At 64.2% G+C, this 56728-nt stretch carries 50 protein-coding genes and 2 tRNA genes (2 of these 52 only partly in view); 23 read left to right on the top strand and 29 right to left on the bottom strand.

Annotated elements, in window-relative coordinates; genetic code table 11:
* From CXQ89_RS16090 to CXQ89_RS16080, 3 genes are all read right to left on the bottom strand, one after another.
* Positions 1 to 232: the beginning of an HNH endonuclease signature motif containing protein gene (locus CXQ89_RS16090; protein ID WP_104161997.1), read on the bottom strand. The gene continues 1517 nt to the left of window position 1, outside the view; the window shows 232 of its 1749 coding nt (coding positions 1–232); the start codon lies at positions 230 to 232; its stop codon lies beyond the left edge, outside the window.
* Between the two features lie 107 nt (positions 233 to 339).
* Positions 340 to 1065 carry a DUF4232 domain-containing protein gene (locus CXQ89_RS16085; protein ID WP_104161996.1) on the bottom strand — a complete coding sequence of 242 codons (726 nt, stop codon included), beginning with the start codon at positions 1063 to 1065 and terminating at the stop codon, positions 340 to 342.
* A gap of 208 nt (positions 1066 to 1273) precedes the next feature.
* Complete coding sequence (locus tag CXQ89_RS16080; RefSeq protein WP_104055784.1) at positions 1274 to 1729, bottom strand: 23S rRNA (pseudouridine(1915)-N(3))-methyltransferase RlmH; 456 nt, start codon at positions 1727 to 1729, stop codon at positions 1274 to 1276.
* A gap of 78 nt (positions 1730 to 1807) precedes the next feature.
* Here CXQ89_RS16080 and CXQ89_RS16075 point away from each other — a divergent pair, with 78 nt between their 5' ends.
* The 3 genes from CXQ89_RS16075 (at position 1808) to CXQ89_RS16065 (ending at position 4079) form a co-directional block, all read left to right on the top strand.
* Positions 1808 to 2686 carry a patatin-like phospholipase family protein gene (locus CXQ89_RS16075; RefSeq protein WP_104161995.1) on the top strand — a complete coding sequence of 293 codons (879 nt, stop codon included), beginning with the start codon at positions 1808 to 1810 and terminating at the stop codon, positions 2684 to 2686.
* 100 nt (positions 2687 to 2786) lie between these two features.
* Entirely contained in the window at positions 2787 to 3575 is a 789-nt protein-coding gene (locus CXQ89_RS16070) for a GAF and ANTAR domain-containing protein (RefSeq protein WP_104161994.1), read from the top strand.
* Positions 3576 to 3653: 78 nt separating this feature from the next.
* On the top strand, positions 3654 to 4079 hold the full coding sequence (locus tag CXQ89_RS16065) for a hypothetical protein (RefSeq protein WP_104161993.1): 426 nt from the start codon (positions 3654 to 3656) through the stop codon (positions 4077 to 4079).
* Here the strand turns inward: CXQ89_RS16065 and CXQ89_RS16060 are convergent, their stop codons facing one another.
* Positions 4080 to 4412, bottom strand: a complete 333-nt coding sequence (locus CXQ89_RS16060; protein WP_104055792.1) for a DUF1905 domain-containing protein — start codon at positions 4410 to 4412, stop codon at positions 4080 to 4082.
* 154 nt (positions 4413 to 4566) lie between these two features.
* Here CXQ89_RS16060 and CXQ89_RS16055 point away from each other — a divergent pair, with 154 nt between their 5' ends.
* Positions 4567 to 5592, top strand: coding sequence for a DUF808 domain-containing protein (locus CXQ89_RS16055; protein WP_104161992.1), 1026 nt, complete (start codon positions 4567 to 4569; stop codon positions 5590 to 5592).
* Between the two features lie 281 nt (positions 5593 to 5873).
* Here the strand turns inward: CXQ89_RS16055 and CXQ89_RS16050 are convergent, their stop codons facing one another.
* The gene (locus CXQ89_RS16050; protein WP_104162069.1) at positions 5874 to 7103 is read right to left on the bottom strand and encodes a S1C family serine protease; all 1230 of its coding nucleotides are present in this window, start codon (positions 7101 to 7103) and stop codon (positions 5874 to 5876) included.
* A gap of 557 nt (positions 7104 to 7660) precedes the next feature.
* On the opposite strand from CXQ89_RS16050, the gene CXQ89_RS16045 reads away from it, so the two are divergent.
* From CXQ89_RS16045 to CXQ89_RS16030, 4 genes are read left to right on the top strand one after another with little or no spacing between them, the layout of a single operon-like run.
* Positions 7661 to 8854, top strand: coding sequence for a hypothetical protein (locus CXQ89_RS16045; protein WP_146067280.1), 1194 nt, complete (start codon positions 7661 to 7663; stop codon positions 8852 to 8854).
* A gap of 49 nt (positions 8855 to 8903) precedes the next feature.
* Positions 8904 to 9686: a DUF1326 domain-containing protein gene (locus CXQ89_RS16040; protein ID WP_181032405.1), complete on the top strand. Its 783-nt coding sequence runs from the start codon at positions 8904 to 8906 to the stop codon at positions 9684 to 9686.
* 53 nt (positions 9687 to 9739) lie between these two features.
* Complete coding sequence (locus CXQ89_RS16035; RefSeq protein ID WP_181032404.1) at positions 9740 to 10552, top strand: DUF2182 domain-containing protein; 813 nt, start codon at positions 9740 to 9742, stop codon at positions 10550 to 10552.
* Between the two features lie 45 nt (positions 10553 to 10597).
* Positions 10598 to 15802, top strand: coding sequence for a multicopper oxidase domain-containing protein (locus tag CXQ89_RS16030; protein ID WP_104161988.1), 5205 nt, complete (start codon positions 10598 to 10600; stop codon positions 15800 to 15802).
* A gap of 277 nt (positions 15803 to 16079) precedes the next feature.
* Here CXQ89_RS16030 and CXQ89_RS16025 read toward each other — a convergent pair.
* From CXQ89_RS16025 to tadA, 3 genes are all read right to left on the bottom strand, one after another.
* Positions 16080 to 16167: transfer RNA gene (locus CXQ89_RS16025), tRNA-Ser, on the bottom strand.
* A gap of 74 nt (positions 16168 to 16241) precedes the next feature.
* Complete coding sequence (locus tag CXQ89_RS16020; protein WP_104161987.1) at positions 16242 to 16727, bottom strand: pyridoxamine 5'-phosphate oxidase family protein; 486 nt, start codon at positions 16725 to 16727, stop codon at positions 16242 to 16244.
* Positions 16728 to 16788: 61 nt separating this feature from the next.
* The gene (gene tadA, locus CXQ89_RS16015; RefSeq protein WP_372434203.1) at positions 16789 to 17259 is read right to left on the bottom strand and encodes a tRNA adenosine(34) deaminase TadA; all 471 of its coding nucleotides are present in this window, start codon (positions 17257 to 17259) and stop codon (positions 16789 to 16791) included.
* 96 nt (positions 17260 to 17355) lie between these two features.
* On the opposite strand from tadA, the gene upp reads away from it, so the two are divergent.
* The 3 genes from upp (at position 17356) to CXQ89_RS16000 (ending at position 19955) form a co-directional block, all read left to right on the top strand.
* Positions 17356 to 17991, top strand: coding sequence for a uracil phosphoribosyltransferase (gene upp / locus CXQ89_RS16010; RefSeq protein WP_104055807.1), 636 nt, complete (start codon positions 17356 to 17358; stop codon positions 17989 to 17991).
* Positions 17992 to 18508: 517 nt separating this feature from the next.
* Positions 18509 to 19372, top strand: a complete 864-nt coding sequence (locus tag CXQ89_RS16005) for a winged helix-turn-helix domain-containing protein (protein ID WP_104161986.1) — start codon at positions 18509 to 18511, stop codon at positions 19370 to 19372.
* Between the two features lie 58 nt (positions 19373 to 19430).
* On the top strand, positions 19431 to 19955 hold the full coding sequence (locus CXQ89_RS16000; RefSeq protein WP_104055810.1) for a histidine phosphatase family protein: 525 nt from the start codon (positions 19431 to 19433) through the stop codon (positions 19953 to 19955).
* A 12-nt stretch (positions 19956 to 19967) separates the two neighbouring features.
* On the opposite strand, the gene CXQ89_RS15995 is transcribed toward CXQ89_RS16000, so the two are convergent.
* The 3 genes from CXQ89_RS15995 to CXQ89_RS15985 form a co-directional block, all read right to left on the bottom strand.
* A complete protein-coding gene (locus tag CXQ89_RS15995; RefSeq protein WP_104161985.1) occupies positions 19968 to 22043 on the bottom strand; it encodes a YhgE/Pip family protein in 2076 nt (691 codons plus the stop codon).
* Positions 22040 to 22810, bottom strand: coding sequence for an ABC transporter ATP-binding protein (locus CXQ89_RS15990; RefSeq protein ID WP_104161984.1), 771 nt, complete (start codon positions 22808 to 22810; stop codon positions 22040 to 22042). The genes CXQ89_RS15995 and CXQ89_RS15990 overlap by 4 nt, the downstream gene beginning before the upstream one ends.
* A gap of 109 nt (positions 22811 to 22919) precedes the next feature.
* Positions 22920 to 24392, bottom strand: coding sequence for an NAD(P)/FAD-dependent oxidoreductase (locus CXQ89_RS15985; protein ID WP_104161983.1), 1473 nt, complete (start codon positions 24390 to 24392; stop codon positions 22920 to 22922).
* Positions 24393 to 24585: 193 nt separating this feature from the next.
* On the opposite strand from CXQ89_RS15985, the gene CXQ89_RS15980 reads away from it, so the two are divergent.
* Complete coding sequence (locus CXQ89_RS15980; protein WP_104104839.1) at positions 24586 to 25452, top strand: alpha/beta fold hydrolase; 867 nt, start codon at positions 24586 to 24588, stop codon at positions 25450 to 25452.
* A 129-nt stretch (positions 25453 to 25581) separates the two neighbouring features.
* On the opposite strand, the gene CXQ89_RS15975 is transcribed toward CXQ89_RS15980, so the two are convergent.
* From CXQ89_RS15975 to CXQ89_RS15940, 8 genes are all read right to left on the bottom strand, one after another.
* Positions 25582 to 27297, bottom strand: a complete 1716-nt coding sequence (locus CXQ89_RS15975; RefSeq protein WP_258060160.1) for a bifunctional 3-(3-hydroxy-phenyl)propionate/3-hydroxycinnamic acid hydroxylase — start codon at positions 27295 to 27297, stop codon at positions 25582 to 25584.
* Positions 27298 to 27435: 138 nt separating this feature from the next.
* A complete protein-coding gene (locus tag CXQ89_RS15970) occupies positions 27436 to 28191 on the bottom strand; it encodes an IclR family transcriptional regulator (RefSeq protein ID WP_104161982.1) in 756 nt (251 codons plus the stop codon).
* A 92-nt stretch (positions 28192 to 28283) separates the two neighbouring features.
* Positions 28284 to 29309 carry a 4-hydroxy-2-oxovalerate aldolase gene (gene dmpG / locus CXQ89_RS15965; RefSeq protein WP_104104841.1) on the bottom strand — a complete coding sequence of 342 codons (1026 nt, stop codon included), beginning with the start codon at positions 29307 to 29309 and terminating at the stop codon, positions 28284 to 28286.
* A gap of 9 nt (positions 29310 to 29318) precedes the next feature.
* A complete protein-coding gene (locus CXQ89_RS15960; protein ID WP_237687264.1) occupies positions 29319 to 30215 on the bottom strand; it encodes an acetaldehyde dehydrogenase (acetylating) in 897 nt (298 codons plus the stop codon).
* A gap of 186 nt (positions 30216 to 30401) precedes the next feature.
* Positions 30402 to 31244, bottom strand: coding sequence for a 2-keto-4-pentenoate hydratase (locus CXQ89_RS15955; RefSeq protein ID WP_258060159.1), 843 nt, complete (start codon positions 31242 to 31244; stop codon positions 30402 to 30404).
* Positions 31241 to 32182: a 3-carboxyethylcatechol 2,3-dioxygenase gene (locus tag CXQ89_RS15950; protein ID WP_104104842.1), complete on the bottom strand. Its 942-nt coding sequence runs from the start codon at positions 32180 to 32182 to the stop codon at positions 31241 to 31243. The genes CXQ89_RS15955 and CXQ89_RS15950 overlap by 4 nt, the downstream gene beginning before the upstream one ends.
* A gap of 90 nt (positions 32183 to 32272) precedes the next feature.
* The gene (locus CXQ89_RS15945; RefSeq protein WP_104055826.1) at positions 32273 to 32722 is read right to left on the bottom strand and encodes a PaaI family thioesterase; all 450 of its coding nucleotides are present in this window, start codon (positions 32720 to 32722) and stop codon (positions 32273 to 32275) included.
* 112 nt (positions 32723 to 32834) lie between these two features.
* The gene (locus CXQ89_RS15940; RefSeq protein ID WP_104161980.1) at positions 32835 to 34214 is read right to left on the bottom strand and encodes an MFS transporter; all 1380 of its coding nucleotides are present in this window, start codon (positions 34212 to 34214) and stop codon (positions 32835 to 32837) included.
* A 284-nt stretch (positions 34215 to 34498) separates the two neighbouring features.
* Here CXQ89_RS15940 and CXQ89_RS15935 point away from each other — a divergent pair, with 284 nt between their 5' ends.
* The 7 genes from CXQ89_RS15935 (at position 34499) to CXQ89_RS15905 (ending at position 41122) form a co-directional block, all read left to right on the top strand.
* Positions 34499 to 35866, top strand: a complete 1368-nt coding sequence (locus tag CXQ89_RS15935) for an aromatic ring-hydroxylating dioxygenase subunit alpha (RefSeq protein WP_104055830.1) — start codon at positions 34499 to 34501, stop codon at positions 35864 to 35866.
* A gap of 28 nt (positions 35867 to 35894) precedes the next feature.
* On the top strand, positions 35895 to 36245 hold the full coding sequence (locus CXQ89_RS15930; protein ID WP_104055832.1) for a bifunctional 3-phenylpropionate/cinnamic acid dioxygenase ferredoxin subunit: 351 nt from the start codon (positions 35895 to 35897) through the stop codon (positions 36243 to 36245).
* Positions 36246 to 36314: 69 nt separating this feature from the next.
* Positions 36315 to 37526, top strand: coding sequence for an NAD(P)/FAD-dependent oxidoreductase (locus CXQ89_RS15925; RefSeq protein WP_104161979.1), 1212 nt, complete (start codon positions 36315 to 36317; stop codon positions 37524 to 37526).
* A 28-nt stretch (positions 37527 to 37554) separates the two neighbouring features.
* A complete protein-coding gene (locus CXQ89_RS15920; protein ID WP_237685784.1) occupies positions 37555 to 38121 on the top strand; it encodes a 3-phenylpropionate/cinnamic acid dioxygenase subunit beta in 567 nt (188 codons plus the stop codon).
* 108 nt (positions 38122 to 38229) lie between these two features.
* Positions 38230 to 39081, top strand: coding sequence for an SDR family NAD(P)-dependent oxidoreductase (locus tag CXQ89_RS15915; protein WP_104055835.1), 852 nt, complete (start codon positions 38230 to 38232; stop codon positions 39079 to 39081).
* Positions 39078 to 40658: a long-chain fatty acid--CoA ligase gene (locus tag CXQ89_RS15910; RefSeq protein ID WP_104161978.1), complete on the top strand. Its 1581-nt coding sequence runs from the start codon at positions 39078 to 39080 to the stop codon at positions 40656 to 40658. Before CXQ89_RS15915 ends, CXQ89_RS15910 begins: the two co-directional genes overlap by 4 nt.
* A 2-nt stretch (positions 40659 to 40660) precedes the next feature.
* Positions 40661 to 41122 carry a hypothetical protein gene (locus tag CXQ89_RS15905; protein WP_104161977.1) on the top strand — a complete coding sequence of 154 codons (462 nt, stop codon included), beginning with the start codon at positions 40661 to 40663 and terminating at the stop codon, positions 41120 to 41122.
* 71 nt (positions 41123 to 41193) lie between these two features.
* Here CXQ89_RS15905 and CXQ89_RS15900 read toward each other — a convergent pair whose 3' ends face one another.
* On the bottom strand, positions 41194 to 42006 hold the full coding sequence (locus CXQ89_RS15900; protein ID WP_104055840.1) for an IclR family transcriptional regulator: 813 nt from the start codon (positions 42004 to 42006) through the stop codon (positions 41194 to 41196).
* A 151-nt stretch (positions 42007 to 42157) separates the two neighbouring features.
* Between CXQ89_RS15900 and CXQ89_RS15895 the strand changes: the two genes are divergently transcribed.
* Positions 42158 to 42760 (top strand): helix-turn-helix domain-containing protein, encoded by a 603-nt coding sequence (locus tag CXQ89_RS15895; protein WP_104161976.1) that lies wholly within the window; start codon positions 42158 to 42160, stop codon positions 42758 to 42760.
* Between the two features lie 105 nt (positions 42761 to 42865).
* Here the strand turns inward: CXQ89_RS15895 and CXQ89_RS15890 are convergent.
* A tRNA-Arg gene (locus tag CXQ89_RS15890) sits at positions 42866 to 42941 on the bottom strand.
* A 305-nt stretch (positions 42942 to 43246) separates the two neighbouring features.
* Between CXQ89_RS15890 and CXQ89_RS15885 the strand changes: the two genes are divergently transcribed.
* Entirely contained in the window at positions 43247 to 45139 is a 1893-nt protein-coding gene (locus tag CXQ89_RS15885) for a phosphoenolpyruvate carboxykinase (GTP) (RefSeq protein ID WP_104055844.1), read from the top strand.
* Between the two features lie 83 nt (positions 45140 to 45222).
* On the opposite strand, the gene CXQ89_RS15880 is transcribed toward CXQ89_RS15885, so the two are convergent.
* Both CXQ89_RS15880 and CXQ89_RS15875 read right to left on the bottom strand, forming a co-directional pair.
* Positions 45223 to 45687 (bottom strand): hypothetical protein, encoded by a 465-nt coding sequence (locus CXQ89_RS15880; RefSeq protein ID WP_104161975.1) that lies wholly within the window; start codon positions 45685 to 45687, stop codon positions 45223 to 45225.
* A gap of 5 nt (positions 45688 to 45692) precedes the next feature.
* Positions 45693 to 47099 (bottom strand): phosphomannomutase/phosphoglucomutase, encoded by a 1407-nt coding sequence (locus CXQ89_RS15875; RefSeq protein ID WP_104161974.1) that lies wholly within the window; start codon positions 47097 to 47099, stop codon positions 45693 to 45695.
* A gap of 128 nt (positions 47100 to 47227) precedes the next feature.
* Between CXQ89_RS15875 and CXQ89_RS15870 the strand changes: the two genes are divergently transcribed.
* On the top strand, positions 47228 to 49465 hold the full coding sequence (locus CXQ89_RS15870) for a RecQ family ATP-dependent DNA helicase (protein WP_104161973.1): 2238 nt from the start codon (positions 47228 to 47230) through the stop codon (positions 49463 to 49465).
* Here CXQ89_RS15870 and CXQ89_RS19070 read toward each other — a convergent pair.
* Complete coding sequence (locus tag CXQ89_RS19070) at positions 49410 to 50444, bottom strand: FadR/GntR family transcriptional regulator (RefSeq protein WP_219815628.1); 1035 nt, start codon at positions 50442 to 50444, stop codon at positions 49410 to 49412. The genes CXQ89_RS15870 and CXQ89_RS19070 overlap by 56 nt on opposite strands.
* Positions 50445 to 50555: 111 nt before the next feature.
* Positions 50556 to 51380 (bottom strand): crotonase/enoyl-CoA hydratase family protein, encoded by an 825-nt coding sequence (locus CXQ89_RS15860; RefSeq protein ID WP_104055959.1) that lies wholly within the window; start codon positions 51378 to 51380, stop codon positions 50556 to 50558.
* 87 nt (positions 51381 to 51467) lie between these two features.
* Between CXQ89_RS15860 and CXQ89_RS15855 the strand changes: the two genes are divergently transcribed.
* Positions 51468 to 52178, top strand: a complete 711-nt coding sequence (locus tag CXQ89_RS15855; RefSeq protein WP_104055851.1) for a hypothetical protein — start codon at positions 51468 to 51470, stop codon at positions 52176 to 52178.
* Positions 52179 to 52211: 33 nt separating this feature from the next.
* On the opposite strand, the gene CXQ89_RS15850 is transcribed toward CXQ89_RS15855, so the two are convergent.
* The 4 genes from CXQ89_RS15850 to CXQ89_RS15835 form a co-directional block, all read right to left on the bottom strand.
* Positions 52212 to 53240 (bottom strand): aldo/keto reductase, encoded by a 1029-nt coding sequence (locus tag CXQ89_RS15850; RefSeq protein ID WP_104055853.1) that lies wholly within the window; start codon positions 53238 to 53240, stop codon positions 52212 to 52214.
* Positions 53241 to 53308: 68 nt separating this feature from the next.
* The gene (locus CXQ89_RS15845; protein ID WP_104055855.1) at positions 53309 to 54499 is read right to left on the bottom strand and encodes a CaiB/BaiF CoA-transferase family protein; all 1191 of its coding nucleotides are present in this window, start codon (positions 54497 to 54499) and stop codon (positions 53309 to 53311) included.
* On the bottom strand, positions 54496 to 55344 hold the full coding sequence (locus CXQ89_RS15840; protein WP_104161972.1) for an enoyl-CoA hydratase/isomerase family protein: 849 nt from the start codon (positions 55342 to 55344) through the stop codon (positions 54496 to 54498). The genes CXQ89_RS15845 and CXQ89_RS15840 overlap by 4 nt, the downstream gene beginning before the upstream one ends.
* 64 nt (positions 55345 to 55408) lie before the next feature.
* Positions 55409 to 56728, bottom strand: the 3' portion of a protein-coding gene (locus tag CXQ89_RS15835) for an SLC13 family permease (RefSeq protein ID WP_104161971.1). Its footprint extends 54 nt past the window's final position; the window shows 1320 of its 1374 coding nt (coding positions 55–1374); the start codon falls outside the window, past its right edge; the stop codon is at positions 55409 to 55411.

Raw genomic sequence — 56728 nt, 5'->3', positions numbered from 1 at the left:
CCACGGACCGCGCCAGGGCTTCCACTTCGGCCGCGAATTGTGCCGTCTGGCCGATACTCATGAGGCCGCCCGCCTGAACAGACCCGCGGCATAGAGCACTCAACGCCTGTGCGGCATCCGTCAGCGACAGCAGGAACCCGGGTGGGCGGACGCAGTGAACAGAATCGTCGGCGTCAGCCCCTGATGCTTCCCCGGAGTCAGCCGCTGCTTCCGGCCGAAGGATCGTTTCCATAAACCAATTTTCCGGTGCCTGGGCTGCCCGGTGAGAAAAGAAGCCATGGATGTGGACAAACGATCCGGCGGCGCCGCCTGTGGAGGACGAGTGTCCGCCGTCGCCGCCTACCGCTTTTGCAGAGCTCCGATGCTCAGCAGCTCCACGTTGGGGTTCTCGCAGGCAAGAATCTCATGGGGGATCTCCAGCGCTTGGAGGTCTTCCGGAGGGTAGACGAGCAGCTTCGTTGCCTGATGGGGTTCGCAGTCCTCGCCATAGTTCTCGGCACGGGTTTCCTTCAGGTCAGCGACAACCGACTGCCCGGGTTCCAGAACAAACACCCCGCCGGGGTTGCCGTTTTCACCCGAGCGAACGGCTGCCGCTCCAATCTGCTCATTTGAGGTGTCGTCAACATAGGAGACCCCGGGGAAGCCGGCTGCTGATGCACAGGGAGCGGACGAGACATTCGTCAGGACCAGTGTGCGGTAGACGCTGCCTGCTGCTCCTCCGCCGATATTGTCCTCGACCTCACCTGCCAGATCGGCGGCAGCGCAGGTCTTGGGTCCAGTTGGTGACGCGGCTTCAGCGGAGTTGCCGGCTGTGGGTGCCGGAGCGCTGGAACCCGGGGACGCACTACCGGCTTCGCCCGTGGATGTTCCGGTGCTCGGCGATACCTCGGAGCTTGCAGTGGCAGCGGACGTCGACGGCGAGGCAGACGACGCGGTTTCCCCGCCGTCGGACGCGCAGCCGCTGACTACAAGGGCTGCGCCCAGTACGGCAGCGGCCAGCGGCCATAACTTTGTAGACGAGGATGGCTTTCTTGCTGACAACAATTTCCGCGACCGGGTATTCATAGGATCACCTTCTCCGCAAGGAGGGTACGGCGTCAATTAGGCTCCTCACGCGCACTGATAATGACGCCGCAAACGTTACGCATTTCCTCATTGCCGCAGCTCGCCAATTTGCTCCAGCCCGCCAATTTGCCGCAGCGCGCCGGGCAGCCGCGAGCGGGCCGAGCTGCCGCGAAAAAATAGCGGGCAGCGATATTCGTGACGGCAGCGGTTATTCGTGGTGATAGGGTCGCCCGCCGGCGATCTCCTGGGCCCGGTACACCTGTTCCGCAAGGATCAGGCGGACCAGCTGGTGGGGGAAGACCAGAGGAGACAGCGACCAGATGAAATCAGCGCGGTCGTGCACGCTCTGGTCCACCCCGTAGGCGCCGCCGATAATCAATGTGACGTTACGGGAATTATCCAGGGGCTTTTGCAGGGTCTTTGCGAGCGCAGGAGAGGTAATGGCCTTGCCCCGTTCATCCAGCAAGATGACATAGTCGCTGCCCAGCTTGGCCAGCAGACGCTCAGATTCCTCCTTGCGGGCGGCATCTCCCTCCCGCGCGGAATGCGGAATGGAAACCCAGGTCAAATCAAAGGGCTTTTTCAGTCTCTTTTCATAGCGGCGGATCCCGTCCACCACCCAGTCTTCGTGCTTTCGGCCAACCATCAAAACGCGCAATGCCATGTCTCCATTGAATACCCCGGGCCTCGGGAGGGAAAAACGGGTGGCAGTACTCACCTGTCCCGGGCTTAGACTGCCCGCATGACAAACACGAGCGGAACGCGGGCAATAGTCCTGGGCGGCGGGGGAGTGGCCGGCATCGCCTGGCAGATCGGCGTCCTGGCGACCCTGCTGGAGCACGGTATTGAACTCAACGACGCCGACCTGGTGGTGGGAACGTCAGCCGGCTCCGTCGTCGGCGCTTCCCTGCGGTTCGGAGTCCTGCGGGAGGCGCTCGCGGCCCAGCTGTACCAACACGAACCGGAACAAGGCCCGGCAGGGCAGGGCGAGTTGCCGCACTTCAGTGTTGAGGAGTTCATCAACATGATGGGTTCGGCCGCCCGCGGACCGGGCGGAGAGCAGGAAGCCCGTGCCCGGATCGGCAAGGCGGCGCTCGCTGCCGGCCAGGGACTCTCCGAAACCCGGTGGGTGGACACCATTCGGTCGCTTCTGCCGGCACCGTCATGGCCCTCCGGCCTGCTGAAAGTGACAACAGTGAATGCGAACGACGGCGCCTTTCACGTTTTCGATCAATCGTCAGGCGCCGACCTGGCCCGGGCTGTCGCCGCAAGCTGCAGCGTACCCGGTGCCTGGCCGCCTGTGCTGATTGACGGCATTCCCTACATGGACGGCGGGATGCGCTCCGCCTCGAACGCGGACCTGGCCACCGGGTATGACAAGGTACTGGTTCTCTCCTGCGCGCCGGAAGCGCCGGACAGCCCCTTTGGCCCCACCCTTCCCCAAGTATTGAGAGGTTTATCGGAGGGAGCTGAAACGTTCCTGATTGAAGCGGATGAGGCCAGCCTGTCAGCTTTCGGAACCAATATGCTGCTCTCGTCTACCCGCCGTCCGTCTGCGCTGGCCGGCCAGGAACAGGGCGCCGCAGTGGTGGATGCAGTGAAGGTGTTCTGGGGTGTCTGATTGCCGGTCACCGGGATTGGCCGGCGAGGATCGGCACACGGCTTCACCCGATGCTGTAATGGAAAAGGCGCACGGCCTTCCCCCAACGGAAAATGGTGACATGTCCAGCGACAGTAATTCTGCAGGAGCAACAGACCTGATCGATGCCGCGCGGGCAGCGCAGGACGAGACCGGAAAGGATTACTCCGGCCTTTTGCAGGACATGCTCTTGGAAACAAGCGACGTGGAAGGTTTTCTCGCCGACCTGACCCGCCTCACCGTCGACACCCTGGCCGCGCCCGGGCAGGAGCTGTTTTGCGGTGTGACCCTCCTGCGGCCGGGCAGTGCCGACACGGTGGCCAGTGACAGCGAGGAGTCCCGGCGCATGGATGAGGTCCAGTACCGGTTCGGCACCGGTCCCTGCCTGGAAGCAGCCCGCACCAACCGCACCGTTGTGGTGCGTGACATCACCACGGACCCGAGATGGGACGAGTACGCCAAAGCAATTGCCGGGTATGGCCTGAAATCGATTCTGGGCGTTCCGATTCCCCTGGACGGAGACGCCCAGTGCGGCCTGAATGTGTATGCCCGGGAACCGGATGCCTTTACCGACGAAATGATCCGCGCGGCTGAAGAATTTGCCCGCGGCGCCTCGAAATCCCTGCGGCTCGCCGTGCGCATTTCCCAGCTGGGTGAAAGCAGGGAAAACCTCAAGGCAGCCATGGGTTCACGCACCACCATCGACCTGGCCGTGGGAATCATCATGGCCCAAAACCGGTGCAGCCAGGAGGCCGCAATCGGCATCCTCAAAGCGGCGTCGAGCGCACGGAACGTGAAACTGCGGGACATTGCCGCCTCCGTTGTTGCCTCAGTGGGCGAAAAGGAGCCCAAGACCCACTTCGTCGACTAGCAGCGGCCCACAGCCCGACGACGACGACGGCGGCCGCCGCCTCTGTCCCCGTCCGGCGCGCGGGGGGACACTGAAAAGATGGAACTTTCAGACAGGGATCTCAACGCAACGCCACCGGAATCCGGGAATCAGACCGATGCCGGGGCCCGGCCGGGCGATGCGCTGCCGGGACTGGTAATCCACGGCTTCGGCCCGGACAGCGGAACCTGGCTCGCCGGTGTGCTCCGAAGTGCAGGGAACTCACGCCGGGCGCTGGGCCCCGAACGGAGACTCGAGGTAGTGGTCCAGGGGTTTGGAGTGCGGCTCCTTCGCTCAGGCCTGGGAGACCAGAGCGCCCTCGACGGGGCCCTCTCGGAAGACATTCACGTTTTGGCCTGCCTGAACAGCATGACCCATGCCGGTATCCAGGCCGGTGAACTGCACCGGGGCGTGGAAACCGTGGATGCCGCCGTCGCGCATTTGGCGCGCAGGCAGTGGGAAGGTTGGGCGTACGTCCGGCTGTAATCAGGAAGGTCTCGTGTTCCCCGGGGCGGCGGCAGCCCGGCCTCCCCGGGTGGCTACGCTCAACCCAACGGACACCGTGTCGCCGTCGTCTATCCGTTCCTTGAGACGAACGTCCTTCCGCAGCGGCAGGGCATACCCGCCGCTGCGCGGAAGCAGCGAAGTCTCCCAATCGGTGGTCCCGATCCGGACACAGACAGGAATGGCGCCCCACCCATAGGTGGCTGCGGCAGCTTGGGCGCGCACGTAGTCAGCCGCGTCTTCAGGCAGCAGCAGCCAGTAGAACGGCGCCGGCCCGCGCCACTCGAACACCTCAGCACAAAATGTTGTGTCCACACTGTCGAAGGTAGTTTGCCCGGGTGGCGCAGGCAACGGAATAGCCGGAGGGAAAGCCCAGCCCGGCAACCTATAATTTCGATATGCCAAATCCACGCCTCAAGGGCGCCATCCATAAACAGTTGACCTCCCCGCACCAGCAAGGAGCACGGCTGTGAGCGGGGGACTCGTCGCCCTGCTGGACGACGTCGCCGCCCTGGCACGTATCGCCGCAGCCTCTGTTGACGACATCGCTGCCGGAGCCGCGAAGGCGGGAGCCAAGGCTGCCGGCGTCGTCATTGATGACGCCGCAGTGACACCGCAGTACGTGTCCGGGGCTGACCCGTCCCGCGAACTGCCGATGATCAAGCGGATCTTCTGGGGATCGCTCCGGAACAAGCTGCTGATCATCCTTCCCGCACTGCTGCTCATCAGCGCGTTCATTCCCGGCGTGATCCCGTTCATCCTCATGTTGGGCGGCACGTACCTCTGCTACGAGGGTGCCGAGAAGGTCTGGCACAAATTCTTCGGCCACCACGAGGCTGCCAAAGAGGCACCGGCGGTAGAGCGGGGGCCCGACGCCGAATCCAAGGTCATCAAGGGCGCCATCACCACCGACTTCATCCTGTCCTGCGAGATCATGGTCATCTCCATGAACGAGGTGGGCGACGCATCCATCTGGGTCCGGGCGGCGATCCTGGTCCTCGTAGCCATCGCCATCACAGTGCTCGTCTACGGAGCCGTCGGGCTGATCGTCAAGATGGACGACATTGGCCTGCACCTGACCAAAAAGGAGTCTGCCGGCTCCAAACGCTTCGGCGCCCTTCTGGTGAAGGGGATGCCCGCCGTGCTGGCTGCCATCACCTTCATTGGAACGATCGCCATGCTCTGGGTGGGCGGCCACATCATGCTGGTGGGTGTCCATGATCTTGGCTGGCACGCCCCGTATGACCTGGTCCACGCCCTGGAACACCCCGTGGCCGGGCTTGCGGTTGTGGGCGGTTTCCTGGCCTGGCTTGTGAACACGCTCTGCTCGGCCGTCATCGGACTGGTCTGGGGCCTGGTGGTCATGGCTGTTCTGCACCCTCTGATGAAGGTGCTGCCGTTCGGCAAGAAGAAGAACGGGCACGAAACCGGTGACACTCGGGCAGCGGTTGCCGGGCACCGGCCGGAGAAACCGGACACCGATTCCACCGAGTAGACGCAGCGGGTCTCCCGGACAAAACAAAAGACCCCGTTTCCCTTGATTTACACAGGGGAATCGGGGTCTTTCTCATGTGGCGGTGACTGTGGGATTTGAACGAGGTCCGGGCCGCTGGATATCAAGGCCCGGAAAATGGCCGGGCCTTGGCTGACCCGTGGTCTCGCAGGGCGGACCTGTTGGCTGATTTGTGCCGAGCTCCCATGCTCACACTGTAATGAATGGTGAAGAGGAACCCAGGGATTGATCGCGGCCAGCTCCCACCACCGTCCGGCTGATGGTCAACAGGCGGCAGGCTCGCCATCTGGCAGGGTGGAGGCGGCGATCAGCCAGGCCTCCCCGTTCCACACCAGTGAGTACCGGATACTCCAGTCCGAACAGGTCTGCCCCAGCCTGCCATGTTCCGGATCCTGCTCGGTCGACAAGCGCACATCAGCTGTAAGGAAATCCCCCGTTCCCTCTACGGCAGTCACCTCGAGGCCACGCCAGAAGGAGGAACCGAGCTGTTCACTCCACGCACTGAGGCCACCAAAAGTGCGCTGCAACTCCGGGGTGAACTGGTCAAAGGCAGCTGAGTAGGCGCCTACGTTGATTCCTTGACCGTGGAGGAGCAGGGCCTGTCCAATATTCTGAGCCTGATCGTGATCAGACCGGACGCTCAAAGGGAAGAATCCGTCGCCCGGTGCGGGCGCATTGCCGCAGACGACAGGTTCCAGCGGGATCGACCGCTCCTGCCATTCCTTTGCGGCAGCTTCGGCCCTGTATCCCGACACCGCATAGGCCATTCCTTCGGCACGGACGTCGCCATCCAAATGGAAAGCGCTGACGACGCCGGCGACCCGGCCATCCTGGGTAAGCAGAGGCCCGCCACTGTTACCTGAATTGATTGCCGCATCCGTCTGGATGATGTTCTGGATCGGACCGGCACCGAAATCGATTTCCCGGTCCAAACCGCTGACTGACCCTCGAGTGAACCCCAGTGGCTCGCCCAGCGGGTACCCGAGTGCCGCCACCTCCGTCCCGAGCGGCGGGTCGGCCTGCAGGAACAAGAACTGGTGACCGTCCAAGGACGTGCTCGTCTGCACAAGAGCAAGATCCGCGAGTTCATTGATGCCCAACACGGACCCGGCAACAGAGCCTTCCGGTCGGGACAGGCGAACCGCCGAAGCGTCCGACACGACGTGTGCTGCCGTGACTACGAGATCTGGGCCGATGAGGAACCCCGAGCCCGTTCTGCTGCTATCGCACGTCGTAACACTGAACTGCACGACGCCGGTCTCAACCCGGGCCACCGTGTCCGGCCAGCTAGCCGGGGTCGGGTCGAGGCTGGGCTCAGGCGTCGCGGCAGAATTAGAGGTGGGAGCGACGCCTGTGGGCGGATCTGTTGCGGGAGCAGCGGGGGAGGCCTGGTTCGTCGTCGGAGCTTCCCCTGCCGGCCCGGCGGTCCCGGGATCAGTCGTCGGAGCATCCCCACCCAAGACGCATCCGCTCAGGCTGAGCGCCAGACCCATGCCTGTACCGAGCAGGAGCGACATTCTACGTGCCTCGGTCACCATCATGGTGCGGCCTCCTGACGATGTAACCCGCGACGATGAACACTGCGGGCGCTAGAGGCATTAGGGTAGGCGCTGCCGGGAGCTCGGGTCTACAGAAAGGAAGAAAAGATAGTCGAGTACTACCTGATCTGTGGCGGGTAGCAGCCGGGTAGGCAGATGATTTCAGGGCGTGGCGACGCATGGCCACTACGACGTTGTTGCTGACATATGGTTGCCCCTTGCCCGAGCCCCTGCTGCCTGATGGTCCCGTTCACTACTGAACCCAAGCGGTTTCAACCACGCCTACTCCCTCAAACGCGACGAGCCTTGAAGCCGATTCCTTGGCATGTTACTTTAGGCACCTGCTAGTAATCGAAGCTTTCTCCAGCAGCGCGATTACTGTCCAGTGTTTACCTCACTGTGACTGCGTTACGGCAGGTCACGGGCCGTTCTCACTCTGTGTTAATTTGCATATACCTCTTGTAGATTCTTGTGCGATCGTGGGGTGTGCGGTGCCTGGGAATGCGCAGCGTTTGAGTGATACAGGACCTATTGATCCCCGGACGGGCTATCCACTGTGGTATGAAGACGTCACGGGTACGCGTCTGGATCTGGCCTGGCAGCGCGATGACCCGAGAACCCCGGTCATCGCTGACCTGAATGAAAGCGGAACTCTGCGAGGCATCGCTAACTTCCCAGGCGAGTCCTTCTACGTTACGGCGGAGGCGGAGCTTCCTCTAGGCGGAGGAGGACAGGACGGGGAAGTGAGGGTGGTCCTCGCTTTGGAAGCTACTTTTGCTACGGAAGACGTGGTGGACGGCGAGCAGATCGTCTTCGGACGCATCCGGTTCCGGGTCCGCGACGGACGCCCGGAGACGACGTACACGCTCACGCACCCGTACGGCACGGTTCAGGCCACCACCGATGATCGGGGTCGAGTGACTGCGACGGAGGACATCGGCCTGGCACCGTTGGATTTTACCGGGGCTCTGGGCGGGCAGATTGCCCCCTTCCTGCAGTGGACGTCTGATCCCGCTCTGCCCGAGGGCTACATCGGTGACGGCGCCACAGAGCACACGATCACGGGCAGTCCGTTCAACACTAACTACGTCCTGGTGGAAGGCCCCGGGGCGGGCACAGCTGGGGCTGACTCAGATCCGAATGATCCTGGGAATCCGGACAAGGTCTACACGGACCAATTCGTGGTCTACACGGACCAATTCGTGCTGCAGGGCCGGATCGCCACGATTCATGGGGCGGAGATCACCCGCGCGGTCTACAGCCAAGCGGCGGCTGGGGCGGTGATGGTGGAGGTGTTCGCCCGATCCGTTCCCGGACAGCAGCTCGGAGTATCACTTGGAGGTGGTCCGGAGACGCCCCTGCAGGGCGGGAATACCCCCAACTATCTCTCCCGCATATCTGCGGGCAGCACGGTTCCGACGCAGGTCACCGTGACCAACCGGACTGATCTGGTTGCTCTGCCGGTAACCGTAGGGGTCACCGACGCGGTGGCGATCACGCAGGCCGACTATGACAGCACCAACCAGACGCTCACCGTGAGCGCCATCTCCACTGACCAGAGCGGCGTCCCGGCACTAACTGTCACAGGGCGTGGCGGGCTGTCCGGCCCGGTCGGGGTCTTTGCTCTCGATGCCCCGCCGTCCACGGTCACGGTCGTCTCCGCCGCTGGCGGCACCAGCACAGCGATTGTCCGGATCGTGGCCTGACAGGATCCTGCCGGGCGCTGTCCCAACATCCAAGAATCAGAGGACCGTCATGGAATACACACTGACAGGTAACTTTCTTGAGGCCTGCGACTGCACTGTCATCTGCCCCTGCTGGGTGGACGACGACCCTGTGGAGGGACACTGCACCGGGTTCGTCTTGTGGGAGTTTACCGGGAACGGCACTGAGTCGAAGATCGATGGCCTCGTCGTCACTGGGTGCAAGGTCGTCAGCGTCGCAATCCACGCGGGCAAACGTCGCGGCAGTTCAGCACCGGCCACTTCGATGATCTACATCGACGTTTCGAAGTCCAAAAAGAACAAGGAAACCACGGATGAGCAGCTTTTTCAGGCCTTGCGGGGCACCTTCGCCGAACACCCCACGAAGGAAGGAGGGGGTATAGGCCCGCTGGCTGAGCTGGCCGAGATGAGCGGAACGGTGGTAGGGGCCGAGCCGGCCAGGATCTCCTTCGAGTTCGATGACGAACACCGCTGGACGGCTACAGTCACCCGCACCCGAACAAACCCGCAGAAACCGGAACCCCTTCAAGACCTGTTGATTCACGCGACAGGGCAACCGGAGCGGTTTGACGTGGCCGAGAACGCTAAGAGTCAGCCGTTGGAGCTGTCCAACACCGCGCTGACCTACGAGCTACAGGCCCAGAACCCGGTGACTGCCCAGGCGGGGGATGAGTTAATCATCAATGTCGGTGCCCTGCCCGGAGGCAACATCAACGTCAAGGGCCGCTCGGGCATGCGCGGCACCTTTCACTACCGCTACCCCGCAGTGGGCGTGCACACGGGCACGCCTGGTGAAGAAGCACCAGCATCATGACCCCCACCTCCCCGGCGGCGCCTCACCAGTCCGGGGCGAGCCGCCCCCTCGACATGAACCTCCTTGTTCTAAGCACGATCGTGATGGCGGCGATGGCCTGGGGGGTCCTGCTGCTGACCCACGGGCCCGGAGGCCACGGGCTGGAAGGCCACACGGTGACCTCTGAAGTGCTGGCTCCTGGGCCGGCCGCGGAAATACACGCTCAGCACGGTGGTACGGCCGCGTTCGTGATTCCTCCTGCTCTGGTCGGTGGTGCAGTAGCCCTGGGCGGCTGGGGATTCATGGTGGTTGCCATGATGCTTCCGCCAGCCCTCCCGCTGCTGCAGACGGTGCGACGACTAGCCTCGCACCGTCCGGATCCGTGGCGTCTGACCATCTGGAGCGCCATGACCTTTATCGGGGCTTGGATGGTCATCGGGGCGGTTCTCGTCGCAGGCGATTTGGGTGTCCGGGCGTTGGCTTCCAGTGGATGGCCTGCGATCGATCCCCGTTGGGTGACCGGGGCCGTGCTGATCGGGGCCGGTGGCTATCAGTTCACCCCGCTGAAAGATTTGTGCCTGCGCGGCTGCCGGAGCCCGCGCAGCTTCGTGCTGGCGCACTGGCAGGGTCGGCGCTCTGCCAGCGCGGAGATTTTCGCCCTGTCCGGTGCATACGCGCTGTCATGCATCGGGTGCTGTTGGGCGCTGATGCTCATCTGCTTCACCGTCGGCACCGCAGCGCTGCCTGCGATGGTCGCGTTGAGCGTAGTCATGGCCGCAGAACGCCTCGTCCCGTGGGGCCGGCGCTTGGTATGGCCTACCGGTTTCGCCCTCATCGCTATGGGAGCCGCTACGGCGCTGATTCCCGCCTTTGATAGTCCCATTTGATGTAGACCTTTTCTGCCGCTGAGCGGCTCGATCACGGAGTTCACCATGTCGTCTACCCAATTCCGCACCTACCACGTTGTGGCCATGTCTTTCCCGATCGTCTACTCGCTCGAGGGTGACCACGATCCCAACGGTCTGCTCTATACCTTGCGCGTGTACCAGCCCCTCCTGGATTGGGTGAAGGAACAACGAGAGAAAAACGGCGATTACCTGACCAAGATGCACCGCAAGACCCAGCTGATGGAAACCGTGGTGTACGCAGTGCCGCGGCTTCTTGAGATGCGCCGGATCCTGTCCGAAGGACCGGAGAGGAATAAGTATCTGTTGAAGGACTTCGGCAGCGAGTCCGAAGTTCTTGACCGGGAAGACCGGGACGTCCGCGGTCGACGGTTGGATCCGCAGGATCGTGCGATACGCCAGAACTACCGGGCCACGGTGGACGAACTGGTTGCCGCTTTGCGGGAGCTGACTGATGGGCGGATTACCAGTCTCTCCTCGAAGGCCCCGCCGGATCCGGAGCGGCTAGAGGAGCAACTGAGGGAAACCATGGGGGAGTGGCGCACCTCGTGGCTGTCGCAGCTCGAGGAGGCCGAGCGGGCTATCGAAGGGCAATTGGAAAGGATCCGCCAGGGGTGGCCGGAGTTGTTGGCATGGTATCGGAGGCAGCGTCCCGGGTCTCATCTGGGGGACGAGGACATCGAACGGTTGATGTTCAACGATCACAGTCCTGACCTGATCGGCAAAGGTGAACAAACTCCGGCCTACAACCGGTGCAACCCGCTTAAGCCCATCCCGCTGGTGCGTCCGCTGGTGTTGCGGGCGTGCCGGGGAGAACAGCTTAAGGTGCATTTCGAGAACAGCATCCGCGGCCGTCAAGTGGGCATGCACGTGCAAGGAGACGGGCTCGGGGGCACCGTCCCGGGACACGGCACCGGCTCAGGCGTCCGGTATGGAGATGGGGCGCGCGTAGGCGACAACGACCCCACCGCTGTTCCCTACCAATCTAAAATGACGTACCGCTGGATGTGTGCCAGGGAAGGCGTGTGGCCGATCAACGATCTGGGCGACATCCGCGGAACCGACCGGGGCACCAACAACCACGGATTGTTCGCCGCTCTTGTCGTCGAGCCCGAGGGTGCGAGATGGTACGACCCTGAGACGGGGGAACGGCTCGACGGCACAGATCGCCCCGATGGGCTCTACGCCGACGTCGTGCCCCGCGACGAACACCGCCTCAAGGACGGGAAAGTGGTGGCTCCCCAAGAGGACTGCCGCGACGAGCAGCATGAGGGCTGCCAGGCGGGCAACCGGTGCCGGAAATGGCGGGAGGACAACTTCGTCGACTTCCACCATGCTAAGGACAATCCGGACCAATTCGCCGGCAACTGCAGTTTCCGCGAGTTCACCGTCTTCTTCCACGACGAGCCCGAGACGCATAGCGGCATCCCCCACCCCCTGCCCCACTCGGCCATGCCCCTGTCCTACCGCGCTGAACCCATGCACAACCGCCTTCCCTATCGGCTGCACCGGCGCCTGCGTAAAGGCGCGCCGAAGGCAGAACCCGATAAGAACAGGATCGACCACTCAGCCGTTGAAATCAGGATCGACAAGGAAACCCTCGGAGAAGAGTTCTGGGTGGCCAAAGACAAGAACGGCGATTTCCTCGAACGCGTCTCCGGCGAGGAGCAGCATCACAGCTCATGGCTGTTCGGCGAACCGGTGACGCCGATTCTGCGCGCCTACCGCGGGGACCCCAGCCGGGTGCGGCTGGTGCACGCCGGGGTCAAAGAGACCCATGTCTACCACCTGCACGTCCACCAGTGGCGAGCCGTCGCCCAGGACACCGCGGAGCCTTCCGTGTGGAAGATAGGCGAGCACCACGGTTCCCAGCTGCTGGATTCGGTGTCCATCGGTCCGCAGACCGCCATGACCATCGACCCGCTCTACGGCTCGGGCAGCCGCCAGCATGCGGTGGGCGACATCATCTGGCACTGCCACCTCTACCCCCACTTCCACCACGGCATGTGGGGACTGTGGCGCAGCTTCGACCGGCTGGTCGACGGGGAGCGGGCCTACCCCGACGGCACTCCCTGTCCCGAACTGAAGCCATTGCCCGGACGTGACCCCATCCCCTCGACCGACGAACAACCCGGATTTCCGTGGTTCATCGACGCCACCTATCCCCGCAAATCTCCACCGCCGCCCTCACCCCGCGAGAGAGACGTAAAGAAGAGGAAGGTCCCGGTCAACGGGCGACGCCAGCTGCTGCAGATGCCGCATTGCTCCGACAAGGAATGGGCGGCCTTCGCACCCAACTGCCGGTCGGGTGATCAACCCGGTGCTCTTTTCGTCGATCTGGACGGCCTCGCCCGGAAGTGGAACACCAAGGCGAAGGTTCCCGAGCGACGGATTATTCACTACGACATCGCCATGGCGGAACGGGGGATGATCTACAACTCCGCCGGCTGGTACGACCCGCACGTGCACCACTATCAGCTCAAAGGAATCACCGCCACCCGTCTCGACGGCGACGGGCGCCCGCTTGGGAATCCAGTGCGCTTCAAACCCCCGGCAGCCAAAGGCGACGGCGGGGCCGACGCGTTCTTCCCGCGGGCCAATCACGGCGACATCGTGGAGCTGCGCCTGTCCAACACGGTGGGCACCGTCAAAGGTGACCACTTCGACTTTCCCGGGCACCCAGTTGAATGTGGCCTGCACGTGCACCTGGTGAAGTTCGACGTGCTCGCTGCCGACGGCTCAGCCACCGGCTGGAACTACCTCTCCGGCGCCAGTTCCCCCGAAGCCATCCCGGACGGCAAGATCAATAATCCCCCTGCAAATGTTTCTTTGCACCGGTGGGTGGTGGATGAGGAGTTCGGCCCCTGCTTTTTCCACGACCACCTGCTGGCTAACTTCCGGCAGAAGCGCGGCCTGTTCGCAGCCCTGATCGCCGAACCCAATGGCACCCGCTGGTACCTACCGGACCAGCAGACCCCCGCATGGGTTGGCTCCCAGGCCGTGATCGTACCGCGAACTTCAAAGGGGGATGGGGACGTAGCTCTAAAAGACCCCTTCCGGGAAGCTGGATTGGCCCTTGGGGACTTTGTGCCGCTGAACCGGCCGAAGGACGATCGTCCTCCAAACCCCATCCCTGCTCAACCTCAACCAGAGGATGATCCGCTGAATGAGCCGAACCTGCTGGGCGGTGATGACGATCCCGGTGTTATGGGCGTCAATTACCGGTGCACCCCCATGCGATACCGCGGCAAGGACCCCTCCGAGTGGTTCAGCTCCAGCCGCTCCTCGCTGAAGAACGAGGACGAGGAGCAGCGAAAGGTCCTCGACGTGCAGGCTCCGCACATGTCGCCGCCATTGCCTCTGCCGCCAAAGCACAAGGGTGACCCCGACACACCGGTGATCTACACCTATCCAGGTGAACGACTGCGCATCCGGATTTTCCAGGGCTCGCACGAAGAGCAGCACAGTTTCATGCTCAACGGCATGCGATGGCGCAAGGACTGGCAGAACCAACAGTCGCCGTGGGTGAACCAGCAGACGATGGGCATCTCCGAGGCCTTCACCGTGGACATCAACCCGCCGGAAATCGGAGCTGACGGAAAGCCTCTGGCGACGAGCCCGTACGGGGTCGGCGACCACCTGTGGCAGTTCACTGTCATGGACGACCTGTGGCTGGGTTGCTGGGGACTGATCCGTTCGCTCCAGCCCAGCTCGGAGAACTTCCGTGAACTTCCCCCGTTGCGGCGCATCACCAAGGTCAGGCCCAGGACGGAGGATGAAAGCGGGCGCGTTGCACCTCCGACCGACCAGGAACTGAAGGAGGCACTGGGTCAGTTCCGCCCCTCCCAGTCCAACGGATTCCTGCCCCCACGCCCCCTCCGGGTGCCCGGAGGAACGTGGGCGGCTGGGAAGGTGCGGGAGTACGTGGTAGTCGCCCAGCGCCACGAGCACCAGTACGCCGGCCAAGCACTGACCGACCCCTGGGGGCTGATCTACCGTACGGCCGAAGAGTCCGTCGCTGAGACCAGGGACGATGGAAGCGAGACCGGCAATCGCCGGGCGGTGGGTGTGGACGGTTCCGACCAGCCACTGGTCCTGCGGGCGCATCCCGGGGAATGGATCAGGATCACCCTCATCAACGAGCTCCTGCTACCGCAGGAGAACCTTCCCGACCAAGACTTCGCCACGAAAGACCCTCGGCTCCCGGACTTCGGACCGGAAGTGAGCCCGCCGAGGCTGCCCGTGGAGCACCGTGACCACCTGGGCTACCCGGACCGTCGAACGGTCAGTCCTCGAGTCTCCCTGCACCCCAGCTTGCTGCTTTACGACGTGCAGAGCGACGACGGCGCGTACGTGGGGCTGAACCAGGACGGCACCGTAGCCGCTCTGGACGTGGACGATGCTGCTCATGTCGTGCACGGCGGACACGACGCAGTCAATGCGGTGGTGCACCGCACTGACCATGGCATCGGGCACCGGGACGCGAACTGGCGGGAGTATTGGTGGTACGCGGATCCGGCCCTGGCTTTCGACACATATCAGGACGGGCGTGAACGAGGCCAAACCTGCTACCTGTTCGATATGGGTGACATCCGCAACCACCGGCACCACGGCTTAATAGGAGCTGTCGTGATCGAGCCCAGCGACATCACCCCGGTCGACCCGCAGAACGAGGACAAGCCGAAGTGGACAGGCGCCCACGTTCACCTGGAGAGCGGTGACAAAGTCATCGCCCAAGAATTTGTTTTCTTCCTACAGGACGGGCTGCGTCACTTCCTAAACGGCGATATCGACCAGCCACTTCCTGACATCTCTCCGAGCGACCCTCCCGTGGATGCCGGGCAGAAGGCCATCAGCTACAGGTCTCCGCTGACTCCACACCAGAGTCCCATGGCGCTGCCCAACCTCACCGCCCCAATCCAGCACGCGAGCAGGGAGCTGCCCATCTGGTGGCGCCTGGTCTGCGCCGGCGACAAGCCCCGCAACCACACCTTCACCGTGCACAACTTCGCCTGGGACGTCGCCCCCTGGGTGCGGAAGGCAAAGAAGAGCAGCCCCGAAGCGGGATCGGTTACCGCCATCTCAGCCGGCTTCACCCAGGACCTGGTGATGCTGCCCGAAGGACGCTGGGATCCAGGAGACCACGCCTACCGCAGCGGTTCCTTCCGCTGGGCCGTCAGCCAGGGGATGTGGGGCATCCTCCGGATGGGTGATCAAAACACCAAATCTTGAAAGGAGACCTTGGACGGACTGCTGTCGCGAGGAGTCGAGGGGCTTTTCTCCGGCGAGCAGCGTGAGCTCCTGTTCACGATGATCCGGCCCAGGAAAACTAATTGATCAGTTCCGGCCCACGACCGGGCGGGTCGCGGCCAAGTCCGTGCGGCCGAGGCGCGACGTCAAGGGCCGCTCTGAGAATCCTGTTGCTGGTGCGTTACCGCTGGACTTATTCTCGACAAGGAAAAAGACCCCGGTTCCCTGTGTTTACAAGGGAACCGGGGTCTTTCTCATCTGGCGGTGACGGTGGGATTTGAACCCACGTTGGCTTTCACCAAACAACATTTCGAGTGTTGCACCTTCGGCCGCTCGGACACGTCACCATCGCGTCAACCTTACCGGGTCGGAGGCCAATGCCCCAAAACGGCCGGGTCTGCAGTCCGGGCGGTCACCGAAACTAGAGGTCGACGACGTCGTTCTTGCCGATGTTGGGGGTGTCACCGGTGACGGCGCTCTTGGCAATCTTGAACATGGTGGCCACCCGGGGTTCGTCCGAGGCCCAGTATTCAGCGGTGTCGGTATCCACCTTGATCAGTGCAATCGACGGGTCCTCGCGCCCCTCGTCGAACCAGGCGGCAACCGGAGACTTCCACAGCTCCTCGATCTTGCCCTCGTCCTTGGTAATGGTGGCCTTGCCGCTGATGGACAGGTATCCCTTGGAATCATGCACCGAAACATTCACGTTCGGGTTGGCCCGGATCTCGTCCGCCTTGGGGGAGGGGTCCTGGGTGAAGAACCACAGGTTGCCGTCGGAATCCGTTTCCTGCAGCTGAAGCGGCCGGCTGACCAGCTTCCCGCTTAGATCCTCAGTGGTCAGCTGTGCGATATCGGCGTGCTCGAGAATCTTGACGACTGTATCCAGTCCGTCCTTGTCTGAACTCATAACTGAACTCCTTGGGTATCGGGTTCTAAGTTAGTAAGCCTACGTATGAATCCCGCAGCTGTCAGCCTGATCGCCGAGAGCCGAAAAAGTCAGTGAGCAACTTGGCGCACTCCGCCTCGCGGACCTCCGGGAAGACCTCCACCCAATGGTTCAGGCGGCGTTCGCGAAGGATGTCGAACACCGATCCGGCAGCCCCGGCCTTTTCATCCCACGCACCGAACACCACCTTCGGGATCCGGGCCAGGACAATCGCTCCGGCGCACATCGCGCACGGCTCCAGGGTGACCACCAGGGTGCAGCCCTCCAGCCGCCATTCCCCGACGGCGGCAGCGGCCTCGCGGATGGCCACCACTTCGGCATGAGCGGTCGGATCGCCCGTGGCCTCGCGTTCATTGCGGCCGGTGCCGATCACGGTTCCGTCAGGACCGACGACGACGGCGCCGATCGGCACGTCCTGTGTCACCAGGGCGCCGCGCGCCTCCGTCAGGGCAAGATCCATCCAGGACTCGTGCTGTGCGGTGGGGGGCATCATGGTCCTATCTTCCCGCAGGTTGCGGCCGGGCCCGGAAAGCGGTCAGGATCCCCGCACCGCAGGGGAGGGACCGGCTGCGGGTGGTATTTTTGAAGCATGCGCGTACTTGTAGTGGATCACCCCCTAGTTGCCCACAAACTCACCGTTCTCCGCGATAAGGACACCCCTTCACCGGTGTTCCGCCAGCTCACGGAAGAACTCGTCACCCTCCTGGCCTACGAAGCCACCCGCAACGTCCGCGTTGAGCCCGTTCAGATCGAGACTCCGGTCACTTCCGCCGTCGGCACCGGCCTGGTCAAGCCGACCCCGCTGGTGGTGCCCATCCTGCGGGCAGGCCTCGGAATGCTGGAAGGTATGACCCGTCTGGTTCCCACAGCTGAGGTCGGCTTCCTGGGCATGGCCCGCAATGAAGAAACCCTCGAAGCCATCACGTACGCTGAGCGGCTCCCGGATGACCTCACCGGGCGCCAGGTATTTGTCCTGGATCCCATGCTGGCCACCGGCGGAACCCTCCGTGAAGCCATCAAGTTCCTGTTCAAGCGCGGAGCTGCAGACATCACGTGCATCTGCCTGCTGGCCGCACCGGAAGGGCTTGAAGTGCTGAAGAAGGAACTGGCCGACGCCAATGTGACCATTGTGCTGGCCTCCATCGATGAGCGCTTAGATGAGAAGTCCTACATTGTGCCGGGCCTGGGCGATGCCGGGGACCGGTTATACGGCGTCGTGGACTAGTCATCCGTTCCGTGAGGAACCGTAACTAGTCAAGAGAGTCGTCCAGTATTTGGACACTTGCCGAATTGCTTGACTCGCACCCGTTTATAAGATCACTTATGGACGGGTGCGTTTTTTTCCCCAAAAAGTCCCTGCAGAGGCCGTGCGGAACCCAAATGGCGCGTCCTCGAAAGGGTGCACCACACCGCCAGTCAAAGGGGAGAAACAGTGAAGTAGGTCACATTTAGACCGAAACGTTCCACATGGTGAGACAACTGTCGCAATGTTACTTGCGCTACACCCTTTGTTACATGCAATAATCCGTAATGTGAACATCCACACGACAGCACCTGTCGCAGTCCTTCCCTTCGGCTCAGCCGTTGAGAAGCCGTGCTGTTGTCGAATGCACGCCTGACTGACCCACCCCCCTCTTTCAGGCACCACTCAGGCCCAATGACGGGCGAAACTGCGCCATCTCGACTTGGGCACACCCCCAGCATTCGAGCGTGATGACGGTAATTCACATTGAGGTTGCAACATGTCAGTAGCATCAGGGTACGTACACATCTCACTGCGCAATGCGCAGAACCGGGCCGGCGCAGCGCGGCAGGGCGCCATAGGGGACTTCCCCCGACAGTACGGGGCCCAGGGGTACGCACCGCAGCAGTACGGAGCCCAGGGGTTCGGCAGGCCGGAAACCCGCCTGCAGTCCGTTTCTTCCACGAATGAGGCTTCGCCCATGACGGCACCCACCGCGGTCGTAACTCCCAACGGGATTCCGGGTCCACAGTCTGTCAGCAATGACACCGTTGCCCGCGGCTTCGTTATCTATGTGGGCCTCGACGAGGGTGCGGCGGCAGCCAATGGAACGTCGCTGACTAAGCTCGCCCAGGAAGTCCGCGCCTACATTCAGACGCTGTGCCCGGGTGCCCAGAGCCACGCGGCGGTAGCTTTGGCGCCGGCGGAAGCGGCCGGCTCCGATATCGACGTCGTTCGCCAAGCCCTGGGTGATCCCACGGTGCAGCGCCGCCCCCGCCCCGAAGCTGCCCAGCCGGTCCAGACCCAGAGCGCACCCCGGCCCTCCGGCGTCCTCATTGATCTCTCCCGCCGGGAAGTACATCTGGACGGCGACACCTTGAATCTGACCTTCAAGGAATTTGAGCTCCTCAACTACTTGGTGGAGAACGCCACCCGCACCGTTGGCCGTGAAGAACTGTTGGCCGGGCTGTGGCGCAACGCCGAGGAAGTGCCGAATGAGCGCACCATCGACGTTCACATCCGCCGGCTCCGCTCCAAGCTGGGCCGGCTGGCGAACACGGTGCGGACGGTCCGCGGCCAGGGCTACCGCTTCTACGAGCACCCCGAGGTTGTTGTCTGGGCTGCGCCCGAATACAGCATCTGATGCGCAGGCGGTGCCGGGACCGGATATCCGATCCCGGCACCGCCGATAGACTGGGCCAATGAGCGGCCACCACCTGAAAAAGTTGATGCTCCTGCGGCACGCGAAGGCGGACTGGCCCCGGGACGTCTCCGACCACGAACGCCCCCTGTCCGGCAGGGGACACCGCGATGCACCGCTGGCCGGACGCTGGATGGTGGAACACAACTCCATCCCGGACTTCATCCTCTGCTCCTCGGCGCTGCGGACCCGGCAGACCTGCACCTGGATCTGCGAGGAACTCGGAGACAAGGGCCCAACACCCAAGCTCGAGGACGGGCTTTACAGTGCGCCGGCCACGCAGATCCTCAGCATCATCAACAACGTGCCGGAGACCGTGACCAGCCTGCTGGTCATCTCGCACCTGCCCGGCGTGCAGGACCTGGCCATGCGGCTGGCCTCGGTCGATTCCAATGAAGACGCCGTCATGGAGATGGCCACGCGCTATCCCACCTCCGGCCTGACCGTGATGCAAACGGACAAGCCGTGGGCCGAACTCGACGGACGCGACGCCAAGGTCACGGACTTCGTAGTCCGCAGGGCATAACCGCCGCCGGGACTACACGGCTATTTCCGGCTGCAGCGTCTTCAGCGTCCACATCTTGTGCTTTCGAGCCGCGAGGGTGGACAGCACAAGTCCCAGCACGGTGTAGCCCGCCAGACCAAGAGCCACGACGCCTGCCTGGCCCGGGTCGCTGCCGTAGAGCAGCTGCCGCAGGCCGCTGACCACATGCCCCATGGGCAGCACATCGTGGGCGAAATGCAGGGGAGTGGGAATGGTCTCCCAGGGGAAAGTTCCGCCCGATGAAACCAGCTGGAGCACCAGCAGGACCAGGACCACAAACTTCCCCACCGATCCGAGCAACGCCACAATGCCCTGAATCAGGGCCGAGAATGCTGTAGCGGCGAGCAGCAGCAAGCCCCAGGCGAGCACCGGGTGGGCGGGGGAGAGTCCCAGCCCGAAGCGGACCACGGCATACAGCACGGTGGATTGCGCGACGGCGACGGCCAGGAACGGAAGCCAGCCGCCCAGGGCGATCTTGAAGGCAGGCGCATTGGAGGCCAGTGCACGCCGGCTGATCGGGCGCATCGCCTGAACGAGCATGAAGACGCCGACCCACAGCGCCAAAACCAGGAAGAACGGGGCAATGCCGGCGCCATAGCTGTCCGCTTCGTTCTGCGCGACAGTGTTGACGCTGACCGGATTGGCGATGACGCGTGCAGCATTGGCACGCTGCTGCTCGTCGGGGTTGGGAACGCTGCCGGCGCCTTCTGCGAGTCCGGAAGACAGTTCCTCGGAACCGCCGGCGAGGGTCGTCAGTCCGTCGCGCAGGGTGGCGGCCCCTTCGGCTGCTGAACCTGCGCCGGCGGAGAGCTGGCCGGTGCCGGCGAGGGCATCCTGCTGGCCGGCTGCCAGCTCCGCAGAACCGGTGGACAGCGACGCCGTGCCCTCCGCCAGGGCGCCCGCTCCGGCAGCGGCATCGGAGATACCCCCGGTCAGGGACGGAATGCCGGCAGCAAGCTGCCCTGCGCCGTCGGCCACTTGGCGGGAACCGTCCGCGAGTGCTTGAACTGAGGCTGCGGCCGCGTCTAGTTGGGCGGCGATGTCAGGGGACGACGTGCTGCCGCCTTCCGCGGCGGCGGCAAGCACCTGATCAGCTTGATCCTGGGTGAGGACCCCGCTGGCCACGAGTTCCGCCGTGGAGGCCTGAAGCTGGGCGGCAGCGGCGTCCTGAGCTGCTTTCACTCCGGCAACGGCGCTCTGGAATTCGGAGTTGAGGGCGGAATTACCGGCCGCAACCTGTTCGGCACCGGTGGCCAGTGTTTGTGTCTGATCCGGGAGGGCGGCTGCACCGGCGTTCAGCTGGGACAGGCCGGCCGACAGCTCGCCGGCGCCGGCATTGAGATCAGCGGCGCCCGCGGCGAGGGATTGTGAGCCGGTGACGAGCTGCTGCTGTCCGGCGTAGAGCTCCGCCGTTCCGCTGCGCAGCGTTTCCAGGCCTGTCGCTAGCTCCGTGGCTCCGGTCTCGGCCTGCGCCGCTCCCGCGGCCACTTCCGCTGCGCCGTCAGCGGCGTCCGATATCTGGGTGTGGATGGTGCTGAAGCCCGTCAGCAGCTGATTGGCGGTTTCCTCGCCGACTTCGGCTGCCACGGTGTCGTGGACGGAGCCGGTGAGCTTGTCCACGATGCTGCCGAGCAGATAATTGTTGGCGTCGTTGGTGGTGACGTTCAGGATCCCCTGGCGTGCGGTGTCAAGGTCCGACGGCGACGCCAGGGAAGCTGAGAAGTCTGCCGGGATTTTCAGGGCGAAGGAATAGGTGCCGTCCATGACGCCTGCGTCCGCAGCATCCGGGTCCGACACCAGCTCCCAGTCAAAGGTGCCGTCCTCGAGCAGGGAATCGGCAACGGTGTTTCCCACCTCCAGCCGCTCGCCGTCGTCGGTCTGGGCGCCCTCGTCCTCCATCACCAGGGCGGCGGAAACACCGTCGAGGTTTCCGTAGGGGTCCCAGTTTGCGTAGAGGTACACCGCGCCGTAGAGCAGCGGAACCAGCGTGAGGGCAACGAGAGCCAGCTTGGGAAGCAAGCCCCCGGTCATTCGCTTGAGCTCGGAGAGAGCCAGCCGCAGCGTGGTCACGCGGTCACTTCCGTTTCGGCAGGGCCGGGGGCGGCCGGGGCGTGGTTGTTGGAGGGGTCAGGAGTGCCTGCCTCGGCAGCGATCACTGCAGGGGACGGTGCGGTTGATGCAGCGTTCCCCGCCCGGGCCGTTGGCCCGTTCCATCCGGGAGGAAACTGTGCGACGGCGGCAATCACCGTCAGGTTCCGCCCGGCAGTTCGCCGTCCCTGCCTGGATGCGGCATCCGCCGCGGCGGCTGCCACGGCATCCTGCAGTACCGGCAGCCAGGCTCCGGGGTCGCCCTGATGCCGGTCCGGGGAATCCAGGACGAGTTGGTCGATCCGGGAGTCGGCCAGCGCCAGGGCGGTCAGCAGCCGGATCCGGTCCGAAGCGGGTACCTGCTCCATCCACAGGCCGCTGGAATTACTGAATCCCAGGTCCTCGAGCCAGCGGGCGGGGGAGGTTTTGGGCCGTTCGGCACGGGGAATCAGGGCAAGATCTTCCGCCACCAGATCCTTTACCCGCAGATGCAGTTCGGGTTCATTGACCTCGGGGGAGTCCACCAGCGCGCTGCGGCGGCGCAGGTGTCCCACGTGCGTGTCGCCGTTCCAGTGCAGTGAGCCGCTGGTTGGTTTCATTCGGCCGCTGAGCGTCAGGGCCAGCGCGGTCCGTGAGGAGGCATCGTCGGCCTGGACCAGAAGGACCTCTCCGGGGGCCGCCACCAGAGAGGTGGGAGCAAGGAGATCACTGTGGCGGCCTTGAACGTACAGGGTTTCTGCGGTCAGCATGTGCGGCTTCTGGTTGGGGGGAGCCGCGGCGGTGCCCGGTCGGCTACCGAACATCCTAATCAAACTGACCAGTCAGTACAAAAACGTGTCGTGGCCTCTCAATGCCGGGCTACAGGCCGTACTTTTCCAGCAGCCGCAGCCAAATCTCGCTGATCGTGGGGTAGGCAGGCACTGCGTGCCACAACCGTTCCAGGGGCACTTCGCCGGTGACGGCAATAGTGGCTGAATGCAGGAGTTCGGACACATCCGGGCCGGCGAAGGTCACACCGACCAGAACCCTGCGGTCTTCATCAACCACCATCTGCGCCCAGCCCCGGTAGTTGTCAGAGTGCAGTGCGGAGCCGGCCACGGACAGCTCCAGCGAGGTTTCGGAGGCGTTGATACCGTCCGCCCGCGCCTGTTCCAGGGTTAGACCGACCATGGCAAGCTCCGGATCCGTGAAGACCACCTGGGGAACAGCAGCATGGTCGGCGCTGGCCGCCGCCCGGCTCCAGGTGGCCGGCGCCTCGGAGGGAGGCAGTTCTCCCCGGGCCCGCGCGGCGATGGCAGTGCCGGCGGCCCGTGCCTCGTATTTGCCCTGATGGGTGAGCAGCACCTTGCCCGCGGCGTCCCCCACCACGTAAAGCCAGTCAGTTCCGTCCACCAGCCCGGAGTCATCCGTTTCCAGCCTGACCGATTCCGGCCGCACCCCATCCAGCTCCAGATCCTCAAGCCCCAGGTTCGCCAGTGCCGGCGTCCGGCCGGTGGCTACGAGCAGCCGGTCGGCAGTGAGCACGGAGCCGTCATCCAGTCCCAGCTCCACTCCGCCGCCTACACCCGGACGCACATAATCCGTCCCGGTGTGGGTGCGGATGTCCACGCCGTCTTCCGCCAGCCCAGCCTTCACGAGCTCCCGTGCGGGTTCCGGATACTTCTCCAGGACGTCGTGCCGCGCCACCAGGGTCACTTGCGAACCCAGCCGCGCCCATGCCTGGGACAGCTCGGTGCCTGCCACGCCGCCGCCGAGCACGATCAGCCGGGGCGGCACCTCCTGCGCCGAAGTGGCTTCCCGGGTCCCCCAGTACTCGATGTCGTCCAGGCCCTTGAGTGGAGGAGGAGTCGGCACGGACCCGGTGGCCAGCACCACCGCGTGGCGGGCGGAGATGGTGACGGAACCGCCGTCGTCGTACTCCACCCGCACCTGCCGCGGACCCGTGAGCCGACCCCGTCCGCGCACCAGGCCGATTCCCGTATCGCGGACCCAGTCCTCCTGCCCGGAATCATCCCAGTGCGAGGTGAAACTGTCGCGGCGTTCCAGCACCGACCGCGCGTCGAGGGTGCCGGTCACCGCCTCGCGGGAACCCGCGACGGATCGCGCGGCGTGCAGCGCAGTGCCCGGACGCAGGAGGGCTTTGGAAGGCATGCAGGCCCAGTAGGAACACTCTCCGCCAATGAGGGAAGGCTCCACGAGGATGGCTTCCAGACCGCCCTGGACCACCCGGCCGGCCGCATTCTCACCCACCGCGCCGCCGCCAAGGACGACGACGTCGGTCACCAGTTGCTGCGGGCGCTGTGTTCCGGAGGTGTGCTCCTGATCAGTCATGCAAAGAGCTTGGCATGTGCCGCCTGCGGACGGAACCCCGGTATCGTTCCACCCCTCGGCACGCTGGCGCCGCTGCTGCCTCCGGCGTACCTAGGCTGGAAGGAAGGACCGCTGCGCACTGCGCAGAGACCGCCGTGATCCATGCCGCCGGACCGTCAGGCCGGGGCGCGTTGACGAGTTAGCAGGAGTGCCCATGACAACCGTACAGATTCCCGATTACACCACCGACGCGTTTTTCGGCCTGGAAGACAAATGGCTTGAGACTGCTCCCGGCGAGGTCACCCACTATCACGAGCTTGGTGAAGGGACCCCGATCCTGTTCCTGCACGGTTCCGGCACCGGAGTCACCGCCGCTGCCAACTGGTGGCTGAACCTGCCGGAGATCTCCGAGCTGGGCCGCTGCATTGCCATCGACTCGATCGGTTACGGCCAGTCCATCGTGGCGCCGGGCACGGAATACGGCATCAAGGAATGGGTCCGCCACACGGTGCGTGTCCTCGATGCCCTCGGCATCGACAAAACCTGGATCGTGGGCAATTCCATCGGCGGCTGGGTGGCCATGCAGTTCGCCATCGATTTCCCGGAGCGCCTGCTGGGCATTGTTTCCATGGGCACCGGCGGTGCCAAGAAGACAGCCGCGCTGTCCGGTCACGCCAAGCCTGAGCTCTCCGAAGCCGGTATCCGCCGCACGCTGGAACAGTTTGTGGTCGACAAGTCACTGGTCACGGAAGAGCTGGTTTCCCTGCGGTACCAGGCGGCCCTGAACGACACCGCTTCGGACCGGCTGGTGGAGGTCGTCACCGCCCGCGACCGCGACCGTGACGCCCTTCCGCTGGACTTCGACGTGCTGGCCAAGCTCGACATCCCCGTACTGCTCATTCACGGGATGCAGGACGTTGTCATCCCGCCGTCACGGACCTGGGAACTGCTGAACGTCATCCCCACGGCGGACGCCCACATCTTCAGCCAGTGCGGTCACTGGTCCCAGGTGGAGCGGGCCGAGGAATTCAACACTGTGATTAAGCAGTACCTCGCGGCGCAGGGCGTCGGCGCCAAGTAGGACACGCAGCAGACCAACCTGAACGACGACGGCGGCCGGCTTCCCAAGGGAGGCCGGCCGCCGTCGTTGGTGGGCAGTCCTTACACAGTGCAGTTCTGCTCAGCGCAGGTCTGTTCAGTGCGATTCTTCTCAGCGCAGCGTGGCGGGCTGCGGATTGAAGGACATGGAGGCCAGAATGGCGTCCAGGGTGGCCGGCCCGTCCTGGGTCAGGCATGCTCCGGCAACAAAGCGGTCCGGGCGCAGGAACACCATCGGCGTGGGGCGGTCGTCAAACCATTTCTTCATCCTGCCGGTGGAATCACCAAGCACGAGAACGTCCTCACCCATGCTCTTTTCCGCCCATTCACGCTGCGTTTCCGGCAGGATGCAGACGAGGTTGGCGCCGAGGGCGCGGAGTTTTTCCAGCGATGCTTCCGGCAGCACATCCTTGGGACTGTTGCCCCAGACGATCACGGACCACCAGTTGCCGACGGCGTCATCGAGCAGGACGTCGTGGCCGTGCCGGAAGTTCACGCGTGGCTGCGGGAACTGAACGCCCACCGGAGAGACCCGGCTGTTGGCAGTGCGGACCGGAATCAGGTTCCCGCCGATCCGCGCTGCAGCCCGGCCCGGGGTCCTGGTTCCCGGGTCGGCCAGGACGCCCTGCGTGTAGCGGGGCATCGGCTTGAACTTCATGTCCGAGAAGTAGCTTTTGACGGACGGAAAGAGGTTCAGGACCGAAGAGGCGGCGTCACGGCCGGCCGCCAGCAGCGGGTTGGTGATCTTGATGATGTTGCCGAAGGTCAGGGACAGATCGACCATGGCCTTTGCGTGCTCGCGGCGTTCCGAGGTGTAGGTGTCCAGCAGGTCGTCGCCGGCCTGTCCGGAGAGGACCGAGGCCAGCTTCCAGCCGAGGTTCGTGGCGTCGCGCATTCCCGAGTTCCAGCCCTGGCCCATCCACACCGGCATCAGGTGGGCCGCGTCCCCGGCCACCAGCTGGCGTCCCCTGCGGAAGGTCCCGGCCACCCGCCCGTGGTGAGTGAAAACCCTGCGGCGGATGAAGGACAGCTGTGAGGGATCCGGGACATGGTCCTTCAGGAGCGCGTTGACATAGTCCGGATCGGTGACCTGGTCCTCCGTCTCATGGTCATGGAGCATGAATTCCCAGCGGCGCACGGCATGCGGCAGGCCAATCGAGACATAGGGCCGCTTCGGATCCGCGCCCAGGAACACGTTCGGGGTGCCCAGGGGATCGTTGTTAACGTCCACGACCAGCCATCGGGTGGCGGGAGACTCGCCGTCGAACGTGGTGCGCAGGCGCTTGCGGGTGGGGGACTTGCCGCCCTCACAGCCCACCAGGTACTGCGCGGTGAACATGTGCTCCCGGACCTCGCCGTCCGGTCCGGACACCAGGGCTGTGGCGGTGACGCCGTCGGCCGTCTCCAGCACCTCTTCAACGCGGTGGCCAAACAACACCTGGACGTTGTCGAAACGGGCCAGGCCTTCAAACAGTGCGCGGTCCACGGCGGGCTGGATAAACCCGTGTTTCCGGCCCCACCCGAACTCATCCGTTTGCGGGTTGTTGACCAGGATGACCTTCCCGGACCCGTTGACCAGGCGCATGATGTGCTGCGGCGTCGTGTGCGGCAGGACGGAATCCACCAGGCCAACGGTCTGGATGGTGCGGAGCGACTCATCATCCAGGCCAACTCCCCGGGGAAAGTCGATGAGCGTGTCCATCGCTTCCAGCACCGTCACCCGGCGGCCGTACATGCCAAGGATGTTTGCCAGCATCAGTCCGGCGGGACCGGCTCCGATGATGAGGACTTCGCTGTCCTTGGGTGCGGTGTCCTGCGGTGTGTTCACGGATAGCCCTTTCAAAGCGTCAAAAGTCTTCGTGTAAATAACGCTCACGCATACGCGTTATTTACACAGAACTAGATCCACATCACACCACCAGGATGTGACGCAGGTCAATGTGGCGTGCTGAAGGGTGGAACAGGCTTAGGCGAGGAGTCCGGTGATTCTTGAGGCGGCGGCCTGCAGCAGGGGAACTGCCGTCTCGCCGAGGTTGCTTCGTGCGGAAATGACGTTCAGGCAGGCAGGAACGCCGGATATGGCGGCGTCGAGGGGAACTGCCAGGCCGTGCATGTTGGGTTCCACCTCGCCGTACGTGCCGGCAAAACCTTCGCGGCGGACCCGGGCTACGGACTCGGGTTCGCCCGGAACTTCAGGGTCGGCCGCGAGCAGGGCGTGCCCGGCCGCGCCGATGGCCAGAGAGTGTGAGCTGCCTTCCGAAAAGGTCACGTGGTAGGCGCCGTCCGCCGGGGAGATCACGGCGAGCGCAACGGCCTCCTGCCCCTGCCGGACGATGAGCGAAACCGTCGCGCCCAGCTGATCGGCCAGTTCCCGCAGCAGCGGCCTCGCGGCGGCAGCGAGGGATGAATGCGCGGCGGAGGACAGGGTCAGCAGTCCTGCAGCGCCGCGGTAGCGGCCGTCAGGGCCCCGGTGAACCAGGCGTGCGTCCTCCAGGGTGTTCAAAAGGCGGTAGGCAACCGTGCGGTGGATTCCGGCGTGCTCGGCGACATCCGCCACGGCCATGCCGTCCGGTGCGGCCGCCACGGCGCGCAGCACGTCCAGCCCCCGGGCGAGGGTCTGGGATCCTGCGGTGCGGGACTGTGCAGTGCTGGACTGTGCAGTGCCGGACTCAGGAGTGCGGGGCTGGGCGGTGCGTGCCGCTTCGGTCTGATGTTGGGCCACGGTGACGATCTTTCCACAGGAACGCTGGAGGCAGGGTCCGCGGGATGCGGAACCCTGCCTCGTCTGTTGGTGCTGGTCTGCTGCCTGGCTGCTTACTTGGCGCCGGCAAGCTGAACGGCGACATCCACGATCATGTCTTCCTGGCCGCCCACGTACCCCGCCTTGCCGATTTCCTCCAGGATCCGGTACGCCGGAACACCGTAGCGGTCAGCTGCGCGCTCGGCATGGATCAGGAAGGAGGAGTACACACCGGCATAGCCCTGCATGATGGAGGCGCGGTCCATGACGGGCATACGGGTGATGAACGGCTTTACGACGTCCTCGGCCGCAGCCATCAGCGCCTGGGTGTCCACGCCGGTGGCGATGTCCAGGCGGTCGAACGCGGCTGCAAGGACCTCGGTGGGGGAGTTGCCGGCACCGGCGCCCAGGGCCACCAGGGTGCCGTCGATCTGCTTGGCTCCGGCACGCACGGCAAACACCGAGTTCGCCACGCCGAAGCTCATGTTCTGGTGGCCGTGGAAACCCACCTGCGCGTCATCGCCCAGTTCGGACACGAGGGCTTCCACACGGTCGGACACGTCCTCCAGGATCAAGGCACCCGCGGAGTCCACCACATAGACGCACTGGCAGCCGGCGTCGGCCATGATCCGTGCCTGCTTCGCCAGGTTCTCCGGGGTGGTGCGGTGCGAGAGCATCAGGAAGCCCACCGTTTCCATGCCCAGCTTGCGGGCGTGCTGGAAGTGCTGGATCGAGATGTCTGCCTCGGTGCAGTGGGTGGCAATGCGAGCCACTGATGCACCGGCGTCGTGCGCCTGGTTCAGGTCATGGATGGTGCCCAGCCCCGGCAGCATGAGGACGGCAATCCGTGCCCTCTTCGCCTCGTCCACTGCCGCTTTGATGAGGTCCAGTTCCGGTGTCAGGGAGAACCCGTAGTTGAAGGAGGAACCGCCCAGCCCGTCACCGTGGGTGACTTCAATGACGTCAACGCGGGCGTCATCCAGGGCCCGGACCACGTCGCGGACGTGGCGTTCCGTGAACTTGTGGCTCATGGCATGGGAGCCGTCGCGCAGGGTGGTGTCGGTGAGGCGGACGCTGAAGGGCGCAGTCGTGGTGCTCAAGGGATGCTCCTAGTTGCTCTGGGTGCCGGCGGCGGCCAGCTCGGCGGAACGCTCGTCCATGCGCTGTGCGAGCAGGTCGGCGGTACGGGTGGCGGCGGCGGTGATGATGTCCAGGTTCCCGGCGTATTCCGGCAGGTAGTCGGCGGCGCCGGCCACCTGGACCCAGATGCCTACTCGGCCGTTGCCGCCCCAGTCCTCGCGGGCGGCGTCGAACTGCGGAGCCACGCGCAGCTCATAGCCGGGCACGTAGTCGCGGATCCTGGCTGCGGCTTCCTCGATGGCTGCCCGGATGCGGTCCTGGGTGTCACCGGGCTCGGCGGCTTCTGCCGGGATGGAGCAGTAGATGGTGTTGCGCATCATCATGGGCGGTTCCACCGGGTTGATGATGATGATGGCCTTGCCGCGCTTGGCGCCGCCCACCGCTTCCAAGGCCTTCGCCGTGGTTTCGGTGAACTCGTCCACGTTGGCGCGGGTGCCCGGGCCGGCGGACTTCGAGGCGATGGAGGCGACGATTTCCGCGTACTCCACCGGAACAATCGAAGACACTGCGGCAACAATCGGCGTGGTGGCCTGGCCGGCGCAGGTAATCATGTTCACGTTCATGACGTCGGTCAGCGAATCCAGGTTTACCACCGGGGCCAGGTACGGCCCGACGGCGGCCGGGGTCAGGTCGATGGCGCGGATGCCGGCGGCCTCGTACTTCGGGGCGTTGGCTTCGTGGGCTTTGGCGGACGTGCACTCGAACACGAAGTCCGGCAGTTCATCCTGGGCCAGGAGCCAGTCAACGCCCTCGGCGGAGGTGGTCAGTCCCAGGCGGGCGGCGCGGGCCAGACCGTCGGAAGCCGGATCCACACCGATCATGTACTTGACCTCTACGTTTTTGCTGCGGCGCATGATCTTGAACATGAGGTCGGTGCCGATATTGCCGGAGCCGACGATCGCAGCGGTCTTCTTCTTGGGCGTTTGTGTCACGGGAGCTGTTCCTTTGCGGAAGAGGGCGGCTGCTTCACAAGCAGCGGGGCCGGCGCGGAAGGGCGCCGGCAGCCCGAAATCAGATGAACGTTCTATGAAGCGGTGATCTGTAAAGCAGAGTCAGATAAACCGGATGGTGAGGGACCCCAGGTCCCCGAAGTGGGCCGTGGCTGATTCGCCGGCAACGACGGGAAGGGCCCGGGTGAAGGAACCGGGCAGGATCAGCTGTCCGGCTTCCAGTGCCACGCCCTGCTCGCCCAGGACGTTGGCCAGCCATGCCAGCGGGGCCACCGGGTCACCCATGACGGCGTCACCGGTTCCGGTTTCGCGGACCTCTCCGTCGATGAGCAGTGAGCAGGTGACCGAGGCCAGGTCCTCGACGGAGACGGGCAGGGCTGTGGTGCCCACCGCAATCGCGCCGCAGGAAGCGTTGTCCGCCACGGTGTCCAGGAGTTTGATATCCCAGTCGGCAATCCGGGAGTCGATGATCTCGATGGCGGGGTAGACGGCGCCGATAGCGGCGCGGGCCTGCTCCAGGGTGACACCCGGACCCTGCAGGGTCTCCTGCAGCACAAACCCGAACTCGGGCTCGACCTTCGGCGAGATGAAGTCGCCGGCGGGCACGGCGTCGTCGTCGTGGTGCACCATGTCGGCGAAGAAATAGCCGAAGTCCGGCGAATCCACACCGAGCTGGCGCTGCATTGCCGGGGACGTCAGTCCCACTTTGCGTCCGGCCAGAATCCGGCCGCCGGCAAGGTGCCGCTCCAGCTGGCGGCTCTGGATCATGTAGGCGTCATCGAGCGTCAGGTCCAGCACCCTGTCCCGCAAAGGAGCCACGGGAACCAGCGTCCGGGTGGCTTCGAAAAGCTCGTCGGCCAGACGGATCATTTGCTCGCTGCGGGTGGCATCAGCGGACGGGTTGGACGTCCAATCCGCTGCGCCGGCCTCTGCTGCCGCCGTCACGGGACCAGCACCGCCGTGGTGACACCGAAGCCGGCAATGTATTCCTTGATCGGCTTATAGAACTCATAGGTCACTTCATACTCGCCGCAGGCCCGCAGCGCGGAGTAAGCGGCAACCCAGGTGCGTACCTCGTGGGAGGAATGGCCGGCGACGGCGTCCATTTCCGCGGGGACATAGGCGTCGAACCGGGAAACGTCGCCGGACCGGCAAACGTCCAGGAAGGCGCGGTCCCATTCCGGATTGAGGTCCATGATGTCGGCCTCGCCGCGGGCAAAGGCCTTTGCGGTGTCGATGGTGCGCTGCTGGCGGGCGGCCCGGGCTTCAGGGGTGGGGTGGCGTCCGTCGGTGAGGAAAGCACGCTGCTCTTCGGTGGCCGTGGCGATCTGCGGAACGGGCGGATCATGGGACAGCCCGCCGGAACCAATGAACAGGACTTTCTTGTCGCTGTTCTTGAAGTAGTTGCCCACTGCGGTGCCGAACTCGCGGATCCGGCTCATCTTGGAGAAGGGCGGGGCCACCGAGTTGATGAACACGGGAATGACAGGAACTTCGCTCAGGTCGCCGTAGATGATTTCCATGGGCTGGACGGCGCCGTGATCGACTTCCATCTTCCGTGAAATAGCGGTCTCGATGTCCTGGTCGATGACATACTGCGCCAGCTCATGGGCGATGTCCGTCGGGACGTTCAGGGGGCCGTCCCAGGAATCGTAGTCGCCAGTGCCGTGTGCTTCGTAGCCGATGCAGAAAGGCGGCATCAGATCGTAGAAAAAGCCGTTGTAGTGGTCCGGACCAAAGTTCACGATCAGGTCCGGCTTGAACTCGGCGGCGAACGCCCGTACCTGGTCGAAGGCCGCCTCAACGGCGGCTTTAACCTCGGCCGGCGGATCGGTGTGTTCGAGCAACGGGCTGTGTGACATGCACACGAGGGCCTGCTTCATGGCATTACTCCTTTGGATCGTCCTGCATTCATTGCACACCCGGCGGCGTGAGTCCTCCGCACGCCTGTTCCGTCCTGCGGTACGCGGGGCCTACTTGCCCAATGAGCGTTCCTTGAGCACATACGTAAACGTGGAGTGCACCAGGTCCTTGCCGGCTGCGTCACGAACCGTCACCTCGGCCACGGCCACGGATCCGCCGCCGCGCAGGATGCGGGCCGTGGCTACGGCGGGGGAGGCCTTGGAGTTGGACATGAAGTTCAGGCTGGACTGAACGGCGAGCGGGAACTGGCCGGACCCGGCGTAGGCCTGCATGGCAAGGAGAGTTCCGGTGATGTCGGCAGCACCGAACAGCGCGGCCGCGGAGAACATTCCGTTGGCCTGGGCCAGCGGATCGGTCAGCGGCATGCTCATGCTGATCGATTCACCGTCAACGGCGTGCGGTTCCAGGCCGAGGGTGACAGCGATGTCGTCGAAACCGCGCGCGGCGGTGAACTTCTCCATAAAGGCGGTGAAGTCTTCGAGGGTAGCGGGCAGTGCCATGGGCGAATCCTTTGAACGTGTTGGGGGTCTGTATCTTCCTGCAACCCTAACGACGGCGGCACCCGGCTCTTGAAGCCGGGTGCCGCCAGGCAGAACAGGAGCAGGTGCCCGGTTATCCGACCGAAGCCAAATCGGCGTCGTCGCGGGCGGTCTGCTCGCGGGCCGACCTGCCGCGTGTTTCCTTGGAAAGGATCACTGACGCGGCGCCCACCGCAATGAGCGCGATGAAGTACCAGGCAATGTTGTCCGTGCCGCGGCCGTTGTCCAGATCGATCAGCCAGGTGGCCAGCAGCGGAGCCGTGCCGGCGCCCAGCACCGAACCCAGCTGGAAGGTCAGCGAAACGCCGGTGTAACGGTCCTGGGTGTCGAACTTCTCCGCCAGGAAGGCGCCGATCGGGCCGTACATCGAGGCCTGGATGATGGGGTTGCCCACCATGAACGCCAGCGCAATCAGCCAGAAGCTGCCCGAGTTGAACATCGCAAACATGGGGAACACCAGCGCCACGGAGATTCCCGCTCCGGCGAGCATCACCGGGCGGCGGCCGAACTTGTCGGACAGCCAGGCAAAGAACGGAATCGCAAAAATGTGCACGAAGGAGGACGCCGTGAGCATCATCAGTGCCGTCTGCCGGTCCACGGCACCGGTGCCGACTACGTAGGGGACCATGAAGACGGCGAGGAGCGCCTGCATGAAGAGCGGGCCGGCGGCAGCGAGAATGCCGTAGAGCGAGGACAGGGGGTACTTCTTCAGAACCCGCAGGATCGGCACGCCCGTGTGCACCGTTCCCGCCGCACGTGCCTCCACGAAGTCGGGGGACTCGGTGACGCGGTAGCGCAGGTAAAGGCCGATAATCACCAGGGCGGCGGAGAGGAGGAAGGGAATGCGCCAGCCCCAGCTGAGAAAGTCGTCCTCAGGCAGGCCCGCGAAAAGGCCAAGGATCAGCGTCGCCAGCACCGAGCCGGTGGGACCGCCGGTGACGGCGATGGACGCGGCAAAGCCGCGGTTCTTCTCCTTGACGTGTTCGGCGGCCATCAGTGTGGCACCGGCCCACTCACCGCCGACGGCGAGGCCCTGGACCACGCGGAGGAAGACCAGGAGCAGCGGCGCGGCTACGCCGATGGCGGCATACGTGGGCATGAGCCCGATGGCGACGGACACCAGACCCATCATCATCAGGGTGATAAACAGCATGTTCTTGCGGCCGTACTTGTCACCGAAATGGCCGAAAAGCACGCCGCCGATGGGCCGTGAAATGTATCCGGCCAGCAGGATCACGAAGGACAGGATGGTGCCCAGCGTGGGATCCATGTCTGCCGAGAAGAACAACTTGGGAAAAACCAGGCCCGCGGCAGCGGCATAGAGAAGGAAGTCGTAGTACTCGACAGTCGAGCCCAGGAAGCTGGAGACGAGCGCGCGGCGCGAGTCCTTCCCGGTGGTGTGGTGTCCTGCCGCGGTCGGGGACGGAGGCAGGGCGGCGGATGGTGATGGCATGGGGTCTCCCGGAAGAAATGTGCAGATAACTCCTATGAGCCTGATGGGCGTGACGGGCATCACCCCAGTGGCCGTGCCGCGGTGTGGAACACGCGACGGTGAGATTTAGCTCCTCCGGGACCCGGATTGCGCGGCCCCGCGGGGCCTAAACACTATTTGACAAAGGTCTTTGTCCTAGTGTTCGGAACGCTGGTTGGTGTCCGGCCTGTAACCGGGGTGAGATGGAACCAACGCAATTGTGCCGACCGGCGCCTGCCGCCGACCCGTCAGAAGGAATGATCCACATGAGCACCGAGGACTCCTGCCCGTCGAAGGCCAATCCGGCCATTGGTCGGCTGCCGCGCCCGGCTTCCATGAACACCAATGTCGATGTGTCCACGCTGGTGGACACCGACGGCGGAATGATTGACCGTTCCATCTACACCGACCGGGGCATTTACGGCCAGGAAATGCGCCGTGTGTTTGCCCGCAGCTGGCTGTTCCTGGCCCATGAGAGCCAGTTCAAGAAGCCCGGCGACTTCTTCACCACGTTCATGGGCGAGGATCCGGTGATTGTCACCATGGACAAAACCAAGACCATCCGCGCCTACCTGAACTCCTGCCGGCACCGCGGAGTCCGCCTGTGCCGGGCCGATGCCGGCGCCACCAAGATGTTTACCTGCACGTACCACGGCTGGTCCTTTGACCTGGCAGGTGCCCTGCAGTCCGTGCCCAATGAGCAGGCCTACCCGGAGGATTTCGACCGGAAGGACTGGAGCCTCATCGACGTGCCCAGCCTGGCCACGTACAAGGGACTCATCTTCGGAAACTGGGACCCCAACGCCGAACCCCTTGAAGAGAGCCTGGGGGACATGCGGTATTACATGGATGCCATGCTCGACCGTGATCCCGAAGGCACCGAGGTCATGGGCGGGGTCATGAAGTGGGAGCTGGAGGGCAACTGGAAGCTCGCCGCTGAGCAGTTCGCCACGGACTGGTACCACGTGAACATGTCCCACGCTTCGGCGCTGATGGTCATGTCACCCACCGGGCGCGGCCCCAAAGCCGAAATCGCCGCCACCCCGGGCCGGCAGTTCGTGGCGCCCAACGGCCACGGTGCAGGATTCCCCACCCATCCGAAATCCCGTTTCGATGCCGGCCCCGTCCACGAGTATTACGACTACCCGGCCCTGCGCGAGCGGCTGGGCGATGCCGCCGTGGAAGGTCCCATGACCACCGGGCACGCCACGGTGTTCCCGAACTTCTCCTACCTTCCGGTCAATGGATCCATCCGCGTCTGGCACCCCAAGGGACCGGACAAGATTGAGGTCTGGGCCTGGATCCTTGTGGACAAGTCCATGCCGGATGAGGTCAAGGACGCGCAGCGGCTGTACAACCTGCGCACCTTTGGGCCCTCGGGCATCTTCGAGGCCGACGACGGCGAGAACTGGTCCGAGGTCCAGGCCATCTCGCACGGCTTCGTGACCAACAGCGTGCCGCTGAACTTCCAGATGGGCATTGGCAGCGAACGGAACGACGGCGTGTACCCCGGCCAGACCTCCGAGCTGTACTCCGATGCCGCCGGGCGCTCGTTCTACAAGCACTGGGCCGGGCTGATGAATACGCCGGCCTGGCATGAGCAGGGCAAACAGAGCCAGCAGCCGGGGCAGTAACAGCCATTTTTGAGTTAGGACTTTTATCATGAGCGAAGCAATCAACCTGGGCAGCATCGACGACATCGACGAGGGCGAAGCGAAGGTGGTTTCCGGAGCCGAAAACGGCACCGGGGAGGACATCGCTGTTTTCCACGCCGAGGACGGCAATTTTTACGCCCTCGATGACAACTGCACCCACGAAACCGCGTCCCTGGCGGACGGCTGGATTGAGGGAACCGAGGTGGAATGCCCGGTGCACTCCGCGAAGTTCTGCCTGAAGTCCGGAACCGCGTTGTGCATGCCGGCGACGATTGCCGCGCGAACCCACAAAGTAGTTGTCGAAGACGGTGAGGTGCTGCTCTACCCGAACACCTCAGCAGTGCCGGCGTCTGCCTGACCACCCGCGCTACGGCCTGAACCGGCCACCGCTGCACCGAGCTGTACCGATCTGCAAGGAAGAACATTCATGGCGCTTGAATCAGTCATCGTCGTAGGCGGCGGGATGGCGGGCTTCACTACGGTCAAGGACCTGCGAGCCCGCGGTTTCGAAGGAACGCTGACGATCGTCGATCCGGAGGGGCTGCCGTACGACAGGCCTCCGCTCAGCAAGGATTACCTCCTCGGCACCCGTACCGGCGAGCAGATCCAGCTGGCGGACGCGGCCTGGTTCGAGGAACAGGACGTCCGGGTGATCACCGGCAAAGCCGTGGCCCTGCGCCCGGACGAGGGCATGGTGCTTCTGGAAAGCGGACGGGAGCTGTCCGCTGACAAGATTGTGCTGGCCACCGGCGGCGCGGCCCGGCGGCTGGCCATCCCCGGCGGCGACCTCGAGTCGGTCCTTGAACTGCGCAACCGTGCGGATGCGGACAATTTGCGCAGCCTGCTGCGGCCCGGAGTGCACCTGGCCATCATCGGGGCCGGACTGATCGGCGCTGAAACGGCGTCATCGGCGCTGGCATTCGACGCCGACGTGACACTGATCGATCCAGTGGAGCCGCCCCTGGTTCCCGCCGTCGGGCTTGCCCTTGCCGAGCGGCTGCATCACATGCACGGTGCCCGCGGCATCAAGGTGGTCACCGGCGTCCCGCTGGCCATCAGCGCCGGGGAAACCGGACACCGCATCGAGATGGACAGCGGCGAAACGATCACCGCAGATCTGGTTCTGGTGGGGATCGGCATCGTACCGGAAACCGCGCTGGCCGCGTCGGCCGGGCTGGAAATTGATAACGGGACGCTGGTCGACGACCACCAGCGCACCAGCCACCCCAACGTCTATGCGGTGGGCGACTCCTCCCGCACCCGGCTGCCGGACGGTACGCTCCTGCGCCGGGCCGAGCACTGGGAACACGCCATGCACACCGGATCCACGGCTGCCGCGGCCCTGCTGGGGCAGGACCTGCCCGTCCACGGCGCTTCCTGGTTCTGGTCCGACCGCCACGGCGTGCACGTTGAAGGCGCCGGATCAATGCTCGGTGACGGGACCATTGTGGTGCGCGAGAAAGACGGAGTCCCAGTGGCGAGCTTCCGGTTGGCCGACGACGGCACCATGGCCGGCTGCGCCGCCATCGACGGCGGATTGACCGTCCGCGCTGCCCGCCGCATTATCGACCGCGGCATCCGGGTTGATCCTGCCCTCCTCGCGGATCCTGCCGTCGACCTCAAAAAACTTGCCCGCTGATCCTTTTGACGAAACGTGAGCTGACACGATGACCGAGACCATGGCCCCGGCTGCGGGCACCGACATTCCACCGACGGACGGCCAGCTGGTCGACTCCGAGCTGGCGTACCGCGTCCAGCAGTTCTACTTCCGCGAAGCTGAACTGCTCGACGACGGCCGCTTCGCGGACTGGCTGGAAGTGTTCGACGACGATCTGTTCTACTGGGCGCCGCTGCGGACCAACAGGCTGCGCCGCCAGGCCGCCCTCTCCGTGGGAGCCCAGGGGGAAGCCGCCTACTTCGACGAAACCAAGGAGTCGCTGGCCTGGCGAATCCGCCGCTACGACTCGGGGATGGCCTGGGCCGAAGACCCGCCCTCGCGCACCCGGCACCTGATTTCGAACGTCACCGTCCACCACCAATCGGACGGAACGCTCAGCGCCCGGTGCGCCTTCCTGGTGTACCGCAACCGCCTTCAGACGGAAACCGACATTTACGCCGGAGGACGCACCGACATCCTGCGGATCCAGCCCGACGGCGGCTTCAAGGTGGCGCGCCGGGAAATCATGTTCGACGCCAACGTGCTGCAGGCCAAAAACCTCAGCACGTTCTTCTAAGACACCCTCCAGGCCCGGTGGCCAGCCAACTCCGGAAACATCTCTCCGGGGTTCTGTTCCGCTGCGCGTCAAACCAGCACCTTCCACATCTCAGTATGAGAGGTACACATGTTTGCAACACAGCAGGCCGGCTGGCTGCAGGGTGACGTAGCCCTGGTCACCGGCGGCGGCTCCGGAATCGGACAGGCGGTGGCCGAGCGCTATCTTGCCGAAGGGGCCTCCGTTGCCATCTTTGGGCGCGACGCCGACAAGCTGAAATCGGTGGTGGAGGCTTCCTCCGCCCCTGAACGGATGCTCGCCCTTCCCGGCGACGTGCGCAGCAGCGAAGATCTGCAGGACGCCGTCGCACAGACGGTGGCCCGGTTCGGAAAACTGGACATCCTGGTGCCCAACGCCGGGATCTGGGACTACAACCGGTCCATCACGCGCCTGAACGGGCAGCAGCTCACAGACACGTTCAACGAACTGTTTTCCATCAATGTCCTGGGATACCTTCTGACCGTGCAGGCTGCGTGGCAGGAACTGGTCAAGACCCGCGGGAACGTGGTCATGACGCTGTCCAATGCCTCCTTCCACACCGCCGGCGGCGGACCCGTCTACACAGCGTCCAAATTTGCCGGCCGGGGACTCGTCAACCAGCTGGCCTACGAACTGGCCCCGAAGGTCCGCGTCAACGGTGTGGCCGTGGGCGCCATGAACACCGATCTCCGCGGCCCGGCCTCCATCGGACTGAATGAACGAACCATCTCCGACTCGTTCGCCCGGTCGGAGATCACCGGCAACAACCCGCTGATACCCCTGCATGACGCCTCCGTGGAGCCGCAGGACTTCACCGGCTCCTACGTGCTGCTGGCATCACGCCAAAACGCCGGCAATATCACCGGCGCCATTGTTCCCGTTGACGGCGGCATCGCCGTGCGCGGGTTCGGAGACCGCGCAGCGGGAGGCGACCAGCTGTGAGCCAGGACATCAACCTCAATCCGGTAACGGCAGTGCACCGCGTTGCCGCTTATGCCCCGGACTCGACGGCCCTGGTCTACGAGGACCGGGAGATCAGTTATTCGTCACTGCTGGCGGAAGCCGGACAGCTTGCTGCCGCCCTGCGTGACAGGGGGGTGGCCGAGGGGGACCGGGTCGCTTACCTGGGACTCAACAGCCGAACCTTCGTCAGCACCATGCTGGCCGCCTGGTGGGTCGGCGGAGTTTTTGAACCGTTCAATTTCCGGCTCGCTCCGCGTGAAGTGAGTGTTCTGATCCAGCGTTCCACCCCGAAGGTGCTCATTGTTGAGCCGTGCCATCAGGACGTCGTGGAAATCCTGTCCGGATACGACGGTTTCCAGGCCGACGATCTGGCACTGGTGCTGGTGGACAACGATCCGGCCGTTCCCCCGGCGCCCGAATTCTCACCGATCTGGACCCTGCTGAGCGATTTCCTTGGCACCGGGGAAGGACCTGCCCCGGAGGTTACCCCGCGGGTGCATGACGATCTGGCTATCCTGATGTTCACCTCAGGAACCACCGGCGTGCCCAAGGGTGTGCAGCTGTCTTTCGGAAACCTGTGGTGGAACTCCGTCAACGTCGATTCGCTGGTGGATACCCGCCGCGGGGACGTCAATCTGGCCGTCGCCCCGCTGTTCCACATTGGCGGGCTGAACGCCCTCACCCTCCGCGTCCTGGCTCGGGGAGGAACCACGGTTATCCGCCGGACCTTCGATCCCCGGCAAACGCTGCGGGACATTGAGCAGCACGGTGTTGCACAGGCGTTCCTGGTACCTGCACAGCTTTCAGCCATGCAGCAGGCGGAGAACTTCGAAGAAGCCGATATTTCAAGCCTGAGAGCCCTCATCTGTGCGGGGGCGCCGGTTCCGCCGGTGCTGCTGAAGCAGTATGAAGGCAAGGGGGTCCGTGTCCAGCAGGCCTGGGGGCTCACGGAAACAGCGCCGTTCGCCACGTATCTCCCGGCGGAACTGACCTACGCCAAAGCCGGATCCTGCGGCATCCCCATGCCGTACACCGAAGTGCGGATTGTCGATCCCACCACCGGCAACGACGTTGCGGAGCGCGGCAGCACCGGTGAGATGTGGGTGAAGGGGCCAAACGTCACGCCGGGATACTGGAATGACGGTCCTGCCACGGAAGCGGCCTTCAACGACGGATGGTTCCGCAGCGGAGATATCGGATACCAGGACGAAGACGGCTTCTTTTACATTGTCGACCGGCTCAAGGACATGATCGTGACCGGCGGAGAGAACGTCTATCCCGCCGAGGTGGAGCGCGCCCTCATGGAGTTTCCCGGTGTCCTGGATGTCGCCGTCGTCGGCGTCGAAGACAGCAAATGGGGAGAATCCGTTGTTGCCGTCATGAGCTGCGTGGACGGAATTGTTCCGGACATCGAAGAGGTGCGTGCGTTCACCGGAACGTATTTGGCCCGCTACAAACTGCCCAAAAAGCTGGTGCTGACGGGTTCCGTTCCCCGTAACGGTGCAGGAAAACTGAACAAGATAGCCATCCGCGAGATGGCATCGGAGGAGAACTGACGATGTCTGCCGACGAAGTTGACCTTTTGAAGTGGCCTGCCAGCCTGCCTGCGACCTGGGCTGCCGTCCCGGTCCAGCCTGCAGGGGGTTTTGCCGAAGCCTTTGCCGTCACGGAGGCCGGGGAGCCCCGCGGTGTGGTGCTCGTTGACTTCGTGGTCCGCGGAGAGCTTGATGCAGCCTATCCCGCGTCGGTGCGCGACCGTGTTCTGCAGCCTTCGGCAGACGCCGCCGCGGAAGCCCTGCAGCTCGTCTCGGAACAGGTGATGGCAGCAGATCCGCAGTGCCGCCGCCTGGTCATCGCCACCGCAGAAGGCGATGTGGCGGAGATTGCCCGCGCGGAACGGGCCGGGTACCGCTACGTTGTGGACGTGGATTTGCCGGACCGGTCGGTGTCGCTGTTGGCCGCCGAACCGGCCTGGGTGCTGGAAGAATCCCGTCGGATCGACGACGTCCCCACCCGCTGACACGGCCGCCGTCGTGCTGGCCGTGTCAGCAGATGCGCCTTGGGCGCCAGGTGCGCCGCGCGCCTGGCGCCCTAGGCGCTTTGGGCGAGCTGGCGGCGCGTCTGGTGCTGCTGGCCGCTGACCGCGGCCACGGCGCGCGACGCCGCGTAGCAAACCTTGCGCAGTGATGTTGCCTGGGACTCCGGCACAAACTTGCCCACCGGCCCGGAGACGGAGAGCGCGGCCACCGGGCGCCCATTGGTCCCGAAGACAGGAGCTGCGATGCAGTTGAGGCCGGTGAGGATCTCCTCGCGGTCATAGGCAAGGTTGGTGCGCCGCACCTCCAGCAGCTCGGTCCGGAGCCGGGCCGGGCTGGTGATGGTGGACGGAGTCCAGCTGAGCATTCCCGATGCCATGGCCTGCTCGGCGGCGTCGGGGTTGTAGGCCAGCAGGACCTTTCCCACTGCCGTGCAGTAGCCGGGAGCGCGTCCGCCAATGCGGGAGGGGCTGCGGACCTGAAGATGGCCGTACAACTTGTTCAGGTAAACAACGTCGGTTCCCTGCAGGACCGCCAGATGCACCGTCTGCTTGCTCAGTACGTAGAGATCCGCCAGGAAGGGCGTCAAAGCATCCCGCATCCTGCCCTGCAGGGCGTCCTCCTGCGTGGCGCCCAGATCCTGGATCATCTTGCCCAGCCGGTAATTGTTGCCTGCGCGCTCCACCGCCCCGTTTTCCTGCAGTGTGGCCAAAAGCCGGAAGGCAGTGGATTTGGACAGCGAGGACCGGCGTGCCAGTTCGCTGACTCCAACGCCGATATACGCGTCATCGCCGAAGGCACTGAGCAGTGACATGGCTTTGTCGACGGCCGTCCGCGAATCTCGGGCAGGTGGAATGCTGCGGGTCATCGGTTCCTCCGACGCTGGAAGTGGTTGTTGAACCGTGTGGACAGGGACAACGTGCCGGTCTGTGGAACAACGGGCAATATCAGTGTTGCCCGCCACAGATAGGTGTGTCAAACATGACAAATTGTCACTTATATGTGACAGACTGGCCGCCATGCAGACCAACGAGCTGGTATCCCGGAATATTCGGCGCTTCAGGCTCGAGCGTGACCTCTCCCTCGGCGAGCTGGCTGCCCGGGCGGGGCTCTCCAAGCAGACACTGTCCAAGGTCGAAGCCGGAGTGGGCAACCCTACGGTGGAAACCCTTGAACGCATCGGCCAGGGCCTGGGAGTGGGCATGCTGAGGCTCCTCACCGAGTGGGGGACACAGGTGCATCTGTCGCCGGCGGCCGGAGCATCCTGGCGTGCGGCGCAGGCAGGGCAGGCCCGGCACCTGGACCGTGTCTACGGGTCCGGATACGTACGGACCCAGCTTCTGCGTATTGAAGAAGGAACCGAACGGCGCGTGGTTGAACCTGGCGGGACGGGAACACTTCATCAGTTGTACGTCATCAGCGGAGTCCTGGAGGCGGGTCCGGAAGCGGACCTGCGGATCCTTGGTGCCGGAGATTTCCTGCGTTTCCCCGGAGACGTCCGGCACGGGTACCGCGCCGTGGACGGCCCGTCGGTTTCCCATCTGACCACGACGGCACCATCCGTTCCGCAGTTTGTCCGCCAGGATATTGAGCGTGCCGAAGGGCTGCGGGCCGGCCCGTAACCTTCTCGAGGCAGCTGCTTTCAAAAGAGCGTCACGGTAGGAAATTCCGGGCAGCAAAAAACCCGGCCTCACCAGTATTTCTTCTGGTTAGACCGGGTTTTTCAGTGGTGCGCGCGAAGGGATTCGAACCCCCAACCTTCTGATCCGTAGTCAGATGCTCTATCCGTTGAGCTACGCACGCATCTGGATTTCCTTCATTTTCCGGCCGGTGAGGCCTTCCTTCAAAGTTTCTCCGTGGCTGTTTTGCCGTAAATAACTATAGCCCAGATTTACGGGTGCGCCTAATCGGGGGTGCCCGGCGTAAAGTTACTAGACCGGTCTATATGACCTTCGTCACATCTGGGTATGTTTAGTGCTGGAAGTTCCCTGAAATCTAGCTGAACCTCCGGCGCCGCTGGATATAGGTATTACCTTAGGTGCCGTGGCCCACGGCACACCGACAACTAGCATCAAAACCACACCACTGGCCCAACGAAGGGAAGAGTCATGGGCGATGACGCGCGTCAGCTAGTTCTCAATGAGAGCGGCGACAACGCTGCTCCTAGCCATTTGGACAGCAACACACCGGGGGCCTCCGAGGATGCCCCCACCACCCACCAGGCTCTCCTTGCGTGGGTTCAGCAAGTGGCCGAGCTGACGCAGCCTGATCGCGTTTATTGGGTGGATGGTTCCGAGGCGGAAAACAAGCGCCTCACCGACGAGCTGGTGGATGCAGGAACCCTGGTCCGGCTCAACCCGGAGACGTTCCCTAATTCCTTTGCCGCTTTTTCGGATCCGAAGGACGTGGCACGCGTCGAGGAGCAGACATTCATCTGCTCCGAGAAGAAGGAAGATGCCGGCTTCACGAATAACTGGATGGACCCGTCCGAAATGCGGGCCAAGCTCAACGGGCTTTTCTCCGGTTCCATGCGCGGCCGCACCATGTACGTCATTCCCTTCGTCATGGGTCACCTAGAAGCCGAGGATCCCAAGTTCGGCGTCGAAATCACTGACAGCGCCTACGTGGTTGCCTCAATGCGGATCATGGCCCGTATTGGCACCGACGTGCTGCGGAAGATGGAAGAGCTGGACGCGTTTTTCGTGCCGGCCCTGCACTCCGTCGGAGCACCGCTGGCCGAGGGCGAGCAGGACGTCGCCTGGCCCTGCAGCGATGACAAGTGGATTGTGCACTTCCCCGAAGACCGCTCCATCTGGTCCTACGGCTCCGGCTACGGCGGCAACGCCCTTCTGGGCAAGAAGTGCTACGCCCTGCGCATCGCCTCCATCATGGCCCGCGATGAAGGATGGCTTGCCGAGCACATGCTCATCCTGAAGCTCACCAGCCCGGCAAAGAAGGACTACTTCGTGGCGGCGGCTTTCCCGTCCGCCTGCGGCAAGACGAACCTTGCCCTGCTGGATCCCACGATTGAGGGCTGGAAGGTCGAGACCCTCGGTGACGACATCACCTGGATGCGCTTCGGCCACAACGGCGAACTGCGCGCCACCAACCCGGAGGCCGGCCTGTTCGGTGTCGCACCGGGCACCGGATGGAGCACCAACCCCAACGCCATGCGGGCGATCGCCAAGGGCAACTCCATCTTCACCAACGTGGCCCTGACCGATGACGGCGGTGTCTGGTGGGAGGGCATGACCGACGATGCTCCGGCGCACCTGACGGACTGGCTCGGCAACGAGTGGACGCCGGAGGCCGGCCGCCCCGCAGCCCATCCGAATTCCCGTTTCTGCACGCCGATCGACCAGATCGACATGCTTGCCGAGGAATACCACTCTCCCGACGGCGTTCCGGTGTCGGCCATCCTCTTCGGCGGACGGCGCAAGACCACGGTTCCCCTGGTGACCCAGTCCCGCGACTGGACCAACGGTATCTTCATGGGTTCCACGCTGTCCTCCGAAACCACGGCTGCCGCCGCCGGCCAGGTGGGCGTAGTGCGCCGCGACCCGATGGCCATGCTGCCGTTCATGGGCTACGACGCCGGTGACTACCTGCGGCACTGGATCACGCTCAGCGGCAAGGCCAACCAGGAGACGCTGCCCAAGATCTTCCTGGTGAACTGGTTCCGCCGCACGGCCGACGGCGGATTCGCCTGGCCCGGGTTCGGTGACAACTCGCGCGTGCTGAAGTGGGTTATCGAGCGGATCGAAGGAACCGCCGACGCAGTGGAAACCCCGATCGGCTTTGTGCCCACCGGAGAGTCCCTGGACCTCACCGGCATGGACATGACGGCGGCCGACGTCGAGGCTGCCGTGCATGTTGACCCGGAGGAATGGAAGAAGGAGCTGGCGGGCATCGAAGAATGGTACGCCCGCTTTGGTGAATCCCTTCCCGAGGACCTCGTTGCCGAGCTGCAGACGCTCAAGGAGCGCTTCGCGGCCGCCTAATCCGGCAGACAGACAAAAGGCCGGCGGTACTGCGCAGATGCGCGGTACCGCCGGCCTTTTGCGTGGGCGGGGGCGGGAAGCCTTTAGGCCTCGCCGGACTCTTCCGTGCCCCAGACCAGCCGGTCGCCGGACTCCCACTGCGGTTCATTGAAGGTCCACTCGCCGTCGGTCTCGGAGTAGGTCTGGATCGCGGAGATGCAGACACCCTCGGAGTGCTCGGCCACCACATGGATGGCGTCGGTGGATTCATCCGGCAGGTGGATGTCGGAGAACACAGCTGCAGCCCGGTTGTCGCCCTTCTGCTCCGTGAGGACCTGGTAGATGTCATCGATCATGGCATCGGCGTCGAGGTCCTCGTCGCTTTCCTCCGGAGCAACGGCAATCATCCGCAGCTCGCCGTCGTTCTGGACCACCAGGGCGGCGGGCAGGAAGGCGCCCTGTGCCTCCAGCTGCTCCTGGGCAACGCCCAGAGCGGTGCCCAGCAGCGAATTCAGGTCCTCCTGGACCTCGGCGGAGGGCTCGGAGCCGTTCAGTTCAACATCAGCCATTGGTTTTAGTTCCTAACTAGTTCAAGTACGCGGTCGCGGACCCGCACCATGGTGGGAAGGTCTTCGGCCTCGGCGTTCAGCCGGAGGAAGGGTTCGGTGTTCGACGCGCGGAGGTTAAACCACCACTGTCCGTCATCGGCGGTGAAAGTCAATCCATCGAGCGTATCCACGGTGACGCCGTCGCGGTCAAATTCTGCCCGGACGCGGGCCACGGCCGCGGGAACGTCGGAGAGCTCGGAATTGATTTCGCCGGAGGCAAAGTAGGGCTCGTACTCACGGGCCAGGTCAGAGAGCGGCAGCGTCTGCTCACCCAGTGCTGCAAGCACGTGCATGGCCGCGAGCATGCCGGTGTCGGCGTTGTAGAAGTCGCGGAAGTAGTAGTGGGCGGAGTGCTCACCGCCGAAGACGGCGCCTTCCTCGGCCATCAAAGCCTTGATGAAGGAGTGGCCCACGCGCGTGCGGACGGCGCGGCCGCCGTCGGCCTCCACCAGTTCGGGAACGGCGCGGGAGGTGATGAGGTTGTGGATGATGACCGGCGTCGTTTCTCCGGCGGCCTTGGCGCGTGCGATTTCGCGGCGGGCCACCAGCGCGGTGATGGCCGAAGGGCTGACCGGGTCGCCCTTCTCGTCGATCACGAAGCAGCGGTCTGCGTCGCCGTCGAAGGCCAGGCCCAGGTCCGCGCCATGCTCAACGACGGCAGCCTGCAGATCCACCAGGTTCGCCGGCTCCAGCGGGTTGGCCGGATGATTCGGGAAGGAACCGTCCAGCTCGAAATAGAGGTCCACGATTTCCAGCGGAAGCCCGGCCAGCAGCGTGTCGCCCAGAACGGCCGGTGTGGTGAGGCCGGCCATGCCGTTGCCGGCATCCACGACCACTTTCAGGGGCCGGATGGCGGTCAGATCCACCAGGGACCGCAGATATTCGGAATAATCGCGCAGGATGTCGCGGACACTGATTTGGCCCGGCTTTGCGACGGCGGGGATGCTGCCCTCGTTCAGATACTGCTCAGCCTTGGCCTGGATCTCGTAGAGGCCCGTCTCGGAGGAGATGGGAACAGCTCCGGCCTTGGCCATTTTGATGCCGTTGTACTGCGCCGGGTTGTGGCTGGCCGTGAACGTGGCACCGGCCGCGTTGAGGGCGCCGCAGGCGTAGTAGAGCTCATCGGTGGAGATGAGGTCCAGCAGGAGGACGTCGGCGCCGCGCATGGTGGCGCCGGCAGCGAAGTCCTTGATGAACTCAGGAGAGGAGGGGCGCATGTCCCCGCCCACCAGAACGGTCTGACCGGCAAGATCAAGCACGTCCACAAATGCGGCACCTACGGCTTTGACGATCTGCGGGGTGATGGTCTCGCCTACGACGCCGCGGACGTCGTAGGCCTTAAAGGACGCGGAAAGATCGAATGCACTAGTCACCCGGACAGTCTATAGGCCAGTCCCGCAGGTGCGGTTTCTTGAAGGTGCCTCTGTCCATAACCGTTCCTGTCCACAGGGGTTCTCCGGGCTGGAGGAAACAGTCAGCGCCAACTGGGATAGTGGAAGGTATGGATATCCGGCAAGGCACCACCCACCAGGAAACCGCACATCAGGAAACCGCACAGCAGGACTCGAACTCCGGTTATGGGGTTGCGCCTGATGCACAGGGCGGTACGGCCGGCGCAGGGTCCCCGGAGGCAAGCGCCGGTCTGCGGGCTGAAGCCGTGGGCTTGCTCCGCGCCCTGGTGGGAAATGACTCAGCTGACTTCCATGAGGGACAGTATGAAGCCATCGAAGCGCTGGTTTCCGGCGGACGCCGCGCCCTCGTGGTTCAGCGCACCGGCTGGGGGAAGTCGGCCGTCTACTTCGTTGCGAGCCTGCTGCTGCGTGCCCGCGGTGCCGGTCCCACACTGATCGTCTCGCCGCTGCTGGCGCTGATGCGGGACCAGGTGGCTGCCGCTGCCCGGGCCGGCGTGCGTGCTGTGGCGATCAACTCGGCCAATCAGCTGGAGTGGCAGGAGATTTCCGCCAAACTTCAGGGCGATGAAGTAGACGTCCTCCTTGTATCGCCCGAACGCCTGAACAACCCGGGGTTCCGCGAAACCCATCTGCCGGAACTGATTCGCCGCTCCGGACTGCTCGTGATCGATGAAGCGCACTGCATCTCTGACTGGGGCCATGACTTCCGTCCGGACTATCGGCGCATCCGCAGCCTGATCGAGCAGCTGCCCGCCTCGGTTCCGGTGCTGGCCACCACCGCCACCGCCAATTCCCGGGTTGTGAAGGACATCGAGGAACAGCTGGCCTCCGGCGGTGAAGACGTTTTCACTATCCGCGGTGCACTGGCCCGGCAGTCCCTCCGTCTGGGGGTGCTGCGGCTGCCCACTGCCAAGGCGCGGCTGGGGTGGCTCCTGACCCACCTCGACGAGCTGCCCGGGTCCGGCATTATCTATGCGCTCACGGTCTCCGCGGCGGAGGACACCGCCCGGCTGCTGCAAAAAGCCGGGCATCCCGTCCTGGCTTACACCGGGCGCACCGATCCGGCGGACCGGGAGCAGGCCGAGGCCGCGCTGAAGAACAACGAGGTCAAGGCACTGGTGGCCACGAGTGCCCTGGGCATGGGATTCGATAAGCCGGACCTGGGGTTTGTGGTTCACCTCGGCGCTCCGTCCTCGCCGGTGGCCTATTACCAGCAGGTGGGACGTGCCGGCCGCGGCACTCCGAGCGCCGACGTGCTGCTGCTTCCGGGGGCCGAGGACAAAGACATCTGGGAGTACTTCGCCACTTCATCCATGCCGGCGGAAGGCCCGGCCAATGCGGTGCTGGCGGAGCTCGCATCCGGGGCCGTGATGTCCACCGGAGCGCTGGAAACACGGGTGAACCTGAAGCGCTCGCCGCTGGAACTGCTGCTGAAGGTCCTTGCGGTGGACGGTGCGGTGGAACGTGTCTCCGGCGGCTGGCGGGGCACCGGGGAACCGTGGAGCTATGACCGGGAGCGGTATGAGCGGATTTCCGCAGCCCGCGTCCGGGAACAGCAGGCCATGCTGGATTATGAAAGCACCACCGGCTGCCGCATGGAGTTTCTGTCCGTCCAGCTCGATGATCCGGCGGCCGCTCCGTGCGGCCGGTGTGACAACTGCGCCGGACGCTGGTTCTCCTCAGAGGTGGCGGCGGAAGCCACTGACAGTGCGGGGCAGGCACTGAGCCGGGTGGGCGTGGACGTGGATCCGCGCGGTATGTATCCCTCGGGCATGGACCGGCTGGGCGTCCCGGTGAAGGGAAAGATCAAGCCCGATCTGGCGCTGTCCACGGGCCGGGCGTTGGCCCGCCTGACCGATCTTGGCTGGGGCGGTCGGCTGCGGGAGATTTTCGGCCCGGAAGCAGCGGACACCACCGTGGATGATGCCCTTTTGAAGGGCTGTGTGCAGGTGCTGGCGCAGTGGGGCTGGGAACAGCGGCCGGTAGCCGTGGTCAGCATTCCGTCCCGCTCCCGGCCGCAACTGGTCGGATCCCTGGCACACGGCATCTCAAGCCTGGGACGGATCCCGTACCTGGGTGCCTTGCAGCTGCCGTATGGCGGCCCCACCGGAGGGTCCGGCGGGAACAGCGCCTTTCGCCTGGCGTCCGTCTGGGATCAGTTTGCGGTTCCTGAAGAGGGAGCAGCCTGGTTTGCGGCCAACCCCGGTCCGGTTTTGCTGGTGGATGACTTCGCTGACAGTCGATGGACGCTGACCGAAGCCGGTCGGGTGCTCAGGCAGGCCGGCGCGGCTTCCGTGCTGCCTTTTGTCCTGGCGTTGAAGGCATAGCGAACAACTCGTACACGGCAGGATCGGGTGCGATGCGGGCGATTTGCGGTGCCGGAGTTCGGGCCTGGCGCGTTGCAGGAAGCTGGGGCGCTGCAGGAACCTGGAGAGTAGCTGTTTTCTTCGGCGCCCTCCCCGGTGCTTTCTTAAGGGTCTCCTTCGGCGCTTTGGCGGCGGGCGGTGCTTCGGCCATGGGCGGTGCGGCGGGCTCCGGCGCCGGAGTCGGGGCCATGGCCCGCCTGGGAAGGGCAGGGGCAACGGAACTGGACGGCGTAGCCGGACGGGAAGAGGTAACAGGGCGGGGTGGTTCTGCCGGAGGGCGGCGGAGCCAGCGCTCGGCGGATGAGACATGGACGGTCATGAGGGAGCGGGCGAGCTCGGCATCGCCCACGGTCAGGGCGTCGAGGATGGCCGCATGTTCCCCAAGAACAGCCTCTGCCGCTCCGGCCTCGGTAATCCGCTGCCAGGTCCGCAGCCGCAAAGCGCTGCCGGTCAGCGAGTCCAGCAGCCCGGCCAGATAGGGATTGCCGGAGGCACGTGCAATGAGGGAGTGGAACGTGAAATCGTGGGAGGCCAGATCGGCGGCTGACGCCTCCGGCGGAACGGACTCCAGACACTTGTGCAGTGCCGCCACGGAACGGGAATCGATCCGTCCGGCAGCGTGGGCGGCAGCTCCGGGTTCAAGGATGCGCCTCACCTCCAGCAGCTCAGCGGCAGAACTCTCCTGATGGATTTCCACCATGAAGCCCATGGTTTCCGTCAGGAGTCCGGGTTCCAAACTCGTCACGTATGTGCCGTCCCCGCGCCGCACATCCAGCACACGGATCAATTCCAGCGCCTTTACGGCTTCTCGAAGCGAACTGCGTGACAGGCCGAGCTGATCGCTCAGCTCGTTCTCCGGCGGAAGCCGGTCACCAGCCTTGAGCTGCCCACTGATGAGCATCTCCTTGATCTTGGTAATCGCTTCATCGGTAACAGCCACTCGACTATCTTAAGGGGCTGCTGCGCGGCAGCCTGCCCGTCGGAGAAGAGCGAACCGGTCCTTGACGGCGCCGCCTGCTTGTACACCCGGCGGAGGGCAGGGCGGGAAACCTCAGTTGCCGGTGAAAACGGCCGGACGGCGTTCAGCGAAGGCAGTTGCCGCTTCATTGAAGTCGCGGCTGGCCAGGAAGGCCGAATTCCATACCTGAACGTAGTCCAGCCCGGACTGGACGGACGCTTCACGGCCGTGGTTCATCACCTGCTTCACGCCCTGCACCACCAACGGAGGATTCGCGGCAACCAGGGCGGCCAGTTCGCGTCCGCGGCCAACGACGTCGTCCGCCAGTTCCGTGACCAGGCCCAGACGGTGGGCGCGGCCGGCGTCGAAATCTTCACCGGTGAGGGCGAGGTGGCGGGTTGGTCCTTCGCCGATGATGCCGGGAAGCCGCTGGAGGGATCCCAGGTCCGCAACAATGGCAACCTTCACCTCCCGGACGCTGAACTTGGCGGCCGGGGACGCAATGCGGATGTCGGTGGCGGCAATGACATCAATCGCACCGCCGATGCACCAGCCGTCCACGGCCGAGATGACAGGCTTCGCGCAGCGGGCCAGGGAATTAACCGACTCCTGCAGGTCCCTGATGCTGCGCCGGAAGCCTTCCCGCCGGCGAGCGTCCATCCCGTCGGCGGAGAGCAGGGGAGCAAAGACCGGAGCCATGGCCGGCAGATCCAGCCCGTAGCTGAAGTTTCCGCCGGAGCCGTACAACAGCACGGAGCGCACGCTCTCGTCAGCGCTCAAGGCATCAAAGACTTCGGGGAGTTCCCGCCAAAAATCAGGGCCCATCGCGTTTCCCTTGGACGGACCGATGAGCTCAACTTCGGCTACTCCGTCAGCAATGCGCACGCTCAGCGAACGCAGGGAAGTGGTCAGGCTCATGGCATCTCCAATGATCAGCGGGCAGGGCTGCACGTCAATATACCGGGAGGAAGGTGCCTGTACCGCGGGCAAAGCTAGGATCGGTATATGGAGTTCCTGGTGATTGTTCTTTTTGTCGTAGCCATTGTTGCGGTCAACTTCGTGATCAGCCGCGCCCAGCGGCGGAAGAAACAGGCCGACGGCGAATCCCCGGCGGGTGGAGAAAGCCGGCAATCATCGGCAGCCAAGCCGCAGCGGGCGACGGGGAACGGCGCGTCAGCAGCAAAGGCCGGGGGCAGGACCACCTCCAAACGGCCGGCCAAGGCTGCTCCGGGGACGCCGCGGACGTCCGTTGAAGCTGCGCGGGAGGCCAATGCGCGCCTGGACGCGACTGCGCACCAGCAGGTGTATGCAGCGATTGCCCAGGGGCATCCCATTAAAGCCGTGCAGCTCTACGCGAAGTTCACCGGCGTCGGCGTTCGCGCGGCAGGCGCCGCGGTGGAGAACCTCGCAATGCATCCGCAGCCCTTTGTGCCCCAGCAGCCGCAGCGTCCTGCCTCGGACGCTCCCGCCGGTGCTGCAGACAACGCGCCGGTCTCTCCGAAAACCGGGGACGCCGCGGGTTCATCGGTCTCCGGCGGGACGGCAAAAGATCAGAATGCGGCCCCGGAGGACACGAATCCGTTGGGCACGGCCCCGGAGGGACCGGCCGCTTCCGCGGACAAGTCCCGACAGGGTCCGGCAGCCAAACCAGCCACCACACCTGAAGAAGACGAAATCAGCAAGTGGGTCAAGAATCTTCGCCCGGAGGACTTTTAACCGGCTTCCGGGGGTGTCCTGCCAAACCGCCGGTTACGCCGGGTGCAGCTGCCGGGAACGTTGGTTGCGGCCGTCCGCCCCGTAGGGATAGTTGCCAACGGCCGGCCGGCTCAGATCGGCAAGCTGTTTTTCCTCGGCGGCAGTGAGCGCGAGGTTAGCGGCACCCAGATTGTCAGTGAGCTGCTCCACCGTGCGTGCGCCGAGGATCACCGAGGTGACACCGGGCTGGGCCGCAAGCCAGGCCAGGGCTACTTGGGCAGAGCTGGCGTGATGCGCATCAGCGATGGCCTTCAAGGCGTCAATGATCTGCCAGGTGTGTTCGTTGTTGCTGCGCAAATCCCAGCCTTGGAACTGCCGGGCGGGATTGTCTCCCACCCGTGTTTTGCCCGCCGGAACTGATTCCCTGCGGTACTTGCCCGTGAGCCATCCGCCCGCAAGGGGTGACCAAGGCAGCAGACCCAGTCCGGCGTCGAGCGCTGCCGGCACTACTTCGGACTCAATTTCGCGTTCCAGCAGGTTGTACTGCGGCTGCACGGTCACCGGTTCATTCCAGCCGCGCATCCGGGCGGTGTACACGGCTTTGGTCAGCTGCCAGCCGGTGAAGTTGGAGAGACCGTAGTAGCTGATCTTTCCGGCAGTGACGGCGTCCTGAAGGAAGCCAAGGGTCTCTTCCAATGGGGTGAGGGGATCCCATGAGTGCAGCTGGTACAGGTCAATGTGGTCCACGCCCAGCCGTTTCAGCGACGCGTCCAGTGCCTGGCGCAGATGCCTGCGCGAAGTACCCAGATCATTCGGACCGGCGCCCATGGGGAACCGGCCCTTGGTGGCCAGCACCAGGTTCCTTGCCGCTTCCGGACGGGCCTGCAGCCAGTGGCCGATAATTTCCTCCGAGGCCCCGTCGGTGTAGACATCCGCGGTATCGATGAAGTTGCCGCCGGCTTCGACGTAGGTATTCAAGAGCGCATGGGAGACGTGCTGATCCGATTCGTTGCCGAACGTCATGGTGCCGAGGGCGTAGGCGCTGACAACGGTGCCGCTGCGGCCAAGGAGGCGCATTTCCATGGAGGGGTCCTTTGCTCGATTCCGTCGGACTGACAGCATATGCGTGGTAGGGCTGTGCTTGTCTTCCCCTATCCCTGCGCAATGATGCCGCGCCGCGTGTACTCGGCGATTTCTGCCTCCGAAAAGCCGTGGTCGGCGAGCACCGCATGGCTGTGCTCGCCCAGGACCGGCGGAGCGGAGTGCAGCCACGGCGCGTCGCCGGTGTCGGCAGGACGGCCCAGCACCAACATGTCACCCAACGTGGAGTGGTGCACCGAACCGGTCAGCTCCAGTTCCCGGGCGAGGGGATGGTTAAAGACACCGTCCATGGCCAAGACGGGTCCGCAGGGGATTCCCGCGCGGTTGATGATGCTGATCCAGTCCGCAGAGTTCTTCCCGGCGAGCTGTTCTTCCATGAGTTTGCGCAGCTGAACCCGGTTGTCCAGCCGCACCTCGTTTGTACTGAACCTTGCATCCTGCAGAAGATCATCCAGCCCCAGCACCGCCGCGAGTTTTTCCCACATTTGCTGGTTCCCGGAGGCAATGGTGACGTGCCCGTCCCTGGTCCGAAACGTGCCCTGGGGGAAGATCAGCGGGTGATCGTTGCCCTCCATGGTTGGCACAATGCCCAGGCTCAGGTATTTCTGTGCCTGGTAGGTCATCATGAACGTCATGGTCTGCATCAGCGACGTGGACACCTGGCCGCCGACGCCTGTGTGTGCCTTCTCGAAGAGCTTGGCAAGTATCGCAAAGCCGGCGACCAGGCCGGTGCTCGAATCGGCAACAGGGATACCCGCGCGCAGTGGTCCGGTCTGCGCCGTTCCCGTCACGCTCATGAAGCCGCTCATGCCCTGGGCGTTCTGATCGAATCCTGCCATGGTCGAACCGGCAGCGCCGCTGCCGAAGCCGCTGATGGAACAATGAACCAGCCCGGGATTCCGGGGTGCCAGGTCGCTGTAGGACAAGCCCATGCGGGACACCGTTCCGGGTTTGAAGTTCTCGATCAGAACATCGCACCCGGCAGCGATCCGCTGGACTGCAGACAAACCCTCGGCCGATCGAAGATCCACGGCGAGGGAACGCTTGTTGCGGTTTGCCGACATGAAATAGACGCTCTCACCGCCGTCCATGAACGGCCCGGACTGCCGCGACGGGTCGCCGCCGGGCAGGGGCTCAACCTTGATCACGTCAGCACCCTGGTCCGCCAGCATCATGCTGGCCGTTGGGCCGGCGATGTAGCGGGACAAATCAAGCACGACGACGCCCTCCAGCGGCCTCATCGGGTGGGTTCCCCTTCCGCGACCCCGCCGGCGAACACCGGCCTGCGTTTTTCCAGGAAGGCCGAGACTCCCTCCCGCAGGTCTGCTCCGTCGTAGGCGCGCAGGGAAAGTTCCTGCACACGGTCGGCGGCGGCATCGTCGAGCGTGCCGGCCAGATCGGTGATGACCTTTGCGGCAGTCATTACGGTGGCAGACGATGCCCTGACGGCGGCAGCCAGCGTGGAAACCCTGGCGTTCAGTTCCGCAGCCGGCACGACTTCGTCCACCAGTCCCATCCCCAGCGCCTGCTCTGCACCCACAAGTTCGCCGCTGAACAGCAGCCGTTTCAGGCCATTGACACCGATATGGCGGACCAGCAACCGTGATTCCGTCAGCCCCAGGATGACGCCCAGGCGGCCCACCGGAATGCCGATGGAAAGGTCATCGGCTGCTATCCGCAGATCACATGCGGCAGCCAACTCACATCCTCCGCCCACCGTGAAGCCCTGCAGCATCGCGATGGTGGGGATCTCAATCTCGGCCACCCGCCGCAGCGTTCGGGACAGCTGGGCGTTGTAGACGGCGGCTGAGGATGCAGTGAAACGGAGTTCGGGGAACTCGCTGATGTCAGCGCCGGCCGCAAATGCTTCCGTCCCTGCGCCCCGCAGCACAATGATCCGAACCGAGGCATCGGAGGAAAGGTCCCTGAAAATGGTTTCCAGGTCCTTCCACATCTTCAGCGAAAGCGCGTTGCGGGCGGAGGTGTTGGCAATCGCAACTACCGCTACACCGTTCTCCATCGAACACAGAACATTCGGCAACCGGTCGTCAAAGTTGTCGAACGAGGATACAAATTTTTCGATCAAGGGATGTCCTGACTTTGAATCCAAAACGGGAAGTGTGCTGGCGAATGCAGATCCAGGAAAAGTATTAACTCCATCCGGGGACAATGAAGATCAGCCACGTTGCCACGGGGGCAATCAACACCATGGAAAAACCCCAGACCATGAGCTGGCGGAACACTTTATCCCGCTGGTCTTCGGGGGAGTTGGCCACCACGAGGGCGCCGGAGGTGGAAAATGGACTCGAATCAACAACCGAGGAGGATATTGACAGGGCAATAATCATTCCAATGGCGCCGACTTCACCCGTCATGAGGAAGGGGACGGCCAACGGAATAAGCGCCCCCAGAATGCCTGTGGTGGAGGCAAAGGCGGAGACGATGGCTCCGATAAAACAGATCAAAATGGCTGCAAACAATGGTGCGCCAATGTTTGCCACACCATTTCCGAGCCAGTCAATCGTCCCGATGCGCTCCATGAGGGACACATAGGTGACGATGCCGCACAGAAGCAGGACGGTGGGCCAGGCAATGGCACTGACTGCGCCTTTATTGCTCTCAGGCGACAATAGGGACAGGATGACGGCGATGGTGACAGCCGTGAAGCCGACGTCGAATCCGAACCCCAGTACCGCTACGGCGAGCACGAGGATTCCCACCAGCGTAAAGACCTTGTGCCGGTCCAGGCTGCTCTCCGTCGGAATGGGCTCGCCGGTGGACGGCGTCATGGTTTGAACGGTGGTATTGGCGGCCCTGCTGGTCCTGGATCCGCTTCCGCCAGTCTGGGGTTCGGCTCCGTCGTCAGGCGAGGTGCGCCGGCTCGTGCTTCGGATGACACCGTCGCCGATATCGCGCTGGCCTATGAAGCTGCGTCCGCCAAACATGAAGAAGACGACGATGCCCAGGCCGATGTTGAACAGCAGCGAGGACAGGAAGAGCAGGCCGGGGCTGCCGGGCAGATCGCTTCGCACCACTACGCCGTTGACGATGCTGCCGAACACGCTGATGGGGGAGAACCCGCCGGCGCTGGCCCCGTTGATGACCATCAGGCCCATCAGGACGGGACGGATTTTGTACCGGACGGCGAATCCCATGGCGACCGGCGCAATAATTGCCACTGCGGCCGGGACAACTGCGCCCACCGAAGTGATGACGGCGGTAATGGCAAACATCACCCATGGAATGAGCGCAATTCTGCCGCCGACCATCCTCACGGATTTCACGACCACCCAGTCAATGGTTCCGTTTGCCTTCGCCAGTGCAAAGAGATAGGTGACGCCTACGAGGATGACGAAGAGGTCTGCGGGAAATCCCAACAGGACTGTATCCACGTCTTCGCCAATAACCATGGTTCCCATAATGAAAGCTGCGACCAGCGCCAGCGCACCCATATGGACGGGGCGAACGGT

It is taken from the genome of Arthrobacter sp. ZGTC212 (assembly GCF_002929255.1).
GTDB lineage: Bacteria > Actinomycetota > Actinomycetes > Actinomycetales > Micrococcaceae > Arthrobacter_B > Arthrobacter_B sunyaminii.
The sequence above is the reverse complement of the archived record's forward strand: the minus strand, read 5'-3'. Positions and strand labels throughout refer to the sequence as shown.

What these genes read in the sequence shown, in the direction of transcription:
- CXQ89_RS16085 (WP_104161996.1), bottom strand. Translation starts at nt 1,065, where the DNA reads ATGAATACCCGGTCGCGGAAATTGTTGTCAGCAAGAAAGCCATCCTCG.
- CXQ89_RS16080 (WP_104055784.1), bottom strand. Translation starts at nt 1,729, where the DNA reads ATGGCATTGCGCGTTTTGATGGTTGGCCGAAAGCACGAAGACTGGGTG.
- CXQ89_RS16075 (WP_104161995.1), top strand. Translation starts at nt 1,808, where the DNA reads ATGACAAACACGAGCGGAACGCGGGCAATAGTCCTGGGCGGCGGGGGA.
- CXQ89_RS16070 (WP_104161994.1), top strand. Translation starts at nt 2,787, where the DNA reads ATGTCCAGCGACAGTAATTCTGCAGGAGCAACAGACCTGATCGATGCC.
- CXQ89_RS16065 (WP_104161993.1), top strand. Translation starts at nt 3,654, where the DNA reads ATGGAACTTTCAGACAGGGATCTCAACGCAACGCCACCGGAATCCGGG.
- CXQ89_RS16050 (WP_104162069.1), bottom strand. Translation starts at nt 7,103, where the DNA reads ATGGGTCTGGCGCTCAGCCTGAGCGGATGCGTCTTGGGTGGGGATGCT.
- CXQ89_RS16040 (WP_181032405.1), top strand. Translation starts at nt 8,904, where the DNA reads ATGGAATACACACTGACAGGTAACTTTCTTGAGGCCTGCGACTGCACT.
- CXQ89_RS16035 (WP_181032404.1), top strand. Translation starts at nt 9,740, where the DNA reads ATGAACCTCCTTGTTCTAAGCACGATCGTGATGGCGGCGATGGCCTGG.
- CXQ89_RS16030 (WP_104161988.1), top strand. Translation starts at nt 10,598, where the DNA reads ATGTCGTCTACCCAATTCCGCACCTACCACGTTGTGGCCATGTCTTTC.
- CXQ89_RS16020 (WP_104161987.1), bottom strand. Translation starts at nt 16,727, where the DNA reads ATGAGTTCAGACAAGGACGGACTGGATACAGTCGTCAAGATTCTCGAG.
- tadA (WP_372434203.1), bottom strand. Translation starts at nt 17,259, where the DNA reads ATGATGCCCCCCACCGCACAGCACGAGTCCTGGATGGATCTTGCCCTG.
- upp (WP_104055807.1), top strand. Translation starts at nt 17,356, where the DNA reads ATGCGCGTACTTGTAGTGGATCACCCCCTAGTTGCCCACAAACTCACC.
- CXQ89_RS16005 (WP_104161986.1), top strand. Translation starts at nt 18,509, where the DNA reads ATGTCAGTAGCATCAGGGTACGTACACATCTCACTGCGCAATGCGCAG.
- CXQ89_RS16000 (WP_104055810.1), top strand. Translation starts at nt 19,431, where the DNA reads ATGAGCGGCCACCACCTGAAAAAGTTGATGCTCCTGCGGCACGCGAAG.
- CXQ89_RS15990 (WP_104161984.1), bottom strand. Translation starts at nt 22,810, where the DNA reads ATGCTGACCGCAGAAACCCTGTACGTTCAAGGCCGCCACAGTGATCTC.
- CXQ89_RS15985 (WP_104161983.1), bottom strand. Translation starts at nt 24,392, where the DNA reads ATGACTGATCAGGAGCACACCTCCGGAACACAGCGCCCGCAGCAACTG.
- CXQ89_RS15980 (WP_104104839.1), top strand. Translation starts at nt 24,586, where the DNA reads ATGACAACCGTACAGATTCCCGATTACACCACCGACGCGTTTTTCGGC.
- CXQ89_RS15960 (WP_237687264.1), bottom strand. Translation starts at nt 30,215, where the DNA reads ATGTTCAAGATCATGCGCCGCAGCAAAAACGTAGAGGTCAAGTACATG.
- CXQ89_RS15950 (WP_104104842.1), bottom strand. Translation starts at nt 32,182, where the DNA reads ATGAAGCAGGCCCTCGTGTGCATGTCACACAGCCCGTTGCTCGAACAC.
- CXQ89_RS15945 (WP_104055826.1), bottom strand. Translation starts at nt 32,722, where the DNA reads ATGGCACTGCCCGCTACCCTCGAAGACTTCACCGCCTTTATGGAGAAG.
- CXQ89_RS15940 (WP_104161980.1), bottom strand. Translation starts at nt 34,214, where the DNA reads ATGCCATCACCATCCGCCGCCCTGCCTCCGTCCCCGACCGCGGCAGGA.
- CXQ89_RS15935 (WP_104055830.1), top strand. Translation starts at nt 34,499, where the DNA reads ATGAGCACCGAGGACTCCTGCCCGTCGAAGGCCAATCCGGCCATTGGT.
- CXQ89_RS15930 (WP_104055832.1), top strand. Translation starts at nt 35,895, where the DNA reads ATGAGCGAAGCAATCAACCTGGGCAGCATCGACGACATCGACGAGGGC.
- CXQ89_RS15925 (WP_104161979.1), top strand. Translation starts at nt 36,315, where the DNA reads ATGGCGCTTGAATCAGTCATCGTCGTAGGCGGCGGGATGGCGGGCTTC.
- CXQ89_RS15920 (WP_237685784.1), top strand. Translation starts at nt 37,555, where the DNA reads ATGACCGAGACCATGGCCCCGGCTGCGGGCACCGACATTCCACCGACG.
- CXQ89_RS15915 (WP_104055835.1), top strand. Translation starts at nt 38,230, where the DNA reads ATGTTTGCAACACAGCAGGCCGGCTGGCTGCAGGGTGACGTAGCCCTG.
- CXQ89_RS15905 (WP_104161977.1), top strand. Translation starts at nt 40,661, where the DNA reads ATGTCTGCCGACGAAGTTGACCTTTTGAAGTGGCCTGCCAGCCTGCCT.
- CXQ89_RS15900 (WP_104055840.1), bottom strand. Translation starts at nt 42,006, where the DNA reads ATGACCCGCAGCATTCCACCTGCCCGAGATTCGCGGACGGCCGTCGAC.
- CXQ89_RS15895 (WP_104161976.1), top strand. Translation starts at nt 42,158, where the DNA reads ATGCAGACCAACGAGCTGGTATCCCGGAATATTCGGCGCTTCAGGCTC.
- CXQ89_RS15885 (WP_104055844.1), top strand. Translation starts at nt 43,247, where the DNA reads ATGGGCGATGACGCGCGTCAGCTAGTTCTCAATGAGAGCGGCGACAAC.
- CXQ89_RS15880 (WP_104161975.1), bottom strand. Translation starts at nt 45,687, where the DNA reads ATGGCTGATGTTGAACTGAACGGCTCCGAGCCCTCCGCCGAGGTCCAG.
- CXQ89_RS15870 (WP_104161973.1), top strand. Translation starts at nt 47,228, where the DNA reads ATGGATATCCGGCAAGGCACCACCCACCAGGAAACCGCACATCAGGAA.
- CXQ89_RS15860 (WP_104055959.1), bottom strand. Translation starts at nt 51,380, where the DNA reads ATGAGCCTGACCACTTCCCTGCGTTCGCTGAGCGTGCGCATTGCTGAC.
- CXQ89_RS15855 (WP_104055851.1), top strand. Translation starts at nt 51,468, where the DNA reads ATGGAGTTCCTGGTGATTGTTCTTTTTGTCGTAGCCATTGTTGCGGTC.
- CXQ89_RS15850 (WP_104055853.1), bottom strand. Translation starts at nt 53,240, where the DNA reads ATGGAAATGCGCCTCCTTGGCCGCAGCGGCACCGTTGTCAGCGCCTAC.
- CXQ89_RS15845 (WP_104055855.1), bottom strand. Translation starts at nt 54,499, where the DNA reads ATGAGGCCGCTGGAGGGCGTCGTCGTGCTTGATTTGTCCCGCTACATC.